This window comes from Candidatus Enterococcus leclercqii, from assembly GCF_009933135.1.
In the GTDB taxonomy this organism is placed as follows: Bacteria; Bacillota; Bacilli; order Lactobacillales; family Enterococcaceae; genus Enterococcus_C; species Enterococcus_C leclercqii.
This window is the reverse complement of the sequence record NZ_MAEH01000011.1, coordinates 57672-115342: the sequence shown is the minus strand read 5'-3', so window position 1 is coordinate 115342 and position 57671 is coordinate 57672. Positions and strand designations below refer to the sequence as shown.

Annotated in this window: 47 protein-coding genes, 1 other RNA gene and 1 pseudogene (2 of these 49 cut by a window edge); 39 read left to right on the top strand and 10 right to left on the bottom strand. The window is 44.5% G+C overall.

From position 1 onward, the window contains the following. From BAU14_RS05355 to BAU14_RS05300, 13 genes and pseudogenes are all read left to right on the top strand, one after another. Positions 1 to 679 carry the 3' portion of an extracellular solute-binding protein gene (locus BAU14_RS05355; protein WP_161899059.1) on the top strand. The gene continues 980 nt to the left of window position 1, outside the view, so 679 of the gene's 1659 nt are visible here — the last part of the coding sequence; its start codon lies beyond the left edge, outside the window; its stop codon occupies positions 677 to 679. Beyond that, the gene (locus BAU14_RS05350) at positions 663 to 2411 is read left to right on the top strand and encodes a sensor histidine kinase (RefSeq protein WP_161899058.1); all 1749 of its coding nucleotides are present in this window, start codon (positions 663 to 665) and stop codon (positions 2409 to 2411) included. The genes BAU14_RS05355 and BAU14_RS05350 overlap by 17 nt, the downstream gene beginning before the upstream one ends. Beyond that, the gene (locus tag BAU14_RS05345) at positions 2408 to 3193 is read left to right on the top strand and encodes a response regulator transcription factor (protein ID WP_161899057.1); all 786 of its coding nucleotides are present in this window, start codon (positions 2408 to 2410) and stop codon (positions 3191 to 3193) included. Before BAU14_RS05350 ends, BAU14_RS05345 begins: the two co-directional genes overlap by 4 nt. Before the next feature lie 316 nt (positions 3194 to 3509). Further along, on the top strand, positions 3510 to 4958 hold the full coding sequence (locus tag BAU14_RS05340; RefSeq protein WP_161899056.1) for an alpha-N-arabinofuranosidase: 1449 nt from the start codon (positions 3510 to 3512) through the stop codon (positions 4956 to 4958). Continuing rightward, positions 4955 to 5230, top strand: coding sequence for a DUF6171 family protein (locus BAU14_RS14355; protein ID WP_237580421.1), 276 nt, complete (start codon positions 4955 to 4957; stop codon positions 5228 to 5230). Before BAU14_RS05340 ends, BAU14_RS14355 begins: the two co-directional genes overlap by 4 nt. After that, complete coding sequence (locus BAU14_RS05335) at positions 5221 to 6147, top strand: ArsR/SmtB family transcription factor (protein WP_161899055.1); 927 nt, start codon at positions 5221 to 5223, stop codon at positions 6145 to 6147. Before BAU14_RS14355 ends, BAU14_RS05335 begins: the two co-directional genes overlap by 10 nt. Before the next feature lie 24 nt (positions 6148 to 6171). Further along, positions 6172 to 8505: an alpha-L-arabinofuranosidase C-terminal domain-containing protein gene (locus BAU14_RS05330; RefSeq protein ID WP_161899054.1), complete on the top strand. Its 2334-nt coding sequence runs from the start codon at positions 6172 to 6174 to the stop codon at positions 8503 to 8505. A 487-nt stretch (positions 8506 to 8992) separates the two neighbouring features. Further along, a pseudogene (locus BAU14_RS05325) lies at positions 8993 to 9892 on the top strand (ArsR/SmtB family transcription factor); the annotation flags it as partial. A 240-nt stretch (positions 9893 to 10132) separates the two neighbouring features. Next, positions 10133 to 11920 carry a family 43 glycosylhydrolase gene (locus BAU14_RS05320; RefSeq protein WP_237580420.1) on the top strand — a complete coding sequence of 596 codons (1788 nt, stop codon included), beginning with the start codon at positions 10133 to 10135 and terminating at the stop codon, positions 11918 to 11920. A 574-nt stretch (positions 11921 to 12494) separates the two neighbouring features. Beyond that, a complete protein-coding gene (locus BAU14_RS05315; protein ID WP_161899051.1) occupies positions 12495 to 13451 on the top strand; it encodes an ABC transporter permease in 957 nt (318 codons plus the stop codon). A 10-nt stretch (positions 13452 to 13461) separates the two neighbouring features. Next, positions 13462 to 14367: a carbohydrate ABC transporter permease gene (locus BAU14_RS05310; RefSeq protein WP_161899050.1), complete on the top strand. Its 906-nt coding sequence runs from the start codon at positions 13462 to 13464 to the stop codon at positions 14365 to 14367. 81 nt (positions 14368 to 14448) lie between these two features. Then, positions 14449 to 16029 carry an ABC transporter substrate-binding protein gene (locus BAU14_RS05305; RefSeq protein WP_161899049.1) on the top strand — a complete coding sequence of 527 codons (1581 nt, stop codon included), beginning with the start codon at positions 14449 to 14451 and terminating at the stop codon, positions 16027 to 16029. 129 nt (positions 16030 to 16158) lie between these two features. Further along, positions 16159 to 16860 (top strand): YesL family protein, encoded by a 702-nt coding sequence (locus BAU14_RS05300; RefSeq protein WP_161899048.1) that lies wholly within the window; start codon positions 16159 to 16161, stop codon positions 16858 to 16860. A gap of 515 nt (positions 16861 to 17375) precedes the next feature. Here the strand turns inward: BAU14_RS05300 and BAU14_RS05295 are convergent. After that, complete coding sequence (locus BAU14_RS05295; protein ID WP_161899047.1) at positions 17376 to 18143, bottom strand: SDR family NAD(P)-dependent oxidoreductase; 768 nt, start codon at positions 18141 to 18143, stop codon at positions 17376 to 17378. 329 nt (positions 18144 to 18472) lie between these two features. Between BAU14_RS05295 and BAU14_RS05290 the strand changes: the two genes are divergently transcribed. Next, the gene (locus BAU14_RS05290) at positions 18473 to 21139 is read left to right on the top strand and encodes a beta-L-arabinofuranosidase domain-containing protein (protein ID WP_161899046.1); all 2667 of its coding nucleotides are present in this window, start codon (positions 18473 to 18475) and stop codon (positions 21137 to 21139) included. An 84-nt stretch (positions 21140 to 21223) separates the two neighbouring features. On the opposite strand, the gene BAU14_RS05285 is transcribed toward BAU14_RS05290, so the two are convergent. Continuing rightward, complete coding sequence (locus tag BAU14_RS05285; protein ID WP_161899045.1) at positions 21224 to 22489, bottom strand: glycoside hydrolase family 27 protein; 1266 nt, start codon at positions 22487 to 22489, stop codon at positions 21224 to 21226. A gap of 319 nt (positions 22490 to 22808) precedes the next feature. Between BAU14_RS05285 and BAU14_RS05280 the strand changes: the two genes are divergently transcribed. The 12 genes from BAU14_RS05280 to fucO all read left to right on the top strand — a co-directional run bounded on the left by BAU14_RS05280 (position 22809) and on the right by fucO (position 37851). Continuing rightward, positions 22809 to 23723 (top strand): aldo/keto reductase, encoded by a 915-nt coding sequence (locus tag BAU14_RS05280; RefSeq protein ID WP_161899044.1) that lies wholly within the window; start codon positions 22809 to 22811, stop codon positions 23721 to 23723. Positions 23724 to 23868: 145 nt separating this feature from the next. Beyond that, the gene (locus BAU14_RS05275) at positions 23869 to 24957 is read left to right on the top strand and encodes a GntR family transcriptional regulator (RefSeq protein ID WP_161899043.1); all 1089 of its coding nucleotides are present in this window, start codon (positions 23869 to 23871) and stop codon (positions 24955 to 24957) included. A 50-nt stretch (positions 24958 to 25007) separates the two neighbouring features. Then, entirely contained in the window at positions 25008 to 26600 is a 1593-nt protein-coding gene (locus BAU14_RS05270) for a xylulokinase (RefSeq protein ID WP_161899042.1), read from the top strand. Positions 26601 to 26658: 58 nt separating this feature from the next. Further along, positions 26659 to 27366 carry an L-ribulose-5-phosphate 4-epimerase gene (locus BAU14_RS05265; RefSeq protein WP_161899041.1) on the top strand — a complete coding sequence of 236 codons (708 nt, stop codon included), beginning with the start codon at positions 26659 to 26661 and terminating at the stop codon, positions 27364 to 27366. Between the two features lie 50 nt (positions 27367 to 27416). Further along, a complete protein-coding gene (araA, locus tag BAU14_RS05260) occupies positions 27417 to 28841 on the top strand; it encodes an L-arabinose isomerase (RefSeq protein WP_161899040.1) in 1425 nt (474 codons plus the stop codon). Between the two features lie 171 nt (positions 28842 to 29012). Next, positions 29013 to 31382 (top strand): phosphoketolase, encoded by a 2370-nt coding sequence (locus BAU14_RS05255; RefSeq protein WP_161899039.1) that lies wholly within the window; start codon positions 29013 to 29015, stop codon positions 31380 to 31382. Positions 31383 to 31879: 497 nt separating this feature from the next. Next, entirely contained in the window at positions 31880 to 32485 is a 606-nt protein-coding gene (locus BAU14_RS05250; RefSeq protein ID WP_237580418.1) for a sugar O-acetyltransferase, read from the top strand. Between the two features lie 82 nt (positions 32486 to 32567). After that, positions 32568 to 33410 carry a helix-turn-helix transcriptional regulator gene (locus BAU14_RS05245; RefSeq protein ID WP_161899038.1) on the top strand — a complete coding sequence of 281 codons (843 nt, stop codon included), beginning with the start codon at positions 32568 to 32570 and terminating at the stop codon, positions 33408 to 33410. Positions 33411 to 33581: 171 nt separating this feature from the next. Continuing rightward, entirely contained in the window at positions 33582 to 34013 is a 432-nt protein-coding gene (locus tag BAU14_RS05240; RefSeq protein ID WP_161899037.1) for a universal stress protein, read from the top strand. 149 nt (positions 34014 to 34162) lie between these two features. Beyond that, positions 34163 to 34438 carry an AAA family ATPase gene (locus BAU14_RS05235; RefSeq protein WP_161899036.1) on the top strand — a complete coding sequence of 92 codons (276 nt, stop codon included), beginning with the start codon at positions 34163 to 34165 and terminating at the stop codon, positions 34436 to 34438. A gap of 6 nt (positions 34439 to 34444) precedes the next feature. Then, positions 34445 to 36496, top strand: coding sequence for a cation:proton antiporter (locus BAU14_RS05230; RefSeq protein ID WP_161899035.1), 2052 nt, complete (start codon positions 34445 to 34447; stop codon positions 36494 to 36496). 203 nt (positions 36497 to 36699) lie between these two features. After that, positions 36700 to 37851 carry a lactaldehyde reductase gene (fucO, locus tag BAU14_RS05225; protein ID WP_161899034.1) on the top strand — a complete coding sequence of 384 codons (1152 nt, stop codon included), beginning with the start codon at positions 36700 to 36702 and terminating at the stop codon, positions 37849 to 37851. A gap of 293 nt (positions 37852 to 38144) precedes the next feature. On the opposite strand, the gene BAU14_RS05220 is transcribed toward fucO, so the two are convergent. From BAU14_RS05220 to BAU14_RS05205, 4 genes are all read right to left on the bottom strand, one after another. Then, complete coding sequence (locus BAU14_RS05220; protein WP_161899033.1) at positions 38145 to 38855, bottom strand: MgtC/SapB family protein; 711 nt, start codon at positions 38853 to 38855, stop codon at positions 38145 to 38147. A 119-nt stretch (positions 38856 to 38974) separates the two neighbouring features. Next, complete coding sequence (locus tag BAU14_RS05215) at positions 38975 to 39400, bottom strand: YrvL family regulatory protein (RefSeq protein WP_161899032.1); 426 nt, start codon at positions 39398 to 39400, stop codon at positions 38975 to 38977. A 157-nt stretch (positions 39401 to 39557) separates the two neighbouring features. Further along, positions 39558 to 41057 (bottom strand): helix-turn-helix domain-containing protein, encoded by a 1500-nt coding sequence (locus tag BAU14_RS05210; protein WP_161899031.1) that lies wholly within the window; start codon positions 41055 to 41057, stop codon positions 39558 to 39560. A gap of 76 nt (positions 41058 to 41133) precedes the next feature. Further along, positions 41134 to 41550, bottom strand: coding sequence for a MerR family transcriptional regulator (locus BAU14_RS05205; protein ID WP_161899030.1), 417 nt, complete (start codon positions 41548 to 41550; stop codon positions 41134 to 41136). 122 nt (positions 41551 to 41672) lie between these two features. Between BAU14_RS05205 and BAU14_RS05200 the strand changes: the two genes are divergently transcribed. Beyond that, positions 41673 to 42659 (top strand): aldo/keto reductase, encoded by a 987-nt coding sequence (locus tag BAU14_RS05200; RefSeq protein ID WP_161899029.1) that lies wholly within the window; start codon positions 41673 to 41675, stop codon positions 42657 to 42659. Between the two features lie 128 nt (positions 42660 to 42787). Here BAU14_RS05200 and BAU14_RS05195 read toward each other — a convergent pair whose 3' ends face one another. From BAU14_RS05195 to BAU14_RS05180, 4 genes are all read right to left on the bottom strand, one after another. Then, positions 42788 to 43267 carry a universal stress protein gene (locus BAU14_RS05195; RefSeq protein WP_161899028.1) on the bottom strand — a complete coding sequence of 160 codons (480 nt, stop codon included), beginning with the start codon at positions 43265 to 43267 and terminating at the stop codon, positions 42788 to 42790. 113 nt (positions 43268 to 43380) lie between these two features. Next, on the bottom strand, positions 43381 to 43665 hold the full coding sequence (locus tag BAU14_RS05190; RefSeq protein WP_161899027.1) for a hypothetical protein: 285 nt from the start codon (positions 43663 to 43665) through the stop codon (positions 43381 to 43383). Between the two features lie 183 nt (positions 43666 to 43848). Beyond that, positions 43849 to 44043: non-coding RNA, 6S RNA (gene ssrS, locus BAU14_RS05185), on the bottom strand. 166 nt (positions 44044 to 44209) lie between these two features. Continuing rightward, positions 44210 to 45496: a replication-associated recombination protein A gene (locus BAU14_RS05180; RefSeq protein WP_161899026.1), complete on the bottom strand. Its 1287-nt coding sequence runs from the start codon at positions 45494 to 45496 to the stop codon at positions 44210 to 44212. Positions 45497 to 45787: 291 nt separating this feature from the next. Here BAU14_RS05180 and BAU14_RS05175 point away from each other — a divergent pair, with 291 nt between their 5' ends. The 12 genes from BAU14_RS05175 to BAU14_RS05120 form a co-directional block, all read left to right on the top strand. Continuing rightward, positions 45788 to 46789, top strand: coding sequence for a D-alanine--D-alanine ligase family protein (locus BAU14_RS05175; RefSeq protein ID WP_161899025.1), 1002 nt, complete (start codon positions 45788 to 45790; stop codon positions 46787 to 46789). 434 nt (positions 46790 to 47223) lie between these two features. Continuing rightward, positions 47224 to 47853, top strand: a complete 630-nt coding sequence (locus BAU14_RS05170) for a DNA-3-methyladenine glycosylase (RefSeq protein ID WP_161899071.1) — start codon at positions 47224 to 47226, stop codon at positions 47851 to 47853. Positions 47854 to 47900: 47 nt separating this feature from the next. Next, positions 47901 to 48395: a DUF3013 family protein gene (locus BAU14_RS05165; RefSeq protein ID WP_161899024.1), complete on the top strand. Its 495-nt coding sequence runs from the start codon at positions 47901 to 47903 to the stop codon at positions 48393 to 48395. Positions 48396 to 48485: 90 nt separating this feature from the next. After that, the gene (gene prmA, locus BAU14_RS05160) at positions 48486 to 49460 is read left to right on the top strand and encodes a 50S ribosomal protein L11 methyltransferase (RefSeq protein WP_161899023.1); all 975 of its coding nucleotides are present in this window, start codon (positions 48486 to 48488) and stop codon (positions 49458 to 49460) included. A 45-nt stretch (positions 49461 to 49505) separates the two neighbouring features. Further along, a complete protein-coding gene (locus BAU14_RS05155) occupies positions 49506 to 50258 on the top strand; it encodes a 16S rRNA (uracil(1498)-N(3))-methyltransferase (protein WP_161899022.1) in 753 nt (250 codons plus the stop codon). 49 nt (positions 50259 to 50307) lie between these two features. Then, the gene (locus BAU14_RS05150; protein ID WP_161899021.1) at positions 50308 to 50970 is read left to right on the top strand and encodes a deoxyribose-phosphate aldolase; all 663 of its coding nucleotides are present in this window, start codon (positions 50308 to 50310) and stop codon (positions 50968 to 50970) included. Positions 50971 to 51352: 382 nt separating this feature from the next. Next, positions 51353 to 53560 (top strand): RelA/SpoT family protein, encoded by a 2208-nt coding sequence (locus tag BAU14_RS05145; RefSeq protein ID WP_161899020.1) that lies wholly within the window; start codon positions 51353 to 51355, stop codon positions 53558 to 53560. Between the two features lie 7 nt (positions 53561 to 53567). After that, on the top strand, positions 53568 to 54020 hold the full coding sequence (dtd, locus tag BAU14_RS05140; RefSeq protein ID WP_161899019.1) for a D-aminoacyl-tRNA deacylase: 453 nt from the start codon (positions 53568 to 53570) through the stop codon (positions 54018 to 54020). A 314-nt stretch (positions 54021 to 54334) separates the two neighbouring features. Beyond that, positions 54335 to 54850 (top strand): hypothetical protein, encoded by a 516-nt coding sequence (locus BAU14_RS05135; protein WP_161899018.1) that lies wholly within the window; start codon positions 54335 to 54337, stop codon positions 54848 to 54850. 203 nt (positions 54851 to 55053) lie between these two features. Beyond that, positions 55054 to 55545, top strand: a complete 492-nt coding sequence (locus BAU14_RS05130) for a PH domain-containing protein (RefSeq protein WP_161899017.1) — start codon at positions 55054 to 55056, stop codon at positions 55543 to 55545. After that, entirely contained in the window at positions 55538 to 57097 is a 1560-nt protein-coding gene (locus BAU14_RS05125) for a PH domain-containing protein (RefSeq protein ID WP_161899016.1), read from the top strand. Before BAU14_RS05130 ends, BAU14_RS05125 begins: the two co-directional genes overlap by 8 nt. 231 nt (positions 57098 to 57328) lie before the next feature. Beyond that, positions 57329 to 57671: the 5' portion of a methylated-DNA--[protein]-cysteine S-methyltransferase gene (locus tag BAU14_RS05120; protein ID WP_161899015.1), read on the top strand. It continues 188 nt past the right edge of the window; only the first 343 of its 531 coding nucleotides appear in the window; its start codon is at positions 57329 to 57331; its stop codon lies beyond the right edge, outside the window.

Sequence of the window (57671 nt, the reverse complement as noted above, 5' to 3'; positions counted from 1 at the left end):
GGTTTATCCCACGATTCGTCAAGACAATGGGGAGCCTACTTACCAACGAGCCGAGGAAAATGATGGCTGGCTACTCTTTAAAAAGGATTTCAATGGAATGGAAGCCTTCTTTAAATATTATGATTGGCTGTATGACGCTGCTTTTGGGACAGGTGATTTCAAATATGGCTATCTGGAAAACTATGACTACGATATTGTGAAAAAACAGCCAGTATTTGATCCGACAACATTTGATCCACCTCAAACTCGTTGGCTGTTTAACCCCAGTAAGGCTATCTTGACGAAAAATATGCCTGCGTTAGATCAGATGCTGCCTTACCATAAAGCTGTCACCGGGGATTTGGCAACTAACGGTACAGAAATGAAGCTGCAGCAACTTTATCATACAGACTTGAAACCGTTAGTGGTTGCAGGGAACATTGCCTACCAAAACCAAGAGCAACTGACAGCTAATAAATTTCGCGGGCAATTATCAGATACTTTGCAAGATCTCTTTTATCGTTTTCAGACCAAAGAAAATCAGGTCTTCAGCGATATCATCAGTGGCAAGAGTGACAGCTCAGCTTTTGATGCTTTCGTATCTGATTGGGAGCAAAATGGTGGTGCAGACATCACGGCAGCAGTCAATGACTGGTATCTGCAGACAAGTGAGGTGAAAACCAGTGAAGCAAACCATTAAATGGCTACTGGCAGCTTTTGTCGGATTACTTTTAGTTGTACTGGTTTTCTTTGTCTGGCTGTTTAATTACACAGCCAATAATATGCAAAACAATGTGATTCACAGCACGCAAAAACAGCTGGATCACGCCGCCTATCTTTTAGAAACTGAAGTTAAAGAGGCGGAGTTGAATGCTTTATCGGTAATTTCTGATCGACGAATTCGCTTTTTTGAGGCTGATCGCAAACCGGAAGAGCCGGATTATCGCTTTACAGATCAGTATTCCGAAGTTCGCAACGCTCTTTTAGGTCAAGTGCAAAATAGTGAAGGTATTGAATCATTGGCAGTGTATTGGCAAGACAGTGGTCAAGTGATTACTAGTCATGAAGCGGTCATCGATTCACCAGAATTCTATCAATCATTGCCAAAAAATGGCTGGTTTTCCGACAACAACCGTCTTTTCTTTGTGACCTCATACCCTTATGTCTACCTGCCAAAATCTAAGCTGAATGCCCCTCAATACTATGTGATTGTAGAGTTAAGTCGTTATCATCTGGAAGAAATTCGTCAGATAATTGCCAACACAGATCACAGCCGAAGCTTATTATTATTGCCTGATTTAACAGGAATCTCAGCTGAAGATGACACAGATCAAGGGGCATTGGCTGCAATTCGCCAGGATGACGGGTTGACTGCTGACGCTAAGCAAGGCCATTTTTATTTGGCGGGGGAAGATTACCTGTATTTTACTAACAAAAATGCAAAATCTCAGTTGCGTTTGATTACCTACTTACCCTATTCCAGAATTGCTGAGCCAGTTAATCGAGTTGCAAAGATCACATTTACAGTCGCGCTGTCTGTCCTAGCGTTTGCTGTCATTATTGGGATTTTATTTTATAAGAATATTTCACAGCAGGTGAAAAAGCTGATTGCGAAGTTCAAACAAGTAGAGAACGGCGATTTTGATACCCGAATCACTGAATTGCCAAAAAATGAATTTGGTTATGTCTTCGATCAATTTAATCAGATGGTTAGCGGTGGTCAGCGTTTGATGCAGTCCTTAGCCAATGAACAGCGTTCCCGGGATGTTGCTGAATTTAAACAGTTGCAGTTTCAGATTAATCCTCACTTTTTATACAATAGTTTGGCTTATATTGTTTCTATTTCCTATAACCAGGAAGCTGTGATTGATATGGCAGCTCATCTGTCGAATTATTACCGTTACAGTACGAAAGCTCGGGTAACCACCACAGTTGGAGAAGAAGTACACTTTGCCAGAAACTATCTGGAAATTATGGCGATGCGGAAAAATTTAGATTATACATTGGAGATGGATGAAACTATTCAAAATGTGTCAATCCTGCCTTTGCTGTTACAACCGTTGATTGAAAACGCTATCGAACATGGTATCGAAGGAAGAGAAGGCGCACATCAAATTCATGTGCGCCTAAACCTAGAATCTGGTGAGACTGGCAAAATTCGAATAGAGGTAGCAGATGATGGCTATGGTCTGACAGCTTCACAGATTACCCAGTTAGAGACTGACTTGGCACAAAAAAAACGGGAGAAAGAAATTTCAGTTGGTCTGTGGAATGTCAACCAGCGTTTGGTAAATCACTACGGCAGCGAGGCGGCTCTGCGTTTTTCCCGCAGTAAATTAGGTGGGTTGGCAGTTACCTTTATTTTTGATACTCAAGAAAAAGTTGAGAAACCACTAGGAGACAAAAAAGTAGACAAGGGGGAATCTGTATGAGGGTGATGATTGTAGACGATGAGCAACATATGACAGAGTATTTGAAACATATCATCGATTGGCAGCGGTACGGTTTTACTCAAGTTCTAACAATTAATAAAGGTAGGCAAGCCTTACAACTACTGTCAGAAGAGTCCCCACAGCTTTTGATTGCTGACATCCGCATGCCAGAAACCAGTGGTCTAGACTTAGCAGCAAAAATTTCAGAGCTGGGACTAACTACAAAAGTTATTATTATTTCGGGTTTTTCTGAGTTTGATTACGCTCAAAAAGCTATCCGTTACGGAGTGACTGAGTACCTGGTAAAACCGGTTTTGAAAAAGGACTTCCTTTCAGCTTTAGAAAAGGTATTGCCACTGCTCAATGAGTCAAAAGATAAGCAGATACCGGCCGCAAAAAAAGCTGCTGAGCACCTGGGAGATTCTGATTTAGAAGAGCAAAAAATGACAAATACCAAGAGTCAAGAAGCTGCTATTGAGTTTCTAAAGGCGTATATCCAAGACCACTATGATGAATCTTTGTCATTGGAGCTATTGGCGGAAAAAGTCCATTTGAATGCCAGTTATTTGTCATACTATTTTAAAAGCAGCACCGGTGAAAATTTACTGGGATATTTGACTGATGTTCGGATGCAAAAAGCAGCTGAGTTGTTGGCAAATAGTGAGTTGCGAGTGAATATCATTGGTGACATGGTAGGCTACCATAAGACTCAATATTTTATCTCTCTTTTTAAGAAAAAATATGGATTAACACCACAGCAATATCGTAAGCAGCATTTTTAATGAGCGATGCAGCAGCTGAGTGAAAATGAGAATAAGGTTAACGTCCCCGACATCGTGTGTCAAGTAGAAGGTGTCGGGGATGTTTCGTAAAATTGCTGGTAGCTAGTAATTTTCGGTAGTATAGCTGTTTATATGATTAACGATTTGATTAAGTATGTTATGGGTAGAGTAGGAATGTTCCCATTTATGTACTTTTTACTGAAAAAGATAAAAATAGTGTTGAAAGCCCTTTTTTATTATGATACGCTCTTTTTGAAAAAGCAAATATATTCGTTTTGTAAAAGGAATTAAAAAGTTAACTAAAGGAGCGTATCAAATGACTATTCAATTATTGACTAAAAAAAGCGGTCCAACTATCAGCAAATACATCTACGGCCATTTCGCTGAACATTTAGGCCGTTGTATCTACGAAGGACTCTATGTAGGAACGGAGTCTGAGATTGCCAATGTCAATGGCATGCGTACCGACGTCGTTGAGGCATTGAAACACATCAAAATACCGGTTTTGCGTTGGCCGGGGGGATGTTTTGCCGATGAATACCATTGGAAAGACGGGATTGGTCCGAAAGAAACCCGTAAAATGATGGTCAATACTCACTGGGGCGGGGTGACGGAAAATAACCACTTCGGCACCCATGAATTTTTTGAACTGGTAAGACAGCTGGAATGTGAAGCCTATGTGAATGGGAATGTCGGCAGTGGAACTGTCCAAGAAATGCAGGAATGGGTGGAGTACATCACCATGGGGGGCGTTTCTCCTATGGCCGAAGAGCGCCGCAAAAATGGGCGAGAAGAACCTTGGAAACTGGCTTTTTTTGGAGTTGGTAATGAAAACTGGGGTTGTGGAGGTAATATGCGGGCGGAATATTATGCTGACGAATACCGACGCTATCAAACCTATGTCCGCCAGTATGGAGAAGATAAAATCTATAAAATTGCCGGTGGGGCGAATGTTGCCGATTACCACTGGACAGAGACTTTGATGAAAAATGCCCATTGGATGATGGACGGTTTGAGCTTGCATTATTATGTCCATCCTCATGGGTGGGAAGAAAAAGGCAGTGCCACTGAGTTTACCGCTGATGACTGGTATTTAACTTGTGAGAAAGCTGCTTACATGGACGAACTTATCAGGCGCCATGGTACGATTATGGACAAATATGATCCGGAAAAGCGTATCGGGATGATTGTAGATGAGTGGGGGACTTGGTTCACAGCGGAGCCTGGTACAAATCCGGGCTTTTTGTACCAGCAAAATACCCTGCGAGATGCAATGGTGGCAGCAATCACCTTGAATATCTTCCACAAACATGCCGATCGAGTTCACATGGCTAATATTGCTCAGACGGTAAACGTCTTGCAGGCGATGATTTTGACAGAAGGAGCTCAAATGGTGAAGACACCGAGCTATCATGTGTTTGACCTTTATAAAAATCACCAGGATGCACAATTAATCGACTGTTTTGGTGAACTCCCGCCTCATGTAACGAGCACAGCTTCACAAAAAGGTGGCCAATTGACAGTCAGCCTCGCCAACTTTGATTTAAAAGAAAGTGCGTCCTTGAATATCGTTTTAGATACAGCTGTGACAGTGAAAGAGGCACGAGGTCTCATTGGTACAGAAATGAACGCCTATAATGATTTTGACCACCCAGAGACAGTAACAATCACTGATTTTGATGGAGTAACAGAAATTGAAGACGGGGTGAAACTCAGCCTGCCGCCGATGAGCATCGTGACGATTACGATGGCGTGCCACGAATGATTTGTCGCGGTTGTCAGCCAAGAGAAGCTGCTCGTAACGTGGATGTGAAGGAATTGATCAACGAACAACTCACATTGGAAGCAGCGTGTCTACCAGAAACAGAGGTTAGAAAGCGAACCGAGATTTGTCAGAAATGCCCCTATCGTTCACTGCATACTTGTACTAAGTGTGGTTGTTATTATGAATTCCGTGCCCATTTGCCACAAAAAGATTGCCCGCAAGCCCGCTGGCCCAAAAGAGAATTGAAGGGAAGTGTCACTCCGTGCGTTTAGATATCACAGAAAGTTCGTTGCCAGTGTATGAAGCACTAGCTAGTAAAACCCGCTTAGAAATGTTGCAAATCTTGTCCCAAGGTGAGAGCAATATCAAAGAGCTGGCGGAAGCTTTGGGGCTGTCCAGTGTGATTATTGGTAAACATATCAATCAACTGGAAAAAGCCGGGTTGATTACCACACGTCGTATTCCCGGAAAAGCAGGTACACAGCGTCTTGCTAAAATCTTGGCTGAAGAGCTGAATGTTGTGCTTAGTCAGGGGCAAAACCGTGGCTACCAATATAGACAGGAAGTACCTATTGGGCATTACAATCGATTCAATGTGGCACCCACATGTGGTTTAGCGACGGCTAGTGACTATATTGGCAATTTTGATGAACCAAAATATTTTATGGACACCTTAAAAGCGGAGGCGGGGATTTTATGGTTTACAAAAGGGTTTCTGGAATATCAGGTTCCTAACTTATTGCAAGCGAATCAAGAGCCGGAGAGTTTACGCTTATCTTTGGAAATTTCGTCAGAATATCCTGGCTGGAAGGAAGATTGGCCGTCAGATATTACTTTTTCATTGAATGGGGTAGAGCTTTGTACATGGCGAAGTCCAGGCGACTTTGCTGATCGCCGAGGAAACTATACGCCCTCCTGGTGGTCTTCAGAGATTAATCAGTATGGGCTTTTGCTGACTATTGATGTGCGAGAAGATGGGGTTTTTATTGATGACGAGCAAGTATCGAAGGTGTCGCTGTCAGAAATTACCAACGACCTACAGGATTTTTGGAATCTAAAAATAGCAGTAAAAGAGGACGCGGAAAAAGTCGGCGGCATCACACTTTTTGGCAAAGACTTTGGTGATTATGATCAAAGCATTGTCTTTTTGACCAGCTATCGTCCGAAATACATGAGTGAATCAAGGTAAAAGATTCATAAGAAGGAGAATGAGATGACAAACCCGGTTATCACGCTTTATCCTCAACAAAAAGGAGCACCGTTAGGAGATTTGTATGGTATCTTTTTTGAAGACTTGAACCATGCAGCAGACGGCGGTCTATATGCAGAGATGATCCAAAATCGCTCCTTTGAATTTTGTTCTATCGACAATAAGGAGTATCATGGCCTATATGGCTGGACGGATGGAGTTGGTCAACCGCTTCGTTCTGAGGCTGTACATGTCCGTGTACTCACAGATCAGCCATTGCATCCAAAAAATCCCCATTACCTGAAAATCGACGTTAACGAAACCTTTGAACTTCAAAATACGGGTTTCAACCAAGGTCTGGCGCTCAGCGAAGGAGAAAGGTATGACTTCAGCTTATTTGCTCGTACGCCGATTCAATCAGTAAATATTACTGTTCAGCTAAAAGAAGTTGATGGAAGTATTTTAGCACAAGAAACAATAGCAGTTAAAAACCCTGAGTGGCAAAAATGCGAAGTGAAACTAACTGCGAAGACAACAACAAGAACAGCCCGTTTGGCACTGGTTTTTGAAGCCGGAACTAATTGCGCCGTCGATATGGTCTCATTATTTCCCGTAGCAACGTTCAAAGGTCGGAAAAACGGCTGCCGCAAAGACATCGCGGACTTATTGGCTGCTATGAATCCAAAATTTATGCGTTTTCCTGGTGGCTGTCTTGTTCATGATGGGAGTCTAAATGCCGAAGATCGGGATTCCATGTACCGTTGGAAAAATACCATTGGACCTATTGAGCATCGTCCTTCAAGGCGTAACAGTTGGGGATATAATCAAACGTTAGGGCTGGGTTTTTATGAATATTTCCTCTTATGTGAAGATTTGGGAGCAAAGCCATTGCCGGTTCTGCCGGCAGGGTGGGATCCACATCATCAACAGGCGGTGCCAGTTGAAATGTTGGGAGAATGGATTCAGGATGCACTAGATTTAATCGAATTTGCAAATGGGAATACCGCCACTAAATGGGGTGGAATGCGAGCTGAGATGGGCCATCCAGAACCTTTCAATCTGGAATATTTGGCAGTGGGTAACGAGGAGGTGGGACAGGAGTTCTTCAATCGATATGACCATTTTCACAAAGCAATCCGTGAAAAATATCCCGAAATTCGGCTGATTAACTCTGCAGGGCCCTTTGCTGCTGGTAGCGAATATCAACGAGGATGGAACAGCGCTCGCAAAAATGGATCTGACTTGGTAGATGAACATTATTATCAGACGACAGATTGGCTACTGGCCAATCACGATCGCTATGATCATTATGATTCCACAGGTCCAAAGGTTTTTCTGGGTGAATATGCTTCTTGGGGCAACGAGTGGTACAATGCTGCCGTTGAAGCCAGCTACATGATTGGACTGGAACGTAATGCCGATAAAGTTGCTTTGGCTTGCTATGCACCGATGTTAGCAAATATCGACTATGTGAATTGGCGACCGGACTTGATTTGGTTCGATCAGGCCCACGTATATGGCAGTATGAACTATCACGTGCAAAAACTCTTCACTAAATTTCAGGGAACCCACAATATGGGGATGGAAGTCACAGGACTTGCAGCGCCAAAGCTTTTGGAAGAAAAACACATTGCTGGTGGTATTGGAATTGTAGGAGACAACGCAGAGGTTAACTATCGAAATGTTCGAATTATTAACAACCATACTGGTGAGGAGATTACCGTGGCAGATGGTAAAATTAACGCATATGAGAAAGTGACGTTTATTGAACGCTTCGAAGAAACCGACTATACTATCAAATTTGAATTTGAAAAAACCGGTGGTCAGTGGGATCGAGGATTTCAGCTTAATTTTGGAGAACAGAATACCGAAAATACCTTTGTTTGGCTACTAGGAGGATGGCAGAACCAAGACTGCATGATTCGCTCTGTTCGTGAGGGACGCATCAGTGATCTGACACAAACGATTTGGAAGGTTGAGACAGGCAAGAGCTATACGTGTGAACTCCACATCAAAGATCGCCATATTACATCAATAGTGGATGATGTTGTGATGAACGATATTGAAGCTAAAGTTCCTATTTTGAAACAGTTTTATACCAACTGCACATTAGATGAGACTTGTAAGAAACAATATGTGAAGCTAGTAAATGTTTCTGAGCCAGTAACTGTTACCTTGAAGGGGATCACTGGTGAGCGCTTAACGATGCATAAATTGACTGCTGAGGCAAAAGCAGTCAATGATTTTAGCAATCCAGAAAATTTTGATTATCAGCAACAGGAACTACTCGTTACCCATGAGACCGCAGAAATTCATTTGCCGGAAAATAGCGTAGTTTTTGCTGAAATCAACAATTAAGTGCAAGATGCCAAATAGTGCCTTTAACGTGCTTTAAAAAGTGGAAATGGTTACTGATTTAAAAAATATTAAAGGAAGTTTGGTGATGCAGCTGAACTTCTTTTTTTGTACCGCCAGCTTAGATGAGTTTTGATAGTAGCGTTGAATGAAGCTATTGGTAAATCATAAGATTATACATACAAATAAGTAAAATTCTACATTTTTGAATAACTATATCCATGCTACTATATACTTGTCTACAGAGAGTCAGGCGTCTCAAGGACAACTAATTACTATGAAACATAATTTATAGCTTGTTAATTGAAAAATGCAGGCATTTTTTAGCGTGAAAGTTAACTTAAATACTAAAATGTTCTGCTTGACAAATGATAAGTAAACCTATAATCTACAAGCGTGTAATCGTGAAAGCACTATCAAGTTGTGGTTAGTCAAAATTCCCTGTTTTTTTTGATATTACCGATAGTGATAATGAAAGGAGTTGAAAGGAATGCACATTCCTTTATCAAAAGATTCACTGCCGGTTTTCGAGGCCCTTGCAAGTCCTGCAAGAATTGATATCATTACCCTACTGTCTAAGAAAAGAATGAATGTCAAAGAACTTGCCGCAGCAATGGGGCTAAGTAATCCAGTTACAGCAAAACACGTCAAAATTTTGGAAGCAGCCGGAATCATTAAGACTGAACGTATCCCTGGTAAAGCTGGACTACAAAAACAATCTATTTTAAAAGTAGATTTAATCGAAATTGAATTTCCACAAAAAGTGTACCCAGCTTACCAATTTTATGAAACTTCTGTACCAGTAGGGCAATATGTCGATTTTTATGTAGTACCGACTTGCGGATTGGCAACAACAGAAGCTCAAATCGGCGAATACGATGAACCAAAGTACTTTATGGATACTCGACGAACGCAAGCAGCGATTTTATGGTTTACGCAAGGGTTTGTTGAATACAAAATTGTCAATCCATTGACTGATATGGATCGTTTGCAGATGGTGGAGATAGAGATGGAACTCTCTTCAGAGTTTCCAACTGGGAATAATAACTGGCCATCAGATATTAGCTTCCAGTTAAATGGAGTTGATTTGGGATATTGGACGTCACCCGGGGACTTTGTCGATGTCCGGGGAAAATATAACCCCGATTGGTGGCAACCCGCAATGAATCAATATGGATTAAAGGTTACGCTTCGAATTACTAATCATGGTGTCTGGATCAATGGCAAGCAACTATTGTGGAGTCGGATGCGAGAGTTGAAACTGGATAAGATGATTTGGGATTTTCGGATTAGTGTCAAAGAAGATGCTGAAAATATTGGTGGCTGCACTATTTTCGGTAAAGGTTTTGGAAATTATGATTCAAATATTGAATTTAAGTTCTACTACAGTGAAAAGACAGATCCGGAAGAGGACATGCTGCCTCCTGAATTACCGGTGGAATCGATTTAGTCGTATAGAGAGAAGAGGCATTCCTAAAAATGGAAATGTCTCTTTTTTTGTTTATTCTTTAAATTAACTTTTTGTTATATTTATAGTATTAAGTTATCCGATACGATAAATAATTATTTACATATAGTTGTAAACTTAGTAGACTGTATCTATACTACTAGCAAAGTTAGGATGAGAAATATGATGAATCATTATTTGTTTGTTCATTTTACCGGTGAGCACCGAGATGGTGAACAGGTTTATTTCAGTATTAGCCAAGATGGGAAGCATTTCCATGATTTAAACCAAGGGAAGCCCGTCTTGAAAAGCACTGTAGGTGAAAAGGGAATTCGAGATCCTTTTATCATCCGGCAACCGAAAACAGGAAAGTTTTACTTGATTGCGACAGATCTGAGGATTGAAAAAGGGTTGGGATGGTCGGCAGCGCAAACCAGTGGCAGCCGTAAAATCGTTGTTTGGGAATCTGCTAATTTGATCGAATGGCAAGGACCACGGGCGCTGACGGTAGGTGTCCCTGAGGCCGGAAATGTTTGGGCACCAGAAGCTATATACGATGAAAAAAATGGGCGATTTCTGGTATTTTGGGCTTCTAAAGTTGCTGGAAAACATAAGATGTACGCGGCTTATACGGATGATTTTTCGGCAATCGACGAACCGTTTGTCTTCATGGAAAAAGAGCAGGATGTCATTGACAGCACGATTACTTTTCATGAGGGATTTTATTACCGATTTACTAAGGATGAAACAACTAGCCGGATCATCATGGAACGTTCGCCAGAATTAACGGGTAGTTATGAGCCTGTTTTTTCACCGGTTTTAGAAATGCAATCCGGTGTGGAGGGTCCGGAAATCTATCAAGGGGAAGATACTCGCTGGTACTTGATTTTAGATCGATTTGCCGAAAATAAAGGCTATCAGATTCTGTTCACTGATGATCTGGGGAAAAAAGATTTCGCAATTTTGCCATCTGATAGTTATGACTTTGGAGGAGCTAAAAAACGCCATGGGGGAGTGATGCCGATTACAGCTTCTGAATATAAGCGTCTTCAACGCTTCTATGATCAGCAGAATCCTGTAATTGCCGGACTGTATGCTGATCCGGATTTGGTTCGCTTTGGAGAGGACTACTATATTTACCCGACAACAGATGGCCAAGTTGATTGGGGCAGCAGGGAGTTTTCTGTATTCAAGTCTGTTTCTAAAACGCCTCAAGGTCCATATGAACGAGTAGGAAAAGTCGTGGATTTTCACATGGGAGATGTCCCTTGGGCTAAAAGTAATGCTTGGGCACCGTGTATTGCCGAAAAAGATGGTCGTTATTATTATTACTTCTGTGGAAAAGGAGAAGATGGGAGCTCGGCAATTGGCTGCGCCGTGGCCACCAACCCGGAAGGTCCGTTTGTTGCAAAGAAACAACCACTAGTTACAAAGGTAATGATGGATGTGGCCGGATTGACAGGTATCCATCAAACCATTGATCCATCAATTTTCGAAGAAGCAGGCACTTATTATCTTTTATGGGGAAATGGAAAAACTGGGGCAATTGCTCGTCTAACATCAGAAATGACAGCTTTGGTTCCAGAAACAATGCAAGAGTTGGAGGGACTGACAGATTTTCGTGAAGCTGTTGAAGTCTTTAAAAAGGACGATCGATATCATTTTACTTGGTCTTGTGAGGATACGGGCAATGAAAATTATCACGTCAATTATGGCATTGCAGAAAGTGTGACTGGACCCGTGGAATTTTTGTATCCTATCTTGACCAAATGCCCAGAAAAAAATATTCTTGGAACCGGACACCACAGTATTCTTCACGATGACAAGACTGGTGAATATTGGATTAGCTATCATCGCTTTGCAACGCCACTGGAAAAATATCCAGAGACTGCTAAAGGCTATAATCGAGAGACGTGTGTTTCACCGCTGACATTCGATGCCAAAGGATTAATACAACCTGTAATTCTCTGATGATTGCCTTAAAAGCTAAACAAATAGAGCTACTAAAAAGAGTGCTGATTCGTGGCACTCTTTTTTAGTATCAGTAATCAATTTTGAAAGATGGACAAATTGTTTAATTGAACAATGGCTTGCTAAAAATAGGGTATCAAAAGAAATTTGCTTATAAATGGTCAAAATTCCGATTAAGGTTACAAATTTTGGACTTTTTTCTTAGTTTTTACTTTTTTAGAAAACGTTTTATCTGATAGATAACCTTATAAATCAGTGCTTTTTAGGGTTAAAAGAACACCTAGTAATTAGTGTTTTACGACTCTCTGTTTTTATAATTAAAAAGGTGTTGTGCGTTAATAGAAATCTATGCTATTATATTTTTGTAAACAGTTACATTTAGTACTAATTAAAAAATGATAATCGCGATTAAGTAATTGTTAAAGAAAACGTGTAAGCCTTTACTTGCGGTTTTAGCGTTAGTTAAGTTGGTAACTTATTAGTATCGGTGAATCGCGATCTTGGAAAGGATGATGAGAGCTAGGAGACGAAGAAACAAAAGTACTTGTTTTTTCAAGATGAAAGGGGTCGAGTTATGGAAATGAACACATCTGTTGAAGCAGTCAAGCCCTCAAAAAAATTGGGGCTAATCGGAAAGCTGAAAGCCAATAAAGTTTTAATCGCCATGTGTTTACCGGCAGTCATCTTCTTTATAGTCTTTAGTTATTGCCCGCTGCCAGGGGTCTACATTGCATTTACGAACTTCAATTTTCGAGACGGCATTTTTGGAAGCCCATTTGTAGGATTCAAAAACTTTGAATTTTTAATCAAATCTGGGCAGCTTTGGTTGTTGACGCGTAACACTGTGCTTTACAACATTGCATTTATTGTTTTAGGTAACTTACTACAAATTACATTGGCGATTATGCTCAATGAAGTGAAAAATAAGTTATTCCGCAAGGTTTCTCAAACGATGATGTTTTTACCTTACTTTATTTCGGCAGTTTTGGTTGGAGCGATCGCGTTTAATATTTTGAACTATGATACGGGGGTTTTAAATACCATTATCAAGTCATTTGGCGGCGAACCTATGAAGATCTATAGCATGAAAAATCTCTGGCCTTTCATCATTGTCATTTGTAACTTGTGGCAGGGAACCGGCTATGGCTCCATCGTATATTTTGCAACTATTACTGGAATCGATAACAGTATCATCGAAGCAGCTGAGGTGGATGGTGCTAACACTTGGCAGCGAATTCGCTACATTATCATTCCGAGTTTAAAACCGACATTCGTTATTTTGTTCCTCTTCTCTTTGGGGGGCATCATGAAGGGAAACTTCGGACTTTTCTGGAACTTGATAGGTAATAACAGTCAATTATATCCAACGACTGATATCATTGAGACTTCTGTTTATCGAATGATGATGTCGCAAAATAATTTCACATCTTCAACGGCAGTAGGGTTGTATCAATCAGTCTTCGGATTTGTATTAGTTATGTTTAGTAACTGGCTAGTACGCCGCATCAATAAAGACTACGCATTGTTCTAGGAGGGATAGTATGGCGAAAAAAAAGAGCAAAATCAAAAATGATAAAAGCGGTGTCGCCTTGCAGGTTGTCTCCGTCGTCTGTGTAGGACTTTTTGCACTGGCGTGTTTGTTGCCATTTATTTTGATTGTATCGGCTTCTTTTAGTAACGAGAGTCAGATTATGACAGAGGGTTTCGGATTGTTACCAAAGGGGTTCTCCACACGAGCTTACGAGTTTGTTTTTGCTAATCCTAAAATGATATTGGGATCTTATGGAGTAACCATCTTGCTGACTGTGGGAGGAACGATTGTCGGTTTGTTCATTATTGCAATGACTGGCTTTGTACTTCGGCGTCAAGATTTTCATTTTCGTGATCAGCTTTCCTTCTTCATCTACTTCACAACATTGTTTTCAGCTGGGATGGCACCTTCTTACATTTGGGTATCACGCTATCTGGGGCTGAAGGGAAGCTACATGGCAATCTTTCTGCAATTACTAATGTCTCCATGGTTGATTATTTTAATGAAAAATTTTGCGAAATCAGTGCCTTTTGAAATTGTTGAGTCGGGCAAAATCGATGGTGCTGGAGACTTTCGGATTTTTTACCAATTGGTGTTACCAATGTTAAAACCAGCATTGGCAACAGTAGGCTTGTTTTTGGCATTGGGCTACTGGAATGAATGGTATTTGTCCTCGCTTTATCTAGGCTCAGCGGTGGACTTCAAACCGTTGCAATACTATCTGTACAACATTATCAACAAAGCCGCGGCTTTGCGAGGGTCGGTAGCCGGTGCGAATGTAGATATGTCGAATCTGCCGTCAAATACACTGAAAATGGCAACAGCAGTAGTCGCAACAGGACCAATCATTTTTCTATATCCTTTTGTGCAGCGCTACTTTATCTCAGGGATTACTATCGGCGCAGTCAAAGGATAAAAATTTTACAAATGGTTTACCGGACTAATCAAAATATTTGTGATGAGAGGTCCTAACATACAAAAACTGGGAGGTTTTGAAATGAAGAAAGGGAAGTTTACCAAATTTTTGAGCGGTGCATTAGTAGTAGCGGCGGCCTTGACGACATTGGCTGGCTGCGGTAGCGGAGGTTCGAGCGGGGATCAGGGAAACACAGATGGTAAGACTAAGAAAGTGACCATGTTAGTATTGGGAGATAAGCCAACAAATGGACGCTATCAAAATATGCTAAAAGAGCTCAATAAAAAAGTTCAAGAAAAAGGCGTTAATGCAGAACTTGATCTTTACTATGTGGAATGGGCAGATTGGCAAACGCAATACAATACACAATTACTGTCTGGTGATAGTTCTATTGACTTAATCACCACAGCTACCGACTGGCTGTATGCTTGGGAAAACGCTCAAAAAGGAGCCTTCCTGGGAATGGATGATGAAATGCTGAAGGAAAATGCACCCAAGACTTATGAACAAGTGTCCAAAGATGAGGACTGGGACATCACGAAACTACCCGACGGAAAGATCTATTTTATTCCAGAAGACAATTATACGCAATTTACAAATCATGGTTTCTTCTATCGTGGGGACTGGGCAAAGGAAGCTGGCTTTGAAAATGGTGAAATTACTAAAATGGAAGATTTCACCAAATACTTCCAATGGATTAAAGATAATAAAGAAGGTGTCGTACCTTGGGATGTGGCCGGAGCAAATGCTGCCGTATTAGATGGCTATCTCTTTGGCCATACAGATTATCAAAATTTGATTGGGGTTAATGCCGGTAACTATGCCATTTGGCAAACAAAAGAATCCGATCCTTACACTATCCAGTCAGCGTGGATGGATTCTGATGCAGTCATTGAAGCGGCTAAATTGGCAAAAGAGTGGAATGATATGGGCGTTTGGCGAGAAGATGTACTGAACTACGACGGAGATACGCGTAATTTATTCTTCGAAGGTAAAACTGGGACTGACCAGCACCATGCGCAAACATTCTATGGTTCCATTTATGACCAGATGACCAAAAAACAGGAAGGTTCTGACCCGAAATTCTTCTATTGGGGTCAAGAAAATAATAACTATTTCAAAGACATCAAGACTCACGGGGCGATGGCAGTCAGCGCCAACTCTAAAAATCCGGAACTCGCTTTACAATTGTATGATTTGCTGCGAAATGACGAAGAGTGCTACCGTTTAATCAATTATGGTATCGAAGGCACGGATTATGTGGTAACTGATGATGGCAAATTAGACTATCCAGAAGGGTATGATGCTGCTAAAGACGGTCTAGGTGCCAACTTCTGGGCTGGACGTATGGATGAGTTTGAATTGGATAAAACCACTGACATGCCTACGAAACATGAAATGATTGATGGATTGTTGGAAAATGCTAAAGATTATCCATATGAGAATTTGATCTTCAATAAAGATGCGATTGAGTCCTATCAATCAGCGATGGCTTCCGTGTTGTCTGAATACATGCCGCAATTGATGACTGGTAAATACGATGATCCGGAAAAAGCCGTCAAAGAAATGCGGGAAGCACTGAAACAAGCTGGTTATGAAGAAGTAAAAGAGTCTCTACAAAAGGATATGGATGAATTTGTAAAGAACAACAATTTGAAATAGTAGTCAAAGAGAAGTCGTAGAGAAAGCCACTGGGGTTCAATTGACTGCTTCTATAGCTGCTTTTTGTGACAGGCTGTCTTGCAATTGGACAGTCTGTCTCATACATAGAAATCAAAGGAGGCGTCGAAAATGAAGGGACTTTTTAATCTAGATTCACCTTTTTCCCGATTCATGGGGCGATTGGGGGACCTAATGATCTTGAATCTGCTATTTATCGCAAGCTGTTTGCCACTGTTTACCATTGGAGCTGCTGTTAGCGCGATGGCCCACAGCATCAATCGTATGTTAGCAAAAGATGAGACGAGTCCTGTTACCAATTATTTTCAAGCCTTCAAGTTGAACTTTAAGCAAGCAACGATTCTTTTTGGTGGTTTACTTTTTGTCGCAGTAGTCTCTCGTGCCTGGTTTGTCGTCGCAAATATTTATTTGTCGGAGTGGAGTCAGCTGATGATGAAAGGCATTCTTTATGTGATCTTGTTGCGTCTAGTGATGATGGGGATATGGCTTTTTCCGCTACAAGCGAAATTTGAAAATTCCCTCAGAGGGACACTGAAAAATGCATATTTAATGAGTTTTCGTCATTTTCTGACGACTTTTATGGTTAGTTTGCTTATTGGATTGTCTGTATTAGTGACGATTTTTTATCCGGCCTTTGTTGGTTATGGCATGTTTTGGCTGGTGTTTTTATTTGCTGGGCTTGCTTTTTTGACTGGTATTTTGTTCAATCGAGTATTTGATAGATATATTCAACGACAAGCAGTAGAAGACTGTGGTAGATCAGGAGAAAAAGTAGATTCTGCTTTAGCGGTTACATCGAAAGGTAATCGGTAAGTGTATGAATGAATACGCTTTTCTTCTACTAAGGTGAGGAAACGGTTATTATAAATTGGAGATACTTCACAAGGAAACGAGGTATCTTTTTTCTTGCAAGCTGGAATAGCAACGCAAAAGGAGTATCTGTCATAAGTAATTTCCAAGTGCGAAACAGCGTCTGTTTAACAACAATGAATAAAAAGTATACGGATGATAAAATTTGTCACATTCTTTATGTCCTATTCCAAAAAGAGAGAGCATTACCATACCTGAAAAGAAAAAGAGTGAATTGGGCAGACTTCCCTTGATGAAATCAAGGAAAGTCTGCTTTTGAAATTTTTAGCAATGAAAAGCCGACGATCTTCCAATGATTTTAATCGAAGATCGTCGGCTTTAGGAGTATCACGTTTGGTATTGTTCGTCTTGTAGGACGGTGACCCAACTATTGTCGCAGCCCCGCAATCGATGTACAGATGTAAAAAGAAACTAACACCGTTTTTGGAAGCGTAAGTGCATTTTGGAAAAAATTAGGTTTAAATGATACTCATACCACCATCCACCACGATAAATTGTCCGGTGACATAAGAGGACATGTCACTGGAAAAGTAAAGAATCGTGCCATTGAGCTCGCCACGTTTTCCGGGACGTCCCATGGGATCTTGAAAGTTATAGCTGTTGAGAAATTCTTCAGACTTAAAGAGAGTGTTTTCTGTCATTTCCGATTCAAAAAGCCCGGGTCCAATTGCGTTGACAGTAATATTGTGACGGCCGTAAGAAGCGGCCATTCCCTTGGTCAGCCCTAATACAGCAGCTTTTGAGGCGTTATATGCGTGACGAATGAATAAGTCTTGCTTGTCGGCAATCACTGCATTAATGGAAGAAATATTGATGATTTTCCCGTAATTCTGTTGGATCATGTAGGGCACTGTATATTTGGCTGCCAAAAAAATTCCTTTTGCATTGGTGTCCATTGATTTGTCCCAAGCCTCGGTGGTGAGTTGGTGGACGCCACCGCCTACAGCGATGCCAGCATTGTTTAACAAAATATCGATGCCACCGAAATGATCATGAACCGCGGTGATAGCTGTTTTGACACTCTCTTCGTCGGTGACATCGCACTTATGGACGAAGACGGCTACACCAAATTGTTTTAGTTCTTCTGCTAGTTCGCGACACTTTTCTTCTCTCCTAGCCAACAGTGCGACATTTGCGCCGTTTTCGGCATAGGCTCTTGCAGCATCTGCTCCCAGACCACTGGAAGCCCCCACGATGACTGCTGTTTTTCCCTTGATTGCAAACACTTGAACCACTCCTTTTATTGTGCATAATTTTACAAGTATTATGGTAGTCCTTTTAGAAGTAAATGTAAACGCTATCAAAGAATATTTATGACAGATTAACTAGAGTGTTTGGTTTTGTTGCGATTTTCTGAAAAATAGTAGGAAGTATGTAGTTCATACATGACTTTTAAATAGCATTTACCAATCGTTGTCTAGCGATTCTAGGTAGCTTTTCTCCACTCTGGCCTAATAGTTCTAGCAAAACTCCACCTTTTCTGAGCTTTTTTCTAACTACAAGACTCTTGTTTCTCGCTAGAATAAAAGTATCAAAGATTGCAAAGGAGACAATCATGAAAACCATTGCTACGCATCAAATCACCATCACCGATCCTTACGTCAGTCGGGCACAGGCAAATCTTGAGGCATACCTATTAAGTCTAGAGGCAGAAAAATTTTTATATGAAATTTATAAAGTAGCCGGACTGAAACCGTTGACCAACAGCGGCTATCAGGGCTGGGAACGCAGCAACAAAATTAATTTTCGAGGACATTTTTTCGGACATTTCATGTCCGCACTAGCATTGGCGTATCAAAGTGCGTCAGATGAAGTCGTAGCCCACGCCTTCAAAGAAAAGATGCGGGCTGCTGTCGGTGGATTGGCGGAAGCTCAGGCGGCCTATGGCAAGCGTCATCCCGAAAGCGCGGGCTACATCTCGGCTTTTCGGGAAACAGCACTGGACGAAGTGGAGGGCCTGCCGGTAACGCCGGAGGAAAAAGAAAATTGTCTGGTACCTTGGTACAATCTGCATAAAGTACTGGTGGGACTGATGGATATCGCCGAGTACATGGCAGAGGTCGATCCGCAAACCAGTCAGCTGGCTTTGACGATTGTCAGCCGCTTTGGCGATTATATTCATTGCCGCATGCTGAAACTGACAGACAAGCAGCAGATGCTGAAGATTGAATATGGAGGTATGAACGACGGCTTGTATCGGCTGTTTGAATTGACCGGCAAAAAAGAACATGCCGAAGCCGCTGAGTATTTTGATGAAACAGACCTGTTCCAAAAGTTGGCAGCTGGGCAAGATGTCCTCCCCGGTAAGCACGCCAACACGACCATCCCTAAATTGATTGGGGCCTTGAAGCGTTACCGGGTCTTTCAAGAGGAAGACAATCAGCAGTATCTTTCAACGACAGAAATCCAGCAGCTGCCTTTGTACCTGAAGGCAGCGGAAAATTTCTGGGAAATCGTCGTTACTGGCCATACTTATTGTACCGGGGGCAATTCCCAAAGTGAGCATTTCCATGAGCCCCATGAACTCTATCATGATGCAGTGGTCAGAAATGGTGACTGTACCTGTGAAACCTGCAATACCCACAATATGTTGAAGTTGTCCCGCAGCCTCTATGAAGTCACCGGCGAGGCTAAATACCTGGATTATTATGAGCGGACTTATATCAATGCGATCCTGGCTTCACAAAATCCGGAAACCGGCATGATGATGTACTTTCAGCCGATGGGAGCCGGCTACAACAAGGTCTACAATCGCCCTTATGATGAGTTTTGGTGCTGTACCGGAACTGGCGTGGAAAGCTTTGCCAAACTGGCGGATACTTACTATTATACTGATGGTGATTGGATTTTGGTGAACCTGTATTTTTCAAATGAGGTTTGTCTGCCAAAATACAATGTGCTGTTACGTCAGAAAACAGACCGAAAAACTGGCCATAGCCGCTTTACAGTGACAGCGTTGGATCCTGAGCAGCCGGTTCAGCCCCTCAAACTGGGCTTGCGGCTGCCGTATTGGGCCAAAGAGTGGCGCTTGACGAATCAGTCGACGGGGGCTTCTTTGACGAATGAGATCAAAGCCGGCTTTATCCTGCCACAAGAGCTGTTTGCGCCGGGAGACAGTTGGGAGCTGACAACAACAATGGCAGTCAAAGTTACGGCAGCGCCGGATAATCCTCGTTACCTCGCCTTTGAATATGGTCCGTATGTTTTGGCAGCCGGTCTTGGAGGAGAGGCAGTCGCGGAGGATGTACCAAACGGGATTCTGGTAAGAGTCGGCACCAAGCAACCGCTACTACCGGATACGCTGACAGTGGCGACAGAAGACTGGATTGAACAGGCAGCGAGCCATTTGCTTCCGGAAGCTGTTCCCGGAAAGCTGCTGGGTTTTCGTTTGAATGAAGTCGCCGAAGACCTGGTGTTCACCCCCTATTACGAAATGCACGGGGAACGTTACGGGATTTACTTTGAAGTGCTGCAGGCGGATTCTGAAGCGGCGCAACAGGCCATCCGTCTTAAAAAAGAAGCATTGAGAAAACAACAGCTGGTCGTGGCCGAACTGCATAATTTTGATGAAAACAACAGTGAGTATGCTAAAAGTCTTGCGTATGAAAAGAGCGAAGTCGAAGCCAGTTGGGGGCGTCGTTATCGGCAGGCACAGGCAGCCGGTTGGTTCAGTTATGAATTTGCAATCCCGGCGGACAAAACACCGAATTTTCTGAAGCTGACTTTAAAAGCCGATGAAGTTGGCAAAGTCCTGCAGGTGGTCTTCAATGATGATCCGACTACCGCTCAGTTGTTGGACGTGGAGGATTTTGCGGAGGCAGACTTTTACGATATCACTTTGGAGTTGCCGGCACCTGTGAAGGATCGGGAATTAATCAAGGTGACCTTCAGCGGCAGCGAAGGGCAGGAAAGCCCCCGTTTGTACGGCATCACTTTTTTGACGGTATTGACTTACGGGAGCGAAAATGAGTTGCAGGAAGTCTTGGCCTGTAAAGGGGAAGTTCTCAGTCAAACGATGACAGAATTGCGGGTCCAGACGACTACTGCAAGTGAAGAAGCCGAACTGTTGTTGGAGCTGCAGAATCCGGCAGGGCTGCTCTTTGTTGACGGAATCTTAATAGACGACAGCAAGCCTCGACGTTTTGCGAAAGGGACGCATGAATTAGTGGTTACGGGAAGTGATCATCTGACCCGGCACAGTTCAGTGTTGATTGTGGAATGAGAACGGCCACTAATGGCAAACTGATTGATGAAAGCTGAATACAAAAAAACTTCCGATAACTTTTCGGAAGTTTTCTTGTACAGCTTATTTCAGCGCTTTGAACAGGCGGCCGCCGTGGCTGTTGATGGTCAGGGGCGCAGCTTTTGCCAGCTCAGTTTCTGCCCACATATCTAGCAGGTTTTCGCCGTTCAGCAGGTCTTTCAGTTCTTCCGGCAGATCAGCTGCTGCTTCACCGACATTGAAGATTCCATAGTACTCCTGAGTTTTCGATTGGGCATGCCAGATGATAAAGTGGTCATCGCGATGGAGCTGCCGACGATATGTCAGCGTCTGGTACATCTCAACGACTTCTTTATTGGTGAACAGACTCAAAGTGAAATCGTCGATATCCGGCAGGGTGCCGCCGTACATCAGCGGGGATTGAAAAATCGTCCACAGACTCATCAACAAATACTGCTCGTCTTTGGTAAAACGGGTCCAGCTGTTTCCACCCCCGCCGTCGTGAGCCCGGATTCCGATATGGCCCAGAGGCAGCATATCGCAGTCCGGCCAGTTGCCGGGACGAACAAAAGGTGCCCATTCAGCACAGCGGTCGAACATTTTGTACAATGCCTCCCAGTGGTCCCAAAAATCATCGGTCAGCCGCCACATATTAGCGTTGTCTTGCAAAAACCAGCCTTCATGAACTTTTGCCGGTCCTGGTGAGAGACTGAGGACAATCGGTCGGCCGGTCTTATCGATGGCTTTGCGGATTGCTTTGATTTCTTTCAGATGACCGCCGCCATAAAGATAGCTGTTGGCGATATCATCGACTTTGATGAAATCCACCCCCCAAGATGCGTACAGGTCCATCAGTGAATCGTAGTACAGCTGACCTTCTGGTTTGTCCACGTTGACGCCGTACATATCGGAGTTCCAAGGGCAGATGTTGTTTTCGGCAATGTCTCGGGCTCTAAGCTTAGTTCCCTTGATTGGTGTATTTTGATGGACGGCTTGGCGTGGGATGCCCCGCATAATGTGGATTCCGAACTTCAAGCCTTTGGAGTGGATGTAATCGCCTAAAGCTTTAAAGCCGCCTCCATTGGCTGACGAGGGAAAACGATTTTCCGCTGGGATTAGTCGGGAGTATTCGTCCATGCACAATGGATAAAAGGCGTGATACCAGGTTGAGTCGGCTTCCGGTTCGCTCCATTGGATATCTACAACGATATATTCCCAGCCGTATTCTTTTAAATGTTCTGCCATGAAATCGGCATGAGCCCGCACCTCATTTTCGCGAACGGAAGCGCCGTAGCAGTCCCAGGAATTCCAGCCCATCGGCGGTGTTTTAGCAAAATCCAAATGATTCATTTTTTCGTCTCCTTTAATGCTTTTCGCGTGTCTAAATTGTTGCTTTAGCAACTTAAGGATAGTCTCTTTTTTTAGCAAAAGTGGAAAAAATTGTTACTCAATAGAGGTAAATGGAAAGTATCGTCGCATTAATATCGAAACCGGCAGATGAGATTGAGAAGTTGACGAATTTCGGAATATATTTTTTTAGCACAAGCAACGAGCATAAAAATTCTCTTTCTGGTCTTTACTTCAAGCATACTTGAAGTGTTACAATGACATCGTTATAGCAGAGGAATAGCTGCATTTGCGGCTTGTTGAAAATTAGGAGGAGCTAGCGATGAAACAAATTAAATTCGGTCCAGATCAAAAAACAGTCTCAGGGATTGTCTTGGGCTGTATGCGCATTGACAATGCCAAAGATCCAGTAGAAGTTATCACCACTGCTGTGGAAAATGGTATTACTTTTTTTGATCATGCTGATATTTACGGAGCCGGAAAATGCGAAGAAATCTTCGCTGCTGCTTTGAAAAAGACTGATTACAAACGAGAAGGGTTACACATCCAATCAAAATGCGGGATTGTACCCGGAAAAATGTATGATTTTTCCAAAGCGCATATTATCGAGTCAGTCGAAAAGATTCTGAAGCGATTGGACACCGATTATCTAGATTCGTTTTTGCTACACCGACCAGATACTTTGATGGAGCCAGAAGAGGTAGCAGAAGCTTTTGATACGTTATACACTGCTGGAAAAGTCCGCCAATTCGGGGTCAGCAATTTTTCTGGACCTCAGATTGATCTGTTGCAAAAATACGTAAACCAGCCATTGATAGCCAATCAATTGCAATTTGGAATCATGCACACTGGGATGATTGACAATGGAATTCATGTGAATATGACTGATCCTCGCAGTATCGATCATGATAACGGTATTCTTGAGTATTCTCGTCTTCATGATATGACGATTCAAGCTTGGTCACCGTATCAATATGGTTGGTTTGAAGGTAGCTTTATCGACAACGACAAGTTCCCAGCTTTGAATCAAAAGTTAGCTGAGCTGGCAGAAAAATACGGCATGACCAAAACTGGCTTGAGTTCTGCTTGGATCTTGCGCCATCCGGCAAACATGCAGGTAATTATCGGAACCATGACACCATCACGAATTACTGAAATCGCCCAAGCTGCTGAGGTTAGCTTGACTAGAGAAGAGTGGTACAGTGTCTATCTAGCTGCGGGTAATGATTTGCCATAAAAAACATAAATCTGATTGATTAATCAAAAACCGACGCGAAGGGATGGCGTCGGTTTTTTTGTCAGCATGATGTTGTGAGAGAAATTCACAAAAAAGCTTTGACTTGAGGTCAGCTCCATTGTAAACTAAATGTACGTACAACTTATTGAAAGGGGTGGCGGAAACGAAACCTAAATACGAACAACTAGCAGACAATTTGCGAGAATCAATTCTTCGCGGTGAATACCAAGTGGATGAATTAATTCCTTCCGAAAATACTTTGCAAGAAACATACAAATTAAGTCGCCATACGGTAAGACAGGCTATCGGCGTTCTGGTGAACGAAGGCTTCCTACGAAAAGCGCGAGGGTCGGGCACCTATGTATCACGTCCGGACAACCTACCGAAAAAGAATAAGACCATCGGAGTCATTATGACGTATCTTTCTAACTATATTTTTCCAGCCATCATCCGAGGACTGGAACAAGAGTTAGCCAGCCAAGGCTATTCTCTGCTTTTAGGGACAACCAATAATGATCATGACCAAGAGCGGGAATGCTTGATGCGAATGCTGGATCAAGGAGTGGATGGTTTGATTATTGAGCCTACCAAATCCAATCAATACAACCCAAATCTAGCCTATTATGTGGCTATTAAGGAACGGGGAATCCCTTTTTTGATGATTAATGCTTACTATGAAGAATTGGATGTTCAAACTATTTGCGTCAATGACACTCAGTCTGGTTATTTGGCTACCAAAGAGTTAGTAGCAAAGGGACATGAAGACTTGTTGTTATTAACTAAAATTGACGATCTGCAAGGGAAATACCGAATGAAGGGGTTTATCAAAGCAGTTGAAGAAGCCGGATTAACTTTACAACCGCAAGATATCATGACCTATACGACAGAGAACAAAGCTCAAGTAATGGCTGCTGCTATTACACGATTGACTGCTGCTGATTCTACTACGACGGGTGTTGTCACTTATAATGACGAGATTGCCTATGAATTGATTGATCAGCTAGTACAAGCTGGTTTACAGGTGCCAGAAGCTGTCTCAATCGTTGGCAATGACGACTCGGCACTAGCAGTTGGCGGTCGGGTACCTTTGACAACGCTGACCCATCCGAAAGAGGAAATGGGGCGGTTGGCTGCTCAGTATATTATGGAGTCCATAAATGGTGGTGACACACCAAGTTACTATTTCCAACCGGAACTGATTATCCGTGATTCAGTATCAGTCCCGAAAAGATAAAAATACTCTGAAGGATAAGTTTAATCAAGAAAATGGAGGAATTACCCGGCATGGATGCAAAAACAGCGATTCAACAAGCCAAAACCACCTTGGGGATCGAATTCGGTTCCACAAGGATTAAAGCAGTTCTGATTGACGATGACTTCCAAACTATCGCTTCCGGCAGTTTCGAATGGGAGAATCAACTGGTCAACGGAATCTGGACCTATTCGTTGGAAAACATCTGGAGCGGACTGCAGACCGCCTACAAAGAATTGGCAGCGGAAGTTGCAGAAAAATACGGGGAAAAGCTGACGACTGTCGGCGGGATCGGCTTTTCAGCCATGATGCACGGTTATATGGCCTTCAATAAAGCTGACGAGCTTTTGGTACCTTTTCGGACATGGCGCAACGCGATCACCGGAGAAGCCGAAGAAAAGCTGACCGATCTTTTTCAATACAATATTCCGCAGCGTTGGAGTATTGCGCATCTGTATCAGGCAGTCTTGAACAAAGAAGAGCATGTCAAAGAGGTGAGCTTCTTCACCACCTTGGCAGGCTATGTTCACTGGCAGCTGACAGGGGAAAAGGTACTGGGAATCGGGGATGCTTCGGGGATGTTCCCAATTGATGTCCAAACCAAGGATTATGACAAACGGATGGTCAATCAGTTCAATGCCTTGATTTCACCGGAAGCACTGCCTTGGCAGCTGGACGAACTGCTGCCACAGGTCCTGACAGCCGGCGCAGATGCCGGAAAATTAACTGCCGCCGGTGCCAAACTTTTGGATCCTACCGGAACGCTTCAGGCAGGTATTCCTCTATGCCCTCCGGAAGGGGATGCCGGGACCGGGATGGTGGCTACCAATTCGGTGGCTGAGCGCACCGGGAACGTGTCGGCCGGAACATCGGCATTTGCCATGATCGTTTTGGAAAACGAGTTGTCTGCGGTTCATCCGGAGATTGACATGGTAACCACCCCGTCAGGCTCTCTGGTGGGGATGGTCCACACCAACAACTGTACTTCCGAAATCAATGCCTGGATGAAATTGTTCCGGGAATTTGCTGATCTGACCGGGCTGGATATTGCTACAGACGAAATGTTCGCCAAGTTATTCAACGCAGCTCTCGAAGGTGACGAAGAATGCGGCGGTATGTTGTCTTATGGCTATTATTCAGGAGAAAACATCACTAAAATGCCGGAAGGACGGCCTCTGTTTGTCCGCTCACCGGAAAGTCGCTTTACTTTGGCCAACTTCATGCGCCTGCATCTTTTCACGGCATTCGGTGCAATGAAAATCGGGATGGATATCCTGCAAAAAGAAGAAAATGTTCAAATCGACAGCATCGTCGGTCACGGCGGGATCTTCAAAACGCCAGTAGTCGGTCAGCAGGTCTTGGCTGCAGTGATGAACGCACCGGTGACGGTCATGGAGACGGCCGGTGAAGGCGGAGCCTGGGGGATTGCTCTTTTGGCAGCTTACCTGATAAACAAAGAAGCAGACGAGTCATTGGACAGCTATTTGAATGAACGGGTCTTTGCAGGAGACAAGGGTTCCACAATTGTTCCGGAAGCCCGGGATGTGGCCGGCTTTGATGAATATGTCAAACGCTATGCCGCGGGACTGCCAATCGAAAAAGCTGCTATCGAGCACCTGATCTGATATAGCATTGCCGCGGGATACATGTTTGCTGCTGGGAAATTGAAGGGAGTCATTTACGATGTTGGAAGCATTGAAAGAAAAAGTCTTTAAAGCCAATCTGGATTTACCGAAACACAGTCTGGTGAAGTATACCTGGGGAAATGTTTCAGCTGTTGATCGCGAAGCCGGACTGTTTGTCATCAAGCCCAGCGGTGTTGACTATGAAACTATGAAAGCTGCAGACATGGTAGTCTGTGATTTGGACGGCAACGTCGTGGAAGGTGCGCTCAATCCTTCTTCTGATACACCGACCCATGCGGTTTTGTATAAAGCCTTTCCGGAAATCGGTGGAATCGTCCACACCCACTCCACTTATGCGACGGCCTGGGCGCAGGCTGGGTTGGACGTGCCGGCTATGGGCACGACCCACGCCGATACTTTTTACGGTGCGGTACCTTGTGCCCGCTACCTGACACAAGAAGAGATTGACCGCGGTTATGAAGAATATACCGGGCATGTGATCGTGGAGACCTTCAAAGAACGGGGCTTGCAGCCGCTGGAAGTGCCAGGTGTGTTGCTTCACGGTCATGCACCTTTCACTTGGGGCAAGGATGCCGCTGCCGCTGTTATGAATGCGGTGGTGCTGGATGAAGTCTGCCACACCAACTGGATGGCCCATCAACTGAACAGTTATGCACCGGAACTGCCGCAAAGGATCCTGGACAAGCATTACCTGCGGAAGCACGGCGCCAATGCCTACTATGGTCAAGCAGGGCAAAGCCACTGAGGCAGCCCTTTGGAATGTCATCAAAAATTTACGATAAAGGAGAATTACCCATGCTGAAATTAGATAAAAAAGTATTCTGGTTCGTCGTTGGCTCCCAATACCTGTACGGCCCGGAAGCCCTGGAAGAGGTCAAAAAAGATGCCCAAGCAATCACTGACGGGCTGAACGAAAGCGGCAAACTGCCTTATCCGGTAGTCTTGCAGGACTTGGCTGTGACGGCCGATGCCATCACCGGCATCATGAAAGAGGTCAACTACCGCGATGAAGTAGCCGGAGTCATCACATGGATGCATACCTTCTCGCCGGCAAAAATGTGGATCCGCGGCACCAAAATGCTGCAAAAACCATTGCTGCATCTGGCTACGCAATTCAATGAAAGCATTCCTTGGCCGACCATCGACATGGACTTCATGAACTTGAATCAAAGTGCTCACGGTGACCGGGAATACGGCTTCATCAATGCCCGCCTGAAAAAACACAACAAGATCGTCGTAGGCTATTGGAAAAACACTGATGTTCAAGAAGATATTGCTGCCTGGATGGATGTTGCAGTAGCCTACAATGAAAGTTTCAACATCAAAGTGGCTCGTTTCGGCGACAACATGCGTAACGTCGGTGTGACTGAAGGGGACAAGGTCGAAGCACAGATTCAATTCGGCTGGACAGTAGATTACTTTGGGATTGGTGATCTGGTTCAATACGTGGATGCAGTCACTGACGAAGAAGTCGATGCGTTGTTTGCAGAATACAAAGAATTGTATGATTTTGATTACGGCGACTACGAACACGAGAAGTGGGATGCCCACGTCAAAGTACAGGCAAAACAAGAAATCGGGCTTCGCCGATTCTTGGGAGCAGGCGGCTACAATGCCTTCACCACCAACTTTGAAGACCTTTACGGCATGCAACAACTGCCGGGCTTGGCCGTTCAACGTCTGATGGCTGATGGTATCGGATTTGCTGGTGAAGGGGACTGGAAGACAGCGGCTATCGACCGTTTGATGAAAGTCATGGCTCGCGGTGAAAACACCGGCTTCATGGAAGATTATACGTATGAAATGGCAGCCGGCAAAGAAGCAATCCTGCAATCTCATATGATGGAGGTGGATCCGAGTTTGGCGGTCAACAAACCGAAGATTGTCGTTTCGCCGTTATCCATGGGCGATAGAGAAGATCCGGCGCGTTTGGTATTTGACGGTAAAGGTGGCGCCGGTGTCGTGGTTTCCATGGCTGATTTCGGTACTCACTACAAACTGCTGATCAATGAAGTCGATGCTTTTGAGCCGACTGAAGCTGCTCCAAAACTGCCGGTAGCTCGGGTGATGTGGACCCCGCGTCCGGACTTCAAAAAAGGAATTCATGCTTGGATTGAAGCTGGTGGCGGACATCACACGGTCGTTTCGTTGAATTTAACTGTAGATCAGATCGAAACCTGGGCAAAGATGGTCGACCTGGAATTTGTGACAATCAAATAAGTAATCCTCGTTTAAACAGAAAATCGGCCGGGTTGCCACCAAAACCGCAGCAGCCTGACCGAGATTCTTTTGAAATAATAAAGGTAAAAAATACCTATTAATAAGATGCAGTAAATTTTTTTAGTGATGTTTAAGTGTTTTTTACTTTAAAAAAGGGAGAGTAACAGCGCAATGACAGTAAACTACGATTCAAAAGAGTACTTGGAAAAAGTCGACGCATGGTGGCGGGCAGCCAACTATATCTCTGTTGCCCAAATGTATTTGAAAGACAATCCGTTGTTGACACGGGACGTTACTGAAGAAGATGTGAAGATTCATCCTATCGGGCACTGGGGTACGATTGCCGGCCAGAACTTCATCTATGCTCATTTGAACCGGATCATCAATAAATATGATCTGAACATGTTCTACATCGAAGGTCCCGGACACGGCGGTCAAGTGATGGTCTCCAATTCTTACATCGACGGCAGCTACAGCGAAATCTATCCCGAAATTACGCAGGACGAAGAAGGTCTGAAGAAGCTCTGCAAGATCTTCTCATTCCCGGGCGGTATCGCATCTCACGCAGCGCCTGAGACACCGGGGTCGATCCATGAAGGCGGGGAGCTCGGCTACAGTATGTCTCACGCAACTGGTGCTATTTTGGATAATCCGGATGTCATCGCTGCGACTGTAATCGGTGATGGTGAAGCCGAAACCGGTCCTTTAGCAGGTTCATGGTTCTCCAACTCATTTATCAACCCGGTCAATGATGGCGCAGTACTGCCAATCTTGTATTTGAACGGTGGCAAAATCTCCAATCCGACGATTTTGGAACGCAAATCAGATGCCGACTTGACGAAATATTTTGAAGGTATAGGTTGGACGCCGCTGTTTGTCGGCGGCACCGATCCTGAAGCTGTTCATCTGGAAATGGCGAAAATATTGGATGAAGCCATTGCTATAATCAAGGATATCCAGAAAAAAGCCCGTGCCGGTAAAGCTGAAGATGCGGTGATGCCGCAGTGGCCAGTGATTATCTGCCGGACTCCTAAAGGTTGGACCGGTCCGAAAGCTTGGAATGGTGAACCAATCGAAGGTGGTTTCCGTGCTCACCAAGTGCCGATTCCGGTAGATGCTCATCACATGGATCATATCGAAGCATTGGTAGATTGGTTGAAATCTTACCGTCCCGAAGAATTGTTCGACGAAAACGGTACGATCAAAGATGAGATTCGGGAAATATCTCCTAAAGGGAATCGCCGGATGTCCACCAATCCGATTACAAACGGCGGGATTGATCCGAAACCGTTGAAGATTACTGATTGGAGACAACACGCAATCGATACGACGACACCGGGTGCTGTAGAAGCGCAAGACATGACGGAATTTGCGAAATTTGCCAAAGACCTGATCGTAGAAAATCCGGAAAATTTCCGTATCTTCGGTCCTGACGAAACCAAATCCAACCGGATGGCAGAAGTCTTCAAAGTGACTAATCGTCAATGGATGGAAGCACAAAAACCGGATTATGATGAATGGATCGCACCGGCTGGCCGAGTAATCGATTCTCAACTTTCCGAGCATCAATGTGAAGGTTTCCTGGAAGGCTATGTATTGACTGGACGTCATGGTTTCTTCGCATCATACGAAGCTTTTCTGCGGGTCGTGGATTCCATGATCACCCAGCACTTCAAATGGTTGCGAAAAGCTGCGGATCACAAATGGCGCAAACGCTACCCATCACTGAATCTAATTGCGACTTCAACGGTGTTTCAACAAGACCACAACGGTTACACCCACCAAGATCCGGGTCTGTTGACTCACTTGTCTGAGAAAAAACCGGAATTTATCCGTGAATACCTGCCGGCTGATGCCAACTCCTTGATGGCAGTCATGGCAGAAGCATTGCAATCCGAGGAACTGATCAACCTGATCGTGTCTTCTAAACACCCACGCCCGCAATTTTACTCCGCTGACGAAGCAGAAGTTCTGGTCCGGGAAGGTCTGAAGATCGTTGACTGGGCTTCGACTGACGGCAATCAAGAGCCGGATGTTGTGATCGCAGCTGCCGGAACGGAACCAAACTTGGAAGCTCTGGCAGCAGTTACAATCTTGAATAAAGCTTTTCCGGATTTGAAGATTCGCTTTATCAATGTGGTGGACCTGTTGAAATTGCGTCATCCGAGCCAAGATCCGCGGGGCTTGAGCGATGATGAATTCAATGCCTACTTTACAACGGATAAACCAATCGTCTTTGCTTTCCACGGTTACGAAGGTTTGATTCGGGATATTTTCTTCAAACGGGCAAACCACAACCTGCATATTCACGGATACCGTGAAAACGGCGATATCACTACACCATTTGATATGCGTGTTTTCTCAGAAATGGATCGCTTCCACGTTGCCAAAGACGCTGCCGTGGCTGCCAAAGGTGCCGCTGCCGGTGAATTTGCGCAGAAGATGGACGACACCATCAACTTCCATCACGACTACATCCGTGCTAACGGGGTCGATATCCCGGAAGTTGTCAATTGGAAATGGGAACCACTCACCAAATAATTCTGTTTCTTCATTGATTGTTATATCGTTCGGTTTCGGAAGCTGTGAGCACCACACTCACAGCTTCTTTGCTGTGAAACACAGCGATTGACTGCTGGAAGCAGACAGAGCTGATGTTGAACAGTAGCAGCCGACCGGAGGAAAGGTGGTCTCCTTCGTACGAAACACAGCGATTGACTGCTGGAAGCAGACAGAGCTGATGTTGAACAGTAGCAGCCGACCGGAGGAAAGGTGGTCTCCTTCGTACGAAACACAGCGATTAGCTGCTGGAAGCAGACAGAGCTGATGTTGAACAGTAGCAGCCGACCGGAGGAAAGGTGGTCTCCTTCGTACGAAACACAGCGATTAGCTGCTGGAAGCAGACAGAGCTGATGTTGAACCGAGCTAATCGCTGATTTGGCAAGCGAGCCGAATCACTAATGAGTTCTGAGGAAAAATAAAAAAATGCAGGCAACTTGAGAAAGGAATGATCCCTAATAAAATCGGAATTGGAAAAGATGATTGCCGGTGAAATGTATCATCAAACACCGGAGCTTTTGGAAGTGCGTTTTGCCACACGGGATTTATTGTATGAGTATAATCGCTGCCATCCCCGGGATATGGCGACCCGCAGCCGGCTGATCAAAGAAATGTTCAATCGCGTCGGTGAAAAGTATTTTATCGAGCTGCCGTTTCATGTGGACTACGGTTTCAATGTGACCATCGGCGAGAATTTTTTTGCCAACAATAATCTGACACTGTTGGATGTTTGTCCAATCACGATCGGCGACGATGTGCTGCTGGCGCCCAATGTCGGGATCTATACAGCTGGTCATGCGTTGGATCCGCAGCTGCGTAAAATGACCGATGGTGAATTTGGACAACCGGTGGTCATTGGCAACAACGTCTGGGTCGGCGCCAATGTTTCGATCCTGCCGGGAGTGACCATCGGCGATGACACAGTTATCGGTGCCGGTTCGGTGGTCACCAAAGATGTTCCAGCCGGTGTACTGGCAGCCGGGAATCCTTGTCGGGTCATTCGTAAATTCGATGAGCGGGACCGTAAAACTTATTATCGTGACTTGCCGATCCCGCAGTCCTACTTGGATCGGTTGTCAGACTGACGGAAAACCACGTATAATAACAAGGAGTAAGTACAGGGGCACAGCTGTCCGCGCTGAATTCGAGTAGAAGGGAGCCAGCCTGTTGGAAAAAATTTTGATCGGAAGACCTGTAGAAATTCATTTTCACTGGTGCGGCTATCTTCATTCGAAGGAGCCTTGGAAGCATGATGAACGGACCAACCTCGACTATGAACTGATGATCGGTATTGAAGGGAAAGTCTACTTCAATATTGCCGGAAACGAGGTGATCCTGGCTGCAGGAGAACTGCTGCTGATTCCGCCGAACACGCATTTTTATGGCAGTCGAGCCCACGGAAATGTCGGCTTTTACTGGCTCCATTTTGAGATGCTGGGAATGGAGCAGGCATCGGTGCAGAGTGCACCCCGTTTCAACGAGCCGGAGCGCTGGCAGCTGCCTCTTTATGAAAAAAATCTGATCTTGGACAACGAACTGCTGTTGCTGCAGCAGCTTCAGACGGTCAAGGAGATGGAGTTTCCTACCCACCAGTTATTGGATGCGTATACGGCGACGCTTTTACTGAGCGTCAAAGAAAAATACCTGCTATCCTTTCAGGAGCGGCAGGGGGAGAAGCATTTTCTCATCGACTATGTGAAGGAATACCTGCAGCGCAACTACCAACGCAAGATCACAGTGGGGGAGCTGGCAAATTATTTCGGCTACAATAAGGCCTACCTTTCCAATCTCTTCTCCAGGGAAGTCGGCCAGACCGTAACCCAGTATCTGCACACGCTGCGGTTGGAGCGGGGGCGGCAGCTGCTTTTAACATCCAATTACAGTATTCGAGAAGTCGCCGAACGAGTAGGAATTGAAGACGAAAAGTATTTCAGCCGTCTGTTCCAAAAACAATTTCAGATAGCTCCTCGCAGCTATCGCAAAAGATACGGTCTCATCAATGAGATGTGACGAGGGCAAAACCAGACCTGTCCAGTCGAAGCTCCGGCTACGGCTAACGGGTCTTTTTGTGTTATGCTTAAGATAGAAAAAGAGAGTCGCAGCAAGTGCATTTTTGGATGTGAACAGACAGGTTGTGACACCTGAAAGTGATTTACCGGACAGAGACGAGGAGGGATTTTCATGAACGAGACTTATCAAAACATTCTGGTGGCTTTGGACGGCTCCCGCTTGGCAGACAAAGCGTTCACAGAGGCTGTTAATATCGCTGCTGCCAACAACGGTCGTCTGACACTGATTTCCATCATCAATGATGCCGAGTTAACTACTAGTGCCTATTCGTTTTCAAAATTGTTCGCCCAAGAAAAAGAGCACGCCGAGACGGAGCTCTTGAAAAAAATCCATGATGCTGCCCAAAAAGGGGTAGAAGATGTTACGCCATTTGTTGAAGTCGGCAATCCCAAGCAGATCATCGTGAAATATGCCGCCGACAATGCCAGTGACTTGATTATTATTGGAGCTACCGGAAAGGGTGCTATCACCCAGTCGCTGGTGGGATCCACAACTTCTTACGTAGTGAATCATGCACCTTGCAATGTGTTGGTGATTCGCTGATATGGCCAGAATCGCCAATTGTCAAAAGCTCTGACCGCAGGAAAAACGGTCGGAGCTTTTTTGAAGAGCACTTTCGTTGTTCGGCCAAAAAACTGGTGCTGACGCTCATTTGGAAAAATAGACAAATAGATAGAGAAGGAGTAACAACCATGAGCAAAAATTTTGAAGAAAAAATGCGGCTAATCCGGGAAAAATACGGGAGCTTGACAGTGGAGGAACGTCGCCAAGTACTGAGTAAGATCAAGCGGCGAAATATTTTTGCTTTTCGTAAATTGGAAAGAATCAAACATGAACTGCTACGCTTGGAAAGCAGAAGGGCGCAATTAGAAGAAGATCCGGTGCAATTAGCAGAATTAGAAGAAAAAATCCTGGCCCGCAAAGAAGCGTTTTTCAAGTTGCTGCGGGATGCGGATAAAAAGGAGTGATAGCCTATGGAGTTAGTTGAACTGGTTATCGTAATTACCGTGGCTATCACCTTTTCAAATGTTCTGGCGAAAATCTTGCCGAACATCCCGATTTTTTTTGTACAGATTTTTTTGGGGATTTTGGTAGGGTTATCTCAATGGGGGCGCAGCCTGAACTTTCAGCCGGAGATTTTTTTGGTGTTGATTATTGCCCCGCTGCTATTTCGAGAAGGAGAACATGCCGATTTGGCCACGATTTTCAAAAATTTCGGCACAATCTTGTCGCTGGCTTTCGGTGGCGTGATTTTGACATTATTGGCTGTGGGTGGATTGTTGAATGTGTTGATGCCCACAATCCCTTTGGCAGCTTGCATGGCATTCGGGGCAGCGTTAGGCCCAACGGATGCAGTAGCGGTGTCTTCAATCGCTAAGCCTTTAAAAATGCCGCCGCGGGTGATGCGGATTTTGGAAGGTGAGGGGCTACTGAATGATGCTTCCGGCGTTACAGCCTTTCAATTTGCTGTGGCTGCATTGATTACCGGCAGCTTTTCTATTTGGCAGGCTTCTTGGCAACTGCTGGCCGCCAGTCTCGGTGGAGTATTGGTGGGAGGGTTAGTGGTCTGGCTGAAACGACGGGTGATTCGAGTAATCGAGCAGGCACAAGCACAGGAAGTCACTTCGTATCTTTTGATTGAGCTGCTGTTGCCCTTTGTTGCGTATGTCTTTTCAGAGCTTGTTGGAGTTTCGGGAATTATTGCAGCAGTTACCGCCGGTGTAATGCAGGCAGGTGGGCGTCAGAAGGTGACTTTATTTCAGGCCGAGCTGGCCAATGTGTCACAAGCGGTCTGGAACACGGTTGTCTTCACATTGAACGGGCTAGTATTTATTTTCCTAGGAATCGAGATTTCTCAGGTGTTTTCACCAATTTGGGAAAGTGACATCTACGCCAATGAGCGATTGCTGCTAGTAATTTTACTAGTCACGGTGTTATTGTTTGTCATCCGTTTGCTATTTTTACTCCTGTTAAATGTCTTTTTAGTGAAGGATGGGCAGCGAAAGTCCAAACAGGAAATCTTGCTGCTGACTTTCGGTGGTGTCAAAGGAACTGTCAGCTTGGCCACAATCTTCATTTTGCCGACTGCTTTACACGGAGCCGCCTTTCACCAGCGGAGTGTCTTGTTGTTTTTGACAGCCGGTGTCATCTTGTTGAGTCTGGTGATCAGTCTGGTAGTCATGCCACTGATTGCAGATGGAGAAGCAGAAGCACCGGTAGACGAAAAAGGGATCGCGGTATTGGAAGAAGTTTTAAAAGAGCTGCAACAAGACGAGGCTGCGGGAAATCTGACAGAAAATGAGACGATTGCGTTAAAAGCTGTGCGGCAAAGTTATGCCAGTCGAATCTGGGAGACCTATACAGAAGCCATGACTGACAGTGAGCGGCAAGAAGTTCAGGAAATTCAGGCTTTGATCTTGTCCATTGAACGAGATGGGTTGGATGAAAGCTTTCGCCGCCAGTTGATTGATGTCAACAGCTATCGTTTTTATTCTCGTTTCATTGCCAATTTCCAGCATTCTTTCGGGCGCCAAATCTTGTCCTTTCTTAGCTTTTGGTTATTGGTAGTTCGGCGCATTTTGCGGGTAATTTTGCATCCTAAGCTTTTTTGGCAAAGACGTCATGAAGACCAACAAGGCCCTGCTCCAGTAGATTTGGAACAGCTTCAGACGGTATATCGCCGCAATACGCAGCTGATTCAACAGAGTTTGGCCAGTCTGGAAGGCGTTTATGATGAAAAAATTATTACTTATTTTTTGCAGCAGCGAAAGACCATGATGGGTAGTCTAAAGCGCAATGATTTCATGGCGGCTGTGATGATCCGACAAGATCCCGCCTTCACGAAGGAAGTTTTGCGGGGCTATTATCTGGAGCGCAAAGTCATCGATGAGTTTGAAAGCAGGGAGGAAATTACAACCTTTTCTGCCAATGAATACCGGCGTAAAGTCAATCTATTGGAATCTTATGCCATGAGCCAGATTGGCAGTACTCCAAATTTTTCAATGAAACGGTTTATTCGAAAATGACGAAACTACTGCTGGAAACAGCAGTGGTTTTTTTTATTTGAAAACAATTAAAAAACAGAAAATATGTTTTTATAGCGCTTTCAACTGCTGGCGAGGCTGTTATAATTGTTTTTGTGATATAAATCACAAGTAAATGACTTAATGATATCTGACAGAGGCAGCCACTAGCTACATCTGTTGCTTATTTTCAGGAGGAAATACAAATGGCAAATCGTATGATCTTAAATGAAACATCATATCACGGAAAAGGAGCTATCGAAGCAATCCCAACCGAGTTTATCGCGCGGGGTTTCAAAAAAGCAGCAGTCATCACTGACAAGGATCTAATCCAATTCGGAGTCGCTGATAAAGTGACTGGTTTGCTGGATCAAGTTGGTATCGAGTATGAAGTGTTTGATGGTATCATGCCCAATCCAACCATTGAAAATGTTCAAGAAGGTGTTACTTTTGTTAAAAATTGCGGTGCTGATGCCATCATCGCAATCGGTGGTGGTTCACCAATTGATACCGCCAAAGCAATTGGGATTATTGTTGCCAATCCGGAGTTTTCTGATGTAGTTAGCTTGGAAGGTGTGGCGGCAACCCAGAATCCCTCTTTACCAATCTTGGCAGTGCCTACCACTTCTGGAACGGCAGCAGAAGTGACCATTAACTATGTAATCACGGATAAGGAAAAGCAGCGAAAATTTGTTTGTGTGGATGTCCACGATATTCCAGTGGCCGCTTTTGTCGACAGTGACCTGATGATGGGCATGCCAAAAGCGTTGTGTGCAGCAACGGGAATGGACGCTATGACCCATGCCATCGAAGGGTTGATTACCAAAGGCGCATGGGAGATGAGTGACATGCTTCACTTGAAAGCCATTGAAATCATTGGTCGCAGCTTACGGGATTCAGTAGCAGGAGATGCCAAGGGTCGTGAAGAAATGGCATTGGGACAATATATTGCTGGTATGGGCTTTTCTAATGTGGGGTTGGGTTTGGTACATGGGATGGCTCATCCGCTGTCGGCTTGGTACAATATTCCCCATGGTGTGGCTTGTGCCGCCCTGTTGCCCACTGTGATGACATACAACAAAGATTTTACTGGCGAAAAGTATCGCGAAATCGCCAAGGCATTGGGCGTAGCAGGTGCGGAAACTAAAACTATCGAAGCTATCCGTGAAGAGGCTTGTGGAGCGATTAATCAGCTTTCCAAAGATGTGGGTATCCCAGCGACAATCTCTGAACTCGGAGTTAAAGCTGAAGATCTTCCGGCCATTGCAGAAGATGCCTTCCGCGATGTTTGCACACCAGGCAATCCACGAGATACCACAGTAGAAGAGATTATCGCTATCTATCAAAGCTTGATGTAAAAGAACGTAACAATCGTCGTGTTATCCCTTCAAAGCGAAGGATACCAAACGTGAGACACAAGCAAAAGACAAGTAACTTCCATTAAGAAATAGTGGAAGCTGCTTGTTTTTTCATTATTGAAAATCCTAAATGCTGACTAGCCTTATCCCTAAATTGTAAACTGCTGATGTTTAGTTGGTATCATTGGAAAAATATTTTTTCACAACACTACCACTTATTTATACAAGTGCAAAAAAAGCCCAAGCAACTGTCTGCCGGTTGGATATAAGCAGTCGCTTGGGCTCAAGTAAATTCAATTTAAGATTTGCACTTTCAGGATATCGGGATTTTCTGATAAGCGGAGCATCAATTCATGCTCGTCGACATCTCGAGGAATTGTGATCGTGTAGATGACAGAATAAGTACGAAACGTATCATCTGGCAATCGCTTCACTTCAAAATCCATGTTGTCGATGGTAATCCCTTTGTCTCGGAGTAGTTTAGTGGTAAATGGGCGCGAGGAATCCCAATGTTCCATTTCCATCAACAAGCGCCTGGTACGGGGAGCGGGAACAACATAAGTGACAAAAGTCAGCGCGCCTAAGACAGCTAAAAATCCGACAATGGCAATCTGATAGTAGCCCATTCCGCAAGCGATACCTAAGCCGGCCATTGTCCAGACGGAAGCAGCTGTTGTCAATCCAGAAACGGACTGCTTATTCATGACAATAGTTCCGGCTCCGAGAAAACCGATTCCGCTGACAACCTGAGCAATTAGACGAGCCTCATCACTACGGACCACGCCGACTAATTTGGGATTGTTAATGGAAAATTCGATGGAGCGCCAAGCAATTTCTTGTTGAATCAAGGCGATGACTGCGGCACCAACACAAACCAAAATATGGGTCTTCATTCCGGCTGGTCGGCTTTTGTATTCCCGTTCATAACCAATTGCACCACCCATTAGAATTGCCAATAACAGTCGGAAAAGAATTTCGAGAATCGTCAAATCAAATTTTTCCATGACAACACCAACCTTCGTTAAAGTTCGTATAATTGTTAAAGCTCGCTAAAGGCTAAAAAATGAATTTTTGTAGCGGGTTAGCTAGAGTAAGTAGCCCGACTGAATGGAAGGCAGCACATTTAGCGCTGACGGGGTGTATCAGTTGTATTTTTGTTACGAGTGAGTAAAAGTTCTAACGCTGAAAAAAGCAGAGCCGTTGTCGCAGCCGCTCCAAGAGGAATAAAGACAGAATCCATTATAGCATCGGCAAACAACATTAAAAGTAATGTGGAACCGGTATCAAACAGCAAATAGATCAGTCTGCCACCGGGAACGTGGGTAGCGACGAGGCGCTTTTCAAAAAAAGTGGCGATGGGTGACAAAGGCAGGCCCATCAGAATTACTGCCAACATAAATCCAATCAGACTGAGTTTAGAGCTATAATGGGCACCAAGTAGATTCAAGACAGCCGCTCCTAGCAACGCTAAAAGCATGGCGGTGACGGTTGTTGCCAGAAAAGCTGCTGCCACGACACCAGGCGGAGTATTTTTAGGAATTTTTGGCATGATGACCTCCATCATTGGCTCAACATTACATAGGAGAGCCGATTTTAGAAAACAGCTCTATTATAACAGAGGTCGCCGATAGGACAAATCATTTCATCAGTTTCTTCAACACATGTCTTTTATTTGGAAACCTTTATAGTAAAGAAGTTGCCAACACTCAGATAAAGCGAAGTTTCCCAGTTTTTTGATAGAAAAAATCTCGCAGCCAATAGAAGATATAAGGCAAATCTTCATCTTTGGCTGCGATATTCCAGACAAAGCAGGGAATATCAGGATAGTCTGTTTTGAAGCTGGCAGTGGAGGCCACTACTAAGTCGTATTTGGCGGATTCCGCAGGACGAAAGTTTTCACCATCTACAAAATAGATGGAATTCAGAACCAGTAAAATCTTGTCGTGAATGATGCTGTTGGGCTCAGCGACAATCCCAACTTTCAGCTTTGTCCATTCCATGTGCTTCACATAGTAAGGCCGTAAAATGTGACCAAAGCTTTTTCGCATTGTGGAATAATAATCTCGGTATTCTTCGTATTGTTGCGCCTGTTCCCCTATGAAGAAGGTGAGAACCTGTTGCTCATACAGCAGGTTTGCTTCATTTACTTCTTCTTCTTGAATCAAAAAATAGTGAAGATTTGGAAAAGTCCCGCGAAAAAGCCAGATACCTGCACCGGCTTGTGCAATGTTCAGCTGCAGAAGAGTCCGCTGCTTTTCCTCGATTCGTTGATGAAAATAGTGGGTTTCAAAATACGTCAAAAAATCATCTCCCAAGGACAATAGTCGAGGGATTTTTTCAGTCAAAATTTCTTTACGAGAACGAATCAAGACTGAATCAGGATCAGTAAAGTTAGGGCTGATCAGGGAGTTAGCGACTAAGCCGCCAGTTTCAGATCGAACATAGTTTGGCGGAATTAACGGATTATCTTTACATAACATTAAGTCAAAAAGTGGGTTATCACGAAACAATTGGCCCACCCGAAGATTCTCTTGGGTATAATGCTGCTGGCGCAAGCGGAAGTATTGAATAATTAATTTCAATCGATAAAGTTTCTCGCTGATGTAATGGTGTTCAGCTGGGATTTGCTGAAGTAATTTTGGCAATAACGACTCATCAATATCGTAAGGTTCAAAGAGTTTGGTTTCGCCCTTGGTTCCCATCCAGAAAAGATAAAACAACGATTGTCGTAGCAGCAGCTCGTCTTTTGATTCTAGAGAAGCGTTCGTTACACTCAAGTGAATACCATAGATTTTTAAGTATTTTTGTAAATTCCGGACGTTACGAGTAAGCGTGGATTGGCTAATGTAGTGGGCAGCTAAAAAGTCATTCAAATCCGGTTGTGCTTCTTTTAATAACCAGATAAGAAATTGAAAGGGAATCGAATAATTCCGTAACAAAGTAAGGCGGAATTGTGTCAAGCTGATAGTCACTTTATCCAATTGAAGAGTTTTTGACTGTAGAAATAAGTTAGCTTGTTGAGGGTCGATTTTCTCGATGACTTCTGCAATCCGTTCCAGAATGTATTTGAGTTTTGATGAGGAGTTATCGGTTAGAGAAGCTAAGTTTCGAAGCGGATAAGGACGTTTTGGCAACTTGCTCAGCTCTTCGAAAACCCGGTAATACTCAAATTGTGATTTGCTAAACATCAGACTTTCGTAGTGCATAATTCGCTTCCTTTCAATAAAAATTTGTATCAGGTTCCTGGAGAATAGAAGTTTTTCAACCAGTTTCCAAAGAAAATTAGGCAAACTCGTCCCACTGTGGCGCAGGTTGGTTGTGCTCTGCCGCTATTTTTTTTGCTTGATAAAAAGCCAGTTTGCTGTGAATATGTTTCTGGTTGGACAACAAAAGCTTTAGCTGCTCTTCAATGACGTTGCATTGGTCACCAAGAAGAGTTACCAATGCATTAAAATCATGGGTCTCGTCTTCGTGATAGAAGAATTCCTGAATCTGGCTGATGGTCATGCCCGTTTGTTTGAAGCACTGAATGGCCCCTAACCGACCTAAATGCTGCTCTTCATACAGGCGGTGTTTGCCATTGCGCCGAACATTTTTTAACAGACCGACTTCTTCGTAGTAGCGCAATGTTGAGGCCGGTAGATGAAATTTTTGGCTGACCTCGCGGATTGTGTAGGTATTTGTAGCTGTGGTAGTCATCGAACCACTCTCCAATCTTTTTTTGCTTTTTTTGCGGAAACCGCTTTACTTCAAGTTTACTTGAAGTGTTATAGTGAGTAAAGGAAAAGCTGCTTTGTTTTACAGAACAGGAGGAAAAACAGATGTATTTGGCAAAAAAAGATCGTTATGACAAGATGCAGTACAATCGAGTCGGTCATTCCGGATTGAAACTGCCCGCGGTTTCTCTGGGATTGTGGCACAATTTTGGCGATGTGGACAAGATGACTACGCAAAAAGAAGTGATCTTCACGGCTTTTGATAACGGCATCACCCATTTTGATTTGGCGAACAACTACGGACCGCCAGCAGGTTCGGCAGAAACGAATTTTGGTCGGATTCTAAAGGATGATCTGGGGGCCTATCGGGATGAAATCATCATCTCGTCGAAGGCAGGCTATTACATGTGGCCGGGACCATATGGTGAATGGGGTTCAAAGAAAAATCTGATTGCCAGCTGTGACCAGAGCTTGAAGCGGATGGGGCTTGATTATGTGGATATCTTCTATCATCACCGTCCAGATCCGGATACGCCATTGGAAGAAACTGCCCACGGGCTTGATCTTTTGGTACGGCAGGGAAAAGCGTTGTATGTCGGGGTCTCCAATTATTCACCGGAGCAGACAGCTGCAATCAGCAAGCTCTTTAAAGCATGGGGCACGCCATTTATCATTCATCAGCCGCAATACAACATGTTCAATCGCAGTATTGAAGATGGGCTGACAGATGTCTTGGCTCAAGAAGGATTGGGTGCTATCGTCTTTAGCCCGCTGGCGCAAGGCTTACTGACAGATCGTTATTTGGATGGCATTCCAGCTGATTCGCGGGCCCATCGCTCTGACAGTCCGTTTCTTTCTGAAGAGCGGGTAGTGGATACATTGGATAAAGTCCGCCGCCTAAACGAGATTGCAGAAGGTCGCGGCCAAACATTGGCAGAAATGGCTTTGGCTTGGAATTTACGGCTGCCAGAAGTTTCCAGTGTCTTGATTGGGGCATCGCGTGTTAGTCAATTGGAAGATAATCTGAAGGCCTTGGATAATCTGGCATTTGCACCGGAAGAATTGACAGCCATTGATGCAGTCTTAAACTAAATCTAAAAACAGGCTTCACCACAACTGCGAAATCCAGTGATTGTGGTGAAGCCTGTTTATGTCAAAAAAACGGATGCCAAAAAGTTGCTTCAGCACCCGTGTTTTTTCAGCTTAAAAAGCTGCAAAAGTTATTTTTTTTCTTTTTTATTGTCGACAATTTTGTTTTCCAGATCAGTCCGGACGACTAGAACATCACAGGCAGCGTTGCGGATGACGTATTCAGAAACCGAACCGATAAAGAGGCGTTCCACCGCATTTAGACCGGTAGCTCCCAACATGATTAGATCAACATCGTGTTCTTGTGGTAATTGTTTTGCGATGAGAGGCTTAGGTGCGCCATACTCGATGACAGTCGTAATCTCGGTGCAGTCTTGCTCTTTAGCGTATTTCAAGTAGTCATCTAACGTTTGTTTGGCCATCTCAGTGGCTTGTTCTGCCAACATTCCGTCAAATGAAGAAACCGTCTGAAAGGCCCGAGTGTCGATAACGTGGGCAATGATTAGTTTCCCTTGATTTCGTTTTGCGACGTTGACAGCTTTTTTGAAAGCCAGTTCTGCTTCACTGGAACCGTCGACGGCTACCATGATCGTTTTATATTGTTGCAGCATATAGATCACTCCTTTTTATCTTGTGCTTGCTGTTGTCTACTTAAAACTAAGTGTAAGACAGCAGTTCCTTTACAAGTTCATTGTAGACCACTTGCTGTGAAATACAAAAGGATTTACTTGTCAGAGGGATTCATTTTGCTGGAAAAGCTGATACTAAACACCAACGTCAGGATCAATGCGACGAACAGGTAACCAAACGAGACCAGTCTTTGAGACCAAATGGCTACGGGAATACCCGCGACTGCGACGACTAAATAGATACTCCCAAATTGTCGCAAAAAGCTGCGATGCTCCTGGGAGTCACCAATCAATGGCAGAAAAATTTGCGGCTTTAACAACAAGACAAAACCCAATACAGCTAGTAGCAGAGCAAAGAGACAGATAAAAATAGTGATCATGATTTTCCTCCGAATTGTCGGCAGCTGCCCAACTAGCTGCCCTTATCTGACCCCATTGTACCAAAACTTAGCCAATAAGTTATCTTAAACGTGGTAAAATCTGGACTTCTCAGATAAGCTTATAACAACGGGCACAAAAAAAGCCTCTCACAAATGTGAAAGGCCGCATTCTAAACAGAATGGGTAGTATCCGTCGATGCCGTTCTTCGTCTTATAGTATTGATCCCGCAATGATCAGCAGGTGGGTTCCACGGTGAAGACTTAAAGCTACCAAATGATAAGGCATGCTAGCAGCCTGCACACAAGACGGATCCCGAGGTATCAATAAAGATGTTCGGTCAACACACAGAAAAGACAACTCGTACATCACAGAATTCCCACTTACATAGTAGCACGTCCACCAGTTGTGTGCAATAAGAAAGCTCCTCATTTTAGAAAGCGCATTCTTAAAGGCGAGGGAGCAATTGCTATTGGTGGAAGGCAAGTTTAAAGAGCGTAGCAAACTACTTTTGTAGATTGGTTGTCCGGCACTGGCAACTCTAATTTAATCTTTGTGATTTTGTTTGTGCCACTCTTTGAGACGCTGGTACTGCTGAGCGAGGGCTTGCTCATATTTGCCGGTGCTTTTCGGCTGATAATAGACCGCATCCTTCAATTTGTCAGGCAAGTATTGCTGGTCTACCCAGGCATTTTCAAAATCGTGAGGATACTGGTAACCAATGCCGCGACCCAAGTCCTTGGCGCCTTTGTAATGGCTGTCTCGCAAATGATCCGGCACATCCCCAGATTTTCCGGCACGGATATCAGCAATTGCAGTGTCCAGTGCCACATAAGCAGAGTTGGATTTTGGCGATAGACACAAATCAACAACGCAGTCTGCCAAAGGAATTCGGGCTTCTGGTAGTCCTAAACGTTCTGCCGCCAGCACTGCGTTCACTGTCCGGGCAGCCGCAGCAGGGTTGGCCAACCCCACATCTTCATAACCAATCACCATCAGTCGGCGACAAATGATGGCTAAATCACCGGCTTCCACCAAACGGCCAAGATAGTGGAGGGCTGCGTTAACGTCACTGCCACGAATTGATTTTTGAAAAGCGGAGATCACATCGTAATGGGCATCGCCGTCTTTGTCATGTGTCAATGCTTTGCGCTGCACGCACTCTTCGATGATTGATAACGTCAAATGAATCACGCCGTCTTCAGCTGGCGGTGTGGAACGGACGGCCAACTCCAAACCGTTCAGAGCGCTGCGAAGATCACCATTGGTAGCGCGGGAAAGATGCAATCGCGCTTCTTCAGTAATTTCGACAGGCGAGTTTCCCAGACCGCGTTCTTTGTCGTAAAGTGCTTGATCCACCGCCACCAAAATATCAGCTTCTGTCAGTGGCTTGACTTCGAAAATCTGAGCGCGACTGCGGATTGCGGGATTAATCGTGATATAGGGATTTTCAGTAGTGGCGCCAATCATGACAATTCGACCAGATTCCAAGTGAGGCAATAAAAAATCTTGTTTCGTCTTGTCTAAACGGTGGACTTCATCCAATAGTAAAATGACAGTCCCGCTCATTTTCGCTTCTTCAGCGACAATTTGCAGGTCTTTTTTTGTATCAGTAGCGGCATTTAACATGCGAAAGGCATATTTGGTCGAACCGGCAATGGCAGAGGCTATACTGGTTTTTCCGGTTCCCGGCGGTCCGTATAAAATCATGGAGGAGAGCATCTTCGCTTCCACCATGCGTCGGATAATTTTACCGGGTCCGACTAAATGCTGCTGCCCCACAACTTCATCAAGCGTTCGTGGCCGCATGCGGTAAGCAAGTGGTTTTTCCATGGGACACCTCCTAGCGTTGGCTGAAAAAACATTGTTCCTGTCAAGTATAACACGAGAAATCTGTGAGACGAAAGACGGGGGCTTTCACCTGATAGCGCTCTTCTTGTTAGTAAAAAGCGCACTGCTGAAAAAAAGACGCCGGTATATTTAAGCGCAAAAAGTTGCTGGTAAAATGAGAGAGTCAACAAAGAAAATCTTTTTTCTCTTGTTGTTCAAGCGTGGAAATTCGTTCTATAATGCAGTGGAAGCTACACGAGTGTAGTCAGTAAGGACGAAAGTGGAGGAATCGCAATGAGAATCGTAGTATTGGCTGGTGGAAAAAGTGACGAATATGATGTGTCCCTCTCATCAGGCGCAAAAATCGCCAATGGTTTGATCAAAGAGGGGCATCAAGTTCTTTTGATGGACCTTGCTTTGGGTTTTAAGGATGCTGCCAACTTTACCGAAGCCTTTGAAAAACATGCCGAACAACGTTATGAACATCAGATTGAAGCAGCTTTTACAAAGCGAGAAACAGGCGAAATCGGGGAACACGTCATTGAAATCTGTCAAGAAGCAGACATCACCTTCTTGGCGCTTCACGGAGGTATCGGAGAAAACGGCAAGCTGCAGGCGCTGTTTGATATTTATGGAATCCGTTACACAGGATCTGGTTATCAAGGTAGTTTACTAGCCATGAACAAGAAAACCTCAAAAGAGCTGTTGCGTTTCCACGGATTTGCTACGGCAGATTGGAAAATTTTAGGGGTAGACGCTGATTTGACCCAAGTCACTCTGCCTGCTGTAGTCAAGCCAATTGACAACGGTTCGAGTATCGGTGTTACCTTGGTTTTTGATTTAGAGTCGCTGCAACAGGCGGTAGTTCAAGCTGCAAGTTTTTCTCGTGATGGCCTGGTGTTAATCGAACAACAAGTAAAAGGACGGGAGTTTTCAGTTGGGGTGCTGGGAGAAACGGTACTGCCAGTCATCGAAATTCGGCCGAAGCAAGGATTCTACGATTACACCAATAAATATCAAGACGGTTTGACAGAAGAACTGGTGCCGGCACCGATCTCACCTGAGTTGACGAAAAAGTTACAAGAGACTGCCAAAAAAGTACATGATCTGCTGGGACTGCAGGTTTACTCTCGCACAGATTTCATCGTTGATCAGTACGACGAACCTTGGGTGATTGAAGCCAACTCACTGCCGGGGATGACGCCAAATAGCTTACTGCCCCAAGAAGCCGCCGCTGCGGGAATCGGCTACACTGAGCTGTGTGAGACCATCATTCAGCTCTCGTTGGAAAAATAGTTTTGTGATAAAAAACCGCGGCAATAGTTCTGTCAATTTTCTTCAAAGGGAACATTACCAAATATAAGATGCGAGCAAAAGACAAGTAATCTCCATTAAAAATAGTGGGAGTGACTTGTCTTTTCATTGCTAAAAAATTCAAACGCAGGCTTTCCTTGAGTTTATCAAGCTAAGTCAGTAGTATTCACTTTTTTATAGGATACGTTGGGAAATGTTTTTTCGGAATCCGGCACAACGATTGTTACAAGTGCTTTCTTTGTTGCTTGTGTACCCGCGCTTGATTAGACTAGCTGCTGTCTTTTATTGGAACATCGCGACACTTTGGTAAATGGAAAAGTACCCGCTAAAGCGTGTCCCAGGCGGCTGCGTTGTTTGCTAGTAACCCCGGGGATATTCGTGTAAAATAAGTCTTGGTGAAGAAAATGACGACAACAATGGCTGAGGCCAAAAAGATCTTTCAAACAAAGACAACACCAGAGATTGCAGAATTTTTGATAGGGATGTATCTGGAACACCGCTTGCCCGATGGTAGTCGACTAGGCGGCTGGATTGTCGACTGTGAAGCTTACTTAGGGCCTGATGATGAGGCGGCACATAGCTATGGCATGCGGCGGACGCCTCGGGTGCGGGCGATGTATGAAGAAGCCGGTACGATTTACTTGTACACGATGCACACCCATCTCATTTTGAATATGGTGACACAAAAAGCAGGCCTGCCACAAGGGGTTATGATTCGTGGCTTGGAGCCAGATCCTGCCAGTGTACCACAGATGATTGAAAATCGTGGTGGCAAGAGTGGGCCGACCCTTTCTGATGGACCAGGGAAGTTAATCGCAGCTTTGAAAGTGACGCCGGATTTTTACGGACAGTCGATATTTACCAGTGATCTGCATTTGGTGCCGAAGAAAAGGCGTCAGGCCAAACAAATCTTGAGGCTCCCTAGAATCGGCATTCCCAACAAAGGGAAATGGACTGAGCTGCCACTGCGCTTTGCCTGTGCTGGCAATCCTTATCTTTCCAATCAGAAAAAAACAGCTGTGGTACCAGATCATGGCTGGCAATAAACCAATATCGGCGGCTGCGGCTCCCGACAACTAAAGGAGAAATAACAATGGCGAAAGAAACGATGTTGACTTATTTGGACGAACAGCTGACCAAGCGGCTGCCAGACTATGATGTGGCAATTGACTGGGATGTCAAAAATCACACAGTGGAACTGGTGATCCGTTTGTTTGCGGAAAATCCGACGAAACTGCATTTAGATGATGCCCAAGGAGTAGCATCTGAAGAAGAGGTCATTGAATTTGAAGATGGCGTTTTGCTGGTAGATCCTAAGAAATCCAACTATGAAGCTACGGATTACTTGGCTGTGTATCCTTATGAAGGAAAAAAAGGATTGCGGCAAGCAGAGTTGGACGCTTTTGTAACTTATCTTCAGGAAGTTATGGATGAAGGTCTCAGCGATCTACTAGATTTCTTGAATGACGACACGGACCAAGAAGAGGCTGTATTTGAATTGAAATGGGATCGAGAACGCTTTGCTGCGATTGTCAGAGAAAACGAGGCAAATGGCCAAACCGCCTACCTGCCTTACCCAGCTTACTAAAAGGGCGGCTCGTCAGAATCTTGATGCCAAAAATGGCGTAGCAGCGTATCAGAGGCTCGACGTTCGGCCTCTGGGGAAAGGGAGAAAATCATGAAGTGGTATGAATTAAAGGTGGAAACGGCTAGCGAGTCGGTAGAAGCGGTGGCAAATATTTTAATGGAGGCTGGCGCTAGCGGAGTTGCTATTGAAGATGCATTGGATGCTCAGAATTGGCAGAGTGATGCTTTTGGCGAGTTGGCAGATATCACAGCGTTGACAGATCTGACAGAAGGCGCCCGTGTCGCTGCGTATTTTCCAGAGACGATTTTTTTACCAGAATTGTTGCCTTTTATCAAAGAAACTATCGGGCGACTGCCGGAGTACGGCTTAGCTTTGGGAAAAAATGAGCTTACCTTGACGGAAGTTTCTGATGGAGATTGGGCGACTGCTTGGAAAAAATACTACCATCCGGTGCGAATTAGCCGATTTTTGACTATCGTTCCTAGCTGGGAAGAATATGAAACGGATGATCCTGAAGAAAAGATTATTCGTTTGGATCCCGGAATGGCTTTTGGTACGGGCACTCATCCGACGACACTATTGACGTTGCAAGCCCTTGAAGTTGTCTTGCGAGGAGGAGAAACTGTCCTTGATGTTGGGACGGGTTCTGGTGTATTGAGTATTGCCAGCAAGTATCTGGGAGCAAAAACAGTCCATGCCTATGACTTGGATGAAGTAGCTGTTAGAGCGGCAAAAGAAAATATGGATCTCAATCCAGTGGCGGCGGATGTCATGGTTTCGGCTAATGACTTACTACAAGGCATAGACTTGTCAGCAGATGTCATTGTGGCTAATATCTTGGCAGACATCATTCTTTTAATGATTCCAGATGCCTATCGCTTATTAAAAGAGGAAGGTCGCTTGATCGTATCCGGCATCATCGAAGAGAAAAAAGACTTGGTAATCCAAGGAATGACCGAAGCGGGCTTTGAAGTGGATCAGGTGTTCAATCAACGGGATTGGTATGCTATTATTTTGAAAAAGGCTCAACCAGACGATGGCGGCATCGACCCGACTGCCGGTTGAGGTGTTCTTTGACAAATAATCAAGCAATAAAAAGGTGGGGACAGGATGCAGCGGTATTTTATCGAAGAACCGTATGATACACGGCAGGACTATGAATTAACTGGTGAAATTTTCCACCACATGATTCGAGTGATGCGAATGAAAGCACAAGATCAGATTTACTTGGTTTTTGCTGACCAGACAGCTATTGTGGCAGAAGTTACAGCAGTGGCAGAAGACAAAGTAATCGTACGGGAAATCGCCAAAGAGCTTCAGGAAAAAGAGCTGCCGGTGGCTATCACTATTGCATCCGGTTATCCAAAAGGCGACAAACTGGAATGGATCGTCCAAAAAGCCACCGAGTTGGGAGCAGCGGCTTTTATCGGCTTTCCTGCAAAAGCCTCAGTAGTGAAGTGGGACGAAAAAAAGCTGGCTAAAAAACAGCAGCGCTTGGAAAAAATTGCCCAAGAAGCTGCGGAACAGTCCCAAAGACAAGTAACGCCACCGGTGCAGCTCTTAGCAAACAGCAGCAGCTTTTATCAGCTGCTTACTGATTATGATTATGTTTTGGTCGCTTACGAAGAAAGTGCCAAAGCAGGAGAAACAGCCCAATTGGCACAACTTTTGCAAAAAGTAGAGCTGGGGGCGCGCGTCTTGGCAGTCTTTGGGCCAGAAGGTGGAATTTTGCCGGAAGAGATTGAGAAGCTGACTGCTGCCGGTGGTATTTTATGCGGGCTCGGTCCACGAATTTTACGAACGGAGACGGCACCGTTGTACCTTTTGAGTGCTGCCAGTTATCAATTGGAGCTGCTGCGTTAACAGCAGCCAAAGAAACAATGAAAGAAACAGTAAAGAAGGAGCGGATTGTGTGAAGGTCAGCGAGTTGGTAAGTTTGCGGGTAGTCGATCCCGCTCTGAAAGAATGGGATCTCAAGGACTTGATGGATGAAATTCGCCAGACTGTTGGCTTGCAGGAGATTGTTGTTTTACCGGCAAACCTGCGGCGAGTGAAGCAATTATTGTCTGGTACTGGGATTCGTATCGGAGCCGTCGTTGATTATCCATTAGGCTGTGGGACGGTAGCCAAAAAAGCGTTTGAAGTTGGTCGCAGCTTCCAAGACGGTGCTGACTTTTTGGAACTCAGTATTAGTTCTGACATGTTGCTGCATCAACCAGCGATGATCCGGGAGCTGGATATGACTCTTTCGCCGCTGGCTATTGCCTGGGGTGAAATTCGAACGCGAGTGGATTCTCGGGAACTGCCGGAGCTGACTAAAATTAATTTAGCTGCTGAAATGAAACGGTTGGGCTGGTCTTGGCTGGTGCTGGGAGAAGGTGCAGATCTGGAGACAGCAAAACATGATGCCACAACCTTTGAATATGATGGCGGTAAACAATTGCGGTTGCAGGTGAACTTAGAGACTGCTACTCAAAACGAATTACAAGAGCTGGTGTTGCGGGGAGTGAATCGGGTCGGCCTGTCTTCATTTGGGGGGCTGGATCTTACTGTTGAGCTCCATCAATTAGGGTGATTTTGCCGCTGAAATTGCTGTTTAAAGCCAGATTCTACAACGAATAACCCAAATGTCGTCGGATTGAAAAAGCCGGTGGCAGCGTGTATAATGATGACATTCATTTCAGGAAGTGCTACTTAGCATAAAGTAGGGCGTATCTGAAAACTTCTCTGATAGCTTTCTTGATTCTTTGAAGAGCGATTTGCGTTGCAGTGCCTACTTATTCGTATTATGTAAGTGGTGCATTTCTCGTAATCGTGGCAAAGAATCTGTGACTTATCGGAGTTTTCAGATACGCCCTAGTACTTTTTGATTTTCAAGAAACAAAAGCAGCGACACTGAAACGACGGCTACCAAGTGCCGGCCACCGGTGGATGCTGCGGAAAAAGGAGGGCTTGAGATGAGTAAAGAAATCATATTGACAGGCCCCGGAGTTATCAAACTGGTGCGCGGGTATATGAGTCCTGAACATGTGGCTTTCGTCCAAAAAGCGTTGGACTACGCTACGGCAGCCCACGACGGTCAGTTTCGTAAATCCGGTGAACCCTATATCATTCATCCGATTCAAGTAGCGGGGATTTTGGCAGAACTGAACATGGATCCTCATACAGTAGCGACGGGCTTTTTACATGATGTTGTAGAAGATACCGATGTGACACTGCAAGATTTGACTGAAGAATTCGGCAGTGATGTAGCCATGTTGGTAGACGGTGTAACTAAGCTGCGGAAGATCAAGTACAAATCCCATGAAGAACAGCTGGCGGAAAATCACCGTAAGATGCTCTTAGCGATGGCGCAAGACTTGCGGGTAATTATGGTCAAGTTGGCGGACCGCCTTCACAATATGCGCACCTTGAAGCATTTGCGAGAAGACAAGCAGCGCCGCATTGCCAAAGAAACATTGGAGATTTATGCACCTTTGGCTCACCGGTTGGGGATTAGCCGCATCAAATGGGAATTGGAAGATACAGCACTGCGTTATTTGAACCCTAAGCAGTATTACCGAATTGTTCATCTGATGCAGTCCAAACGCGATGAGCGAGAAGCCTATATTGCCGAAGCAGTGGAAGAAATCCGCTTAGCAACCGAAGATTTGGACATCTATGCGGAAATCTACGGCCGGCCAAAGCATATCTATTCGATCTACCGCAAAATGGTGGACCAGAAGAAAAAATTCGATGAAATCTATGACTTGTTGGCAATTCGGGTAATCGTGGACTCCATCAAAGATTGTTATGCCGTTTTGGGAACCATTCATACCAAATGGAAACCGATGCCCGGGCGCTTCAAAGATTATATTGCGATGCCAAAATCCAACATGTATCAGTCGTTGCACACGACAGTGATTGGTCCTAAAGGTAACCCGGTGGAAGTCCAGATTCGAACCCATGAAATGCATGAAATCGCCGAATTCGGGGTAGCTGCTCACTGGGCGTATAAGGAAGGCCGCACCGAAAAAGTCAAAGAAGACAATATGACTAAACAGGTGGGATGGTTTCAAGAAATCCTTGAGCTGCAAGACGATGCTTACGATGCACCGGAATTCATGGAAGGTGTCAAAGGAGACATTTTTTCAGATAAGGTTTACGTCTTTACTCCAAAAGGGGATGTTTCCGAGCTGCCAAAAGGATCTGGCCCATTGGATTTTGCTTACAATATCCATACCGATATCGGTAACAAGACGACCGGTGCTAAGGTCAACGGCAAGATGGTGCAGTTGGATTATAAGCTGAAAAACGGGGATATCATCGAGATTTTGACTTCGCCAAATTCTTTTGGACCAAGTCGAGATTGGTTGAAGCTGGTAACAACGAGCAAAGCTAAAAACAAGATCAAACGCTTTTTTAAGAGCCAAGACCGTGATGCCAATATTCAAAAAGGCCATGATACGCTTTATCGGATGTTGCAGGAAATGGACTTTATGCCAAAAGATATGGTAGCAAAAGATAAGATCAAAGACGCTTGCGAACACTTCAACTATCAAAGTGAAGATGATCTGTACGCGGCAGTTGGCTATGGGGAGCTTTCACCAATTTCACTGGCTAATCGTCTGACAGTAGAAGAGCGTAAAAAACGTGAAAAAGAGAAAAAAGAGCAGCAGGTTCAGGAGTTAGTGAATCAACCGGTTGAAAAAAAGGAAAAGATGAAGGTTCGGCATGAGGGTGGCATTGTCATTGAAGGTGTCGATAATCTACTCATCCGAATCAGCCGCTGTTGTAACCCAGTACCTGGCGACGAAATCGTTGGCTATATCACGAAAGGCCGCGGGATCTCTATTCATCGGGCGGACTGTCCAAATGTGCAATCACCAGAAGCTGAAAAACGACTCATTGAAGTGGAGTGGGAAGATACTTCCAACAGCTCCAAAGAATACGATGCTGATCTGGAAATTTATGGCTATGATCGCAGTGGTCTGCTAAATGATGTCTTGATGACTGTCAATGGCATGACCAAACGACTGCAAAGTGTCGAAGCGCGCTCCAATAAGGACAAGATGGCTACAATCCGCTTGACGGTCTCCATTCAAAACCTCAGCCACCTGAAATCCATCGTGGATAAAATCAAGCAGATTCCGGATGTGTATAGCGTTCGGCGTACACGGGGGTGACAAAAAGATGCGGGCAGTTTTGCAACGTGTTTCCGAAGCGGCTGTCAAAATTGACGGTGTGACAGTCGGGGAGATTGGTAACGGCTTTATGGTCCTGTTAGGAATCCATGAAGAAGATAGCTTAGAAGACGTAGAGTACCTGGTGCGTAAGATTAGCATGATGCGCGTCTTTGAAGATGAGGCGGGTAAGATGAATTGCTCTTTACAGGATTTGCCAGCGGGTGGTCAGATTTTGAGTATTTCGCAGTTTACGTTGGTTGCTGATACCAAAAAAGGCAACCGGCCCAGCTTCATCAAAGCCGCTCGTCCACAGCAAGCAATTCCACTATATGATGCCTTTAATCAAGGGTTACGCGAGGCAGGTCTCAAGGTTGCTACCGGAGAATTCGGAGCGGATATGCAGGTTTCTTTGATAAATGACGGCCCGGTTACGATTCTTTTGGATACGCGGGACAAGTGAAGACAGAGAGCTGGCAATCTACAAAACTTTTGCTTAGACAAATGAGGCGGAAAAACTTTCTGCCTAAATAAAAAATGACTTCTTATCCAGCTGGTGCAGTTGGATAAGAAGTTTTTTATGTAACACTTGAAATGAATGCGGTTTCTATTTGCGGCGTGGTATGATAAATGAAAGGGAAGTTTGCAATCAAATTCGGTTGTATACAGGGTAAACTGCCACTTCATAAAAAATAGGTTGGTTCTATGAAGTGAAACTCTGGTGCCCATTGATGGGGTGTTAGAAATTCAGCGACATCATAATAAGGAGGCGGAAAAATGACAAAGGAAAGCAAAAATCTGGTAGATCTTATTTCTCAAGCCGGGAGTATGGGAATGGATTATCTTCTGGAAAACAAGTCAAAGCAAGGGGATATCAGGTATAGCGGGTTAGCACTTTGCGATGTTTTGCTGGGAGCGATGGCGGTGTTCTTGCCTACATTTATCACCACTAAAGGAGCAGGAGCTGCGAAACCTGCCATTGGACTGTATACTGTACTACCGGAAAATGTGGATCTGATGGGGAGCAACCTCTTTTTTGGCGCCTTTTTAATCATTCACATTGGTCTTTTTCTACATCATTTTCGCAGGAATCGTCAGAGGTTGGCGCTTCATTTGAATGCCTTGGCTATCGTGGGGTTGTTGCTAGTTATGTTGGTACCGGCTATTCATGTGATTAGCGGACTATTGCTTGTGGGAAATGCTGTCAGCTGTGTTTATTGCGGGTATCGGTTAAAAAAGCTGGCACAAGAAAAGTATCGTAAAGAAATCAACGTTCACCGAGAGTTTTCGTAAAAAAAGCCTAGTGGCAGCTGAAAAGCAGCAGTTTGTCGGAAGAGCCGGCAATGCTGTTTTTTTGTTTATCGGCGGCTCCGTGATTTGAGACTAAAATATCCTGGGATATCAGCTTGACTGAGTTATAGGCAGGTTATAAGATACAAGCAGAGTCTTGTGATGGAGTGTTTTATTATTAAAGTTAAAGTTGGGAGTTTTGTAAAATGGCCTACCCTTTATTACCCAAGCAAATGCCCGAGCGTATCAAAAAAGTCTGGCAAAAGAGCAACCTGTTGTCTTTGATTATTTTTTTAGCAATTGGCAGCGTCGTAGCTACAATCTTAAAGCTCAACCACCTACTAAAAGAAGTCTGGCTTTGGCTGGCAGTCGGCTATTTTGTACTGGTGGTAGTCATTTTTGTCATCAGCCAGCTGTTGATTCCCTACCGTTATAAATTTCATCGATATGAAATCACGCCAGAAGATCTCGCCTTTCAAAAGGGCTATATTTTCCGCAGTATTACTTATGTACCTATCAATCGTATCCAGCATGTCGAGACCGAGCAGGGGCCTTTCTTAAGGAAAGAAAATCTGATGGAAATTATCATCCATACCGCAGCTACCGACCATCATTTGGCAGGTTTGGACGTGGAAGAGGCGATGACATTGCGCAAACAGATTATTGATATGGTAAAGGTGGCGAAAGAAGATGTCTGAAAAACGTCATTTTCATCCGTTAGCTATTGTTATTTCGCTGTTTGAAAGTATTAAAAGCATGTTCTTTATATTTCTGATTATTATTTTTCGCAGTGGTTTGGACCATTGGTATGGGTGGGGCGCGTGTGGCGGACTGCTGTTGATTCTGCTGGGCTTTGCGCTAGTCCGTTATTTTTTCGAGTACTATGAGATTTCGCCGGAAAAGGTAGTAATTTACAAAGGAATTTTTCGAAAGTCGGAAACCGACATCCCCTATGAACGAATACAGACCATCAAGCAACGGCAGTGGTTCTTTTTTCAGCCGTTTCAAGTGACTCAAGTTCTGATTGAAACGGCAGGTGGCTCATCAGAAAAAGCGGAGGCCTCGTTGCCGGCAGTTTCTGAAGAAGTCTTGCAGCTAATCGAAAATTTCCGCAGAAGGGAACAATTAACGGCGACAGACACTCGCTTAGAGCCACTTCCTGAGACAATAAATGATTTGGAAGATCCCAGAGAGGAGGAACTGACAGTCGGATTGTCTGCTGAGACAAGTTCTTCAACAAGTGAGATGCCGCTAAAATCAATAGGAAACTCTTCTAAAGCACCAGAATACATTTACACCATTACCAATCAGCAGATTTTTTTGTTTGGTATCACAGATATCAGCATACTAGCGGCAGCTTTTGCCCTGCTGGCTTTTGCGCAGGAGTTTATTCCTGAAGAATGGTTGGACAAAGCCGCAGACGCCTCGGTGAACCTTATACAAGCGGGCTGGATCATAGCTTTGGCTTTGACGCTAGTGGTATTGCTAGTGATTATCGTAATCTCGCTAGTGAAAAATTTCATGCAGTATTACAATTTCAAAGTTAGCCGCAACGGCAACACCTTGACTATCGAAAGCGGCCTTTTGGAAAGACGTGTGCAAAAGATTCCTCTGGAAAAACTACAAGGAATTCGGATCAAACAGCAATTGCTGCGGCGAATTTTGCGGCTTTCCTCGGTCGAGTTGATCTTAGCCGGGGGACAGGAAAAAGAAGGGGAGTCTGGCAGCAAAGACCTGTACTTTTTGCCCATTGTCAGTGATCGAGAACTGTATAGGGTTTTGGACTTTTTACTTCCGGAATGGGATTTTGATGAACCGCAAATTCGGTTTGTCTCCCGAGGCAAGCTGTGGTATTTCTGGCGTTGGCTTCTTTTGATAGGAAGCATCGGCAGTGTCGCAGGCTTTCTAATTCATCCAATTGCCGGGGGAATCTGGACACTGTTGATTTTATTGGTGCTGCTGGGAAGAGCCCTCGATTGCCGCTTTCAAGGCTATCAAATCCAATCTGCCCATCGTATCTGTTTCCAGAATTTTGCCTTTATCACTAAGACACTGACCTTTGTCGAGCGGCCAAAGATTCAAGCTTTCACAGAAAAGAGCAGTATCTGGCTTTATAAAAAGCAAATTGGCCATGTCGTGATAGATGTTAAAGAGGGAACGGCGGACTTGAGTTTAAGTCTGCAATTTATCGATTACCCCGCGGTGACAGATATTAAACACTTTTTCAAGCAAAAATCCTCTATCGGCTAGTTTTCTTTCTGCTGGCCAGCTATTCGCTATCAAAAAAACGACCGGAAGTTACTTGTTATTGCGAGTGCTTTCGGTCCTTTTTTTAGAAAAATGCTATCTGTTAAATCAGCCTATTTTAAGCAGGTTTCGGGAAAACAGGCTGTGGGAAGGCCACTATAAGATTCTGGCGGATTTTTTTATAAACTGAGGTTCATCGTATATAATAAAGCCAAACTATAAGGGGGATGCCACATGGAAAAAGTATTGGTTTATCGCAGTGTTTATTTGCCCAATCTGGATTTAACGGTACAAGTAGGGGCTACAAAAACGGGTGTCGCTTATATCAGTACACCTCGCGAAGGTGAGTTGCAGCGTTTTTTTAAAGGATACGAGATTCAAAAAGAGCCAGAAGCTACTGAAGAAAAGTTGATCAGTGAACGGCTGTCGGAAGCAGAAAAGCAGCTATTGGCATATGATCAGGGAACATTGCGGGAGTTTGAGCTGCCGCTGCACTTTGTCGGGACGGCATTTCAACAAGAGGTTTGGCACGCACTAAAGCAGCAGCCCTATGGTACTTTGACGACTTACAGCGAGT

Bases quoted from the DNA above. Each gene is read 5' to 3' on its own strand.
- BAU14_RS05235 (WP_161899036.1), top strand. From the start codon at position 34,163: ATGAGCAAAAATTTTGAAGAAAAAATGCGGCTAATCCGGGAAAAATAC.
- BAU14_RS05130 (WP_161899017.1), top strand. From the start codon at position 55,054: ATGGCCTACCCTTTATTACCCAAGCAAATGCCCGAGCGTATCAAAAAA.
- BAU14_RS05305 (WP_161899049.1), top strand. From the start codon at position 14,449: ATGAAGAAAGGGAAGTTTACCAAATTTTTGAGCGGTGCATTAGTAGTA.
- BAU14_RS05180 (WP_161899026.1), bottom strand. From the start codon at position 45,496: ATGGAAAAACCACTTGCTTACCGCATGCGGCCACGAACGCTTGATGAA.
- BAU14_RS05170 (WP_161899071.1), top strand. From the start codon at position 47,224: ATGGCTGAGGCCAAAAAGATCTTTCAAACAAAGACAACACCAGAGATT.
- BAU14_RS05330 (WP_161899054.1), top strand. From the start codon at position 6,172: ATGACAAACCCGGTTATCACGCTTTATCCTCAACAAAAAGGAGCACCG.
- BAU14_RS05145 (WP_161899020.1), top strand. From the start codon at position 51,353: ATGAGTAAAGAAATCATATTGACAGGCCCCGGAGTTATCAAACTGGTG.
- BAU14_RS05220 (WP_161899033.1), bottom strand. From the start codon at position 38,855: ATGGAAAAATTTGATTTGACGATTCTCGAAATTCTTTTCCGACTGTTA.
- BAU14_RS05285 (WP_161899045.1), bottom strand. From the start codon at position 22,489: ATGAATCATTTGGATTTTGCTAAAACACCGCCGATGGGCTGGAATTCC.
- BAU14_RS05300 (WP_161899048.1), top strand. From the start codon at position 16,159: ATGAAGGGACTTTTTAATCTAGATTCACCTTTTTCCCGATTCATGGGG.
- BAU14_RS05230 (WP_161899035.1), top strand. From the start codon at position 34,445: ATGGAGTTAGTTGAACTGGTTATCGTAATTACCGTGGCTATCACCTTT.
- BAU14_RS05135 (WP_161899018.1), top strand. From the start codon at position 54,335: ATGACAAAGGAAAGCAAAAATCTGGTAGATCTTATTTCTCAAGCCGGG.
- BAU14_RS05345 (WP_161899057.1), top strand. From the start codon at position 2,408: ATGAGGGTGATGATTGTAGACGATGAGCAACATATGACAGAGTATTTG.
- BAU14_RS05190 (WP_161899027.1), bottom strand. From the start codon at position 43,665: ATGATCACTATTTTTATCTGTCTCTTTGCTCTGCTACTAGCTGTATTG.
- dtd (WP_161899019.1), top strand. From the start codon at position 53,568: ATGCGGGCAGTTTTGCAACGTGTTTCCGAAGCGGCTGTCAAAATTGAC.
- BAU14_RS14355 (WP_237580421.1), top strand. From the start codon at position 4,955: ATGATTTGTCGCGGTTGTCAGCCAAGAGAAGCTGCTCGTAACGTGGAT.
- BAU14_RS05125 (WP_161899016.1), top strand. From the start codon at position 55,538: ATGTCTGAAAAACGTCATTTTCATCCGTTAGCTATTGTTATTTCGCTG.
- BAU14_RS05290 (WP_161899046.1), top strand. From the start codon at position 18,473: ATGAAAACCATTGCTACGCATCAAATCACCATCACCGATCCTTACGTC.
- BAU14_RS05250 (WP_237580418.1), top strand. From the start codon at position 31,880: ATGATTGCCGGTGAAATGTATCATCAAACACCGGAGCTTTTGGAAGTG.
- BAU14_RS05340 (WP_161899056.1), top strand. From the start codon at position 3,510: ATGACTATTCAATTATTGACTAAAAAAAGCGGTCCAACTATCAGCAAA.
- BAU14_RS05200 (WP_161899029.1), top strand. From the start codon at position 41,673: ATGTATTTGGCAAAAAAAGATCGTTATGACAAGATGCAGTACAATCGA.
- BAU14_RS05255 (WP_161899039.1), top strand. From the start codon at position 29,013: ATGACAGTAAACTACGATTCAAAAGAGTACTTGGAAAAAGTCGACGCA.
- BAU14_RS05315 (WP_161899051.1), top strand. From the start codon at position 12,495: ATGGAAATGAACACATCTGTTGAAGCAGTCAAGCCCTCAAAAAAATTG.
- prmA (WP_161899023.1), top strand. From the start codon at position 48,486: ATGAAGTGGTATGAATTAAAGGTGGAAACGGCTAGCGAGTCGGTAGAA.
- BAU14_RS05240 (WP_161899037.1), top strand. From the start codon at position 33,582: ATGAACGAGACTTATCAAAACATTCTGGTGGCTTTGGACGGCTCCCGC.
- araA (WP_161899040.1), top strand. From the start codon at position 27,417: ATGCTGAAATTAGATAAAAAAGTATTCTGGTTCGTCGTTGGCTCCCAA.
- BAU14_RS05270 (WP_161899042.1), top strand. From the start codon at position 25,008: ATGGATGCAAAAACAGCGATTCAACAAGCCAAAACCACCTTGGGGATC.
- BAU14_RS05320 (WP_237580420.1), top strand. From the start codon at position 10,133: ATGATGAATCATTATTTGTTTGTTCATTTTACCGGTGAGCACCGAGAT.
- BAU14_RS05215 (WP_161899032.1), bottom strand. From the start codon at position 39,400: ATGCCAAAAATTCCTAAAAATACTCCGCCTGGTGTCGTGGCAGCAGCT.
- BAU14_RS05155 (WP_161899022.1), top strand. From the start codon at position 49,506: ATGCAGCGGTATTTTATCGAAGAACCGTATGATACACGGCAGGACTAT.
- BAU14_RS05195 (WP_161899028.1), bottom strand. From the start codon at position 43,267: ATGCTGCAACAATATAAAACGATCATGGTAGCCGTCGACGGTTCCAGT.
- BAU14_RS05265 (WP_161899041.1), top strand. From the start codon at position 26,659: ATGTTGGAAGCATTGAAAGAAAAAGTCTTTAAAGCCAATCTGGATTTA.
- BAU14_RS05210 (WP_161899031.1), bottom strand. From the start codon at position 41,057: ATGCACTACGAAAGTCTGATGTTTAGCAAATCACAATTTGAGTATTAC.
- BAU14_RS05175 (WP_161899025.1), top strand. From the start codon at position 45,788: ATGAGAATCGTAGTATTGGCTGGTGGAAAAAGTGACGAATATGATGTG.
- BAU14_RS05205 (WP_161899030.1), bottom strand. From the start codon at position 41,550: ATGACTACCACAGCTACAAATACCTACACAATCCGCGAGGTCAGCCAA.
- fucO (WP_161899034.1), top strand. From the start codon at position 36,700: ATGGCAAATCGTATGATCTTAAATGAAACATCATATCACGGAAAAGGA.
- BAU14_RS05280 (WP_161899044.1), top strand. From the start codon at position 22,809: ATGAAACAAATTAAATTCGGTCCAGATCAAAAAACAGTCTCAGGGATT.
- BAU14_RS05165 (WP_161899024.1), top strand. From the start codon at position 47,901: ATGGCGAAAGAAACGATGTTGACTTATTTGGACGAACAGCTGACCAAG.
- BAU14_RS05310 (WP_161899050.1), top strand. From the start codon at position 13,462: ATGGCGAAAAAAAAGAGCAAAATCAAAAATGATAAAAGCGGTGTCGCC.